Annotated in this window: 58 protein-coding genes and 1 tRNA gene (2 of these 59 only partly in view); 30 read left to right on the top strand and 29 right to left on the bottom strand. The window is 70.2% G+C overall.

Features of this window, described 5'->3' with window-relative positions:
- From AB0H84_RS35690 to AB0H84_RS35675, 4 genes are all read left to right on the top strand, one after another.
- Positions 1-1,522, top strand: the 3' portion of a protein-coding gene (locus AB0H84_RS35690) for a hypothetical protein (protein WP_357614395.1). It extends 104 nt beyond the left edge of the window; the window shows 1,522 of its 1,626 coding nt (coding positions 105-1,626); the start codon falls outside the window, past its left edge; the stop codon is at positions 1,520-1,522.
- 20 nt (positions 1,523-1,542) lie between these two features.
- Positions 1,543-2,025, top strand: a complete 483-nt coding sequence (locus AB0H84_RS35685) for a GNAT family N-acetyltransferase (protein ID WP_357614392.1) — start codon at positions 1,543-1,545, stop codon at positions 2,023-2,025.
- A gap of 41 nt (positions 2,026-2,066) precedes the next feature.
- The gene (locus tag AB0H84_RS35680; protein ID WP_357614389.1) at positions 2,067-3,431 is read left to right on the top strand and encodes an SUKH-4 family immunity protein; all 1,365 of its coding nucleotides are present in this window, start codon (positions 2,067-2,069) and stop codon (positions 3,429-3,431) included.
- A gap of 62 nt (positions 3,432-3,493) precedes the next feature.
- Entirely contained in the window at positions 3,494-4,219 is a 726-nt protein-coding gene (locus AB0H84_RS35675; RefSeq protein ID WP_357614386.1) for a hypothetical protein, read from the top strand.
- 269 nt (positions 4,220-4,488) lie between these two features.
- On the opposite strand, the gene AB0H84_RS35670 is transcribed toward AB0H84_RS35675, so the two are convergent.
- The 4 genes from AB0H84_RS35670 to AB0H84_RS35655 all read right to left on the bottom strand — a co-directional run bounded on the left by AB0H84_RS35670 (position 4,489) and on the right by AB0H84_RS35655 (position 8,194).
- Positions 4,489-6,063 carry a polyketide antibiotic transporter gene (locus AB0H84_RS35670; RefSeq protein WP_357614383.1) on the bottom strand — a complete coding sequence of 525 codons (1,575 nt, stop codon included), beginning with the start codon at positions 6,061-6,063 and terminating at the stop codon, positions 4,489-4,491.
- Complete coding sequence (locus tag AB0H84_RS35665) at positions 6,060-6,950, bottom strand: ABC transporter ATP-binding protein (RefSeq protein WP_357614381.1); 891 nt, start codon at positions 6,948-6,950, stop codon at positions 6,060-6,062. The genes AB0H84_RS35670 and AB0H84_RS35665 overlap by 4 nt, the downstream gene beginning before the upstream one ends.
- Positions 6,951-7,021: 71 nt before the next feature.
- The gene (locus AB0H84_RS35660; protein WP_357614378.1) at positions 7,022-7,477 is read right to left on the bottom strand and encodes a transcriptional regulator; all 456 of its coding nucleotides are present in this window, start codon (positions 7,475-7,477) and stop codon (positions 7,022-7,024) included.
- A gap of 96 nt (positions 7,478-7,573) precedes the next feature.
- A complete protein-coding gene (locus tag AB0H84_RS35655) occupies positions 7,574-8,194 on the bottom strand; it encodes an FMN-binding negative transcriptional regulator (protein ID WP_357614376.1) in 621 nt (206 codons plus the stop codon).
- A gap of 34 nt (positions 8,195-8,228) precedes the next feature.
- On the opposite strand from AB0H84_RS35655, the gene AB0H84_RS35650 reads away from it, so the two are divergent.
- Complete coding sequence (locus AB0H84_RS35650; RefSeq protein ID WP_357614373.1) at positions 8,229-9,560, top strand: aminotransferase class I/II-fold pyridoxal phosphate-dependent enzyme; 1,332 nt, start codon at positions 8,229-8,231, stop codon at positions 9,558-9,560.
- A 62-nt stretch (positions 9,561-9,622) separates the two neighbouring features.
- On the opposite strand, the gene AB0H84_RS35645 is transcribed toward AB0H84_RS35650, so the two are convergent.
- Positions 9,623-10,339, bottom strand: coding sequence for a TetR/AcrR family transcriptional regulator (locus AB0H84_RS35645; RefSeq protein WP_357614370.1), 717 nt, complete (start codon positions 10,337-10,339; stop codon positions 9,623-9,625).
- A gap of 87 nt (positions 10,340-10,426) precedes the next feature.
- Between AB0H84_RS35645 and AB0H84_RS35640 the strand changes: the two genes are divergently transcribed.
- A complete protein-coding gene (locus AB0H84_RS35640) occupies positions 10,427-11,050 on the top strand; it encodes an FAD-dependent monooxygenase (protein WP_357614367.1) in 624 nt (207 codons plus the stop codon).
- A 57-nt stretch (positions 11,051-11,107) separates the two neighbouring features.
- Complete coding sequence (locus AB0H84_RS35635; protein ID WP_357614364.1) at positions 11,108-11,398, top strand: hypothetical protein; 291 nt, start codon at positions 11,108-11,110, stop codon at positions 11,396-11,398.
- A gap of 15 nt (positions 11,399-11,413) precedes the next feature.
- Here AB0H84_RS35635 and AB0H84_RS35630 read toward each other — a convergent pair whose 3' ends face one another.
- A complete protein-coding gene (locus tag AB0H84_RS35630; protein ID WP_357614361.1) occupies positions 11,414-11,887 on the bottom strand; it encodes an SRPBCC domain-containing protein in 474 nt (157 codons plus the stop codon).
- Between the two features lie 94 nt (positions 11,888-11,981).
- On the opposite strand from AB0H84_RS35630, the gene AB0H84_RS35625 reads away from it, so the two are divergent.
- Positions 11,982-12,701, top strand: a complete 720-nt coding sequence (locus tag AB0H84_RS35625; protein WP_357614358.1) for a hypothetical protein — start codon at positions 11,982-11,984, stop codon at positions 12,699-12,701.
- Here AB0H84_RS35625 and AB0H84_RS35620 read toward each other — a convergent pair.
- The 3 genes from AB0H84_RS35620 to AB0H84_RS35610 are packed head-to-tail and all read right to left on the bottom strand — an operon-like array spanning position 12,698 to position 18,720.
- A complete protein-coding gene (locus tag AB0H84_RS35620; RefSeq protein WP_357614355.1) occupies positions 12,698-15,280 on the bottom strand; it encodes a LuxR C-terminal-related transcriptional regulator in 2,583 nt (860 codons plus the stop codon). The two genes, AB0H84_RS35625 and AB0H84_RS35620, sit on opposite strands and share 4 nt — an antisense overlap.
- A gap of 48 nt (positions 15,281-15,328) precedes the next feature.
- Positions 15,329-15,490 carry a hypothetical protein gene (locus AB0H84_RS35615; protein WP_357614352.1) on the bottom strand — a complete coding sequence of 54 codons (162 nt, stop codon included), beginning with the start codon at positions 15,488-15,490 and terminating at the stop codon, positions 15,329-15,331.
- Between the two features lie 35 nt (positions 15,491-15,525).
- A complete protein-coding gene (locus tag AB0H84_RS35610; RefSeq protein WP_357614349.1) occupies positions 15,526-18,720 on the bottom strand; it encodes a BTAD domain-containing putative transcriptional regulator in 3,195 nt (1,064 codons plus the stop codon).
- A gap of 111 nt (positions 18,721-18,831) precedes the next feature.
- Here AB0H84_RS35610 and AB0H84_RS35605 point away from each other — a divergent pair, with 111 nt between their 5' ends.
- Positions 18,832-19,350, top strand: a complete 519-nt coding sequence (locus AB0H84_RS35605; RefSeq protein ID WP_357614346.1) for a universal stress protein — start codon at positions 18,832-18,834, stop codon at positions 19,348-19,350.
- Here the strand turns inward: AB0H84_RS35605 and AB0H84_RS35600 are convergent.
- Positions 19,306-20,712: a PLP-dependent aminotransferase family protein gene (locus tag AB0H84_RS35600; protein WP_357614344.1), complete on the bottom strand. Its 1,407-nt coding sequence runs from the start codon at positions 20,710-20,712 to the stop codon at positions 19,306-19,308. The genes AB0H84_RS35605 and AB0H84_RS35600 overlap by 45 nt on opposite strands.
- Positions 20,713-20,779: 67 nt before the next feature.
- On the opposite strand from AB0H84_RS35600, the gene AB0H84_RS35595 reads away from it, so the two are divergent.
- The 5 genes from AB0H84_RS35595 (at position 20,780) to AB0H84_RS35575 (ending at position 23,898) form a co-directional block, all read left to right on the top strand.
- Positions 20,780-21,229, top strand: coding sequence for a carboxymuconolactone decarboxylase family protein (locus tag AB0H84_RS35595; protein ID WP_357614341.1), 450 nt, complete (start codon positions 20,780-20,782; stop codon positions 21,227-21,229).
- A 10-nt stretch (positions 21,230-21,239) separates the two neighbouring features.
- Complete coding sequence (locus tag AB0H84_RS35590; protein ID WP_357614339.1) at positions 21,240-22,460, top strand: MFS transporter; 1,221 nt, start codon at positions 21,240-21,242, stop codon at positions 22,458-22,460.
- 486 nt (positions 22,461-22,946) lie between these two features.
- On the top strand, positions 22,947-23,066 hold the full coding sequence (locus AB0H84_RS35585) for a DLW-39 family protein (protein ID WP_218154143.1): 120 nt from the start codon (positions 22,947-22,949) through the stop codon (positions 23,064-23,066).
- Between the two features lie 15 nt (positions 23,067-23,081).
- Positions 23,082-23,810 (top strand): HAD-IA family hydrolase, encoded by a 729-nt coding sequence (locus AB0H84_RS35580; protein ID WP_357614336.1) that lies wholly within the window; start codon positions 23,082-23,084, stop codon positions 23,808-23,810.
- Positions 23,811-23,825: 15 nt separating this feature from the next.
- Positions 23,826-23,898: transfer RNA gene (locus AB0H84_RS35575), tRNA-Ala, on the top strand.
- Between the two features lie 367 nt (positions 23,899-24,265).
- On the opposite strand, the gene AB0H84_RS35570 is transcribed toward AB0H84_RS35575, so the two are convergent.
- From AB0H84_RS35570 to AB0H84_RS35550, 5 genes are all read right to left on the bottom strand, one after another.
- Positions 24,266-24,817, bottom strand: coding sequence for a hypothetical protein (locus AB0H84_RS35570; RefSeq protein WP_357614333.1), 552 nt, complete (start codon positions 24,815-24,817; stop codon positions 24,266-24,268).
- Between the two features lie 1,066 nt (positions 24,818-25,883).
- Positions 25,884-27,209 carry a site-specific integrase gene (locus tag AB0H84_RS35565; RefSeq protein ID WP_357614330.1) on the bottom strand — a complete coding sequence of 442 codons (1,326 nt, stop codon included), beginning with the start codon at positions 27,207-27,209 and terminating at the stop codon, positions 25,884-25,886.
- A complete protein-coding gene (locus AB0H84_RS35560; RefSeq protein ID WP_319719612.1) occupies positions 27,209-27,391 on the bottom strand; it encodes a helix-turn-helix domain-containing protein in 183 nt (60 codons plus the stop codon). The genes AB0H84_RS35565 and AB0H84_RS35560 overlap by 1 nt, the downstream gene beginning before the upstream one ends.
- Positions 27,381-28,124 (bottom strand): replication initiator, encoded by a 744-nt coding sequence (locus tag AB0H84_RS35555; RefSeq protein WP_357614475.1) that lies wholly within the window; start codon positions 28,122-28,124, stop codon positions 27,381-27,383. The genes AB0H84_RS35560 and AB0H84_RS35555 overlap by 11 nt, the downstream gene beginning before the upstream one ends.
- Before the next feature lie 337 nt (positions 28,125-28,461).
- Positions 28,462-29,121, bottom strand: coding sequence for a GntR family transcriptional regulator (locus AB0H84_RS35550; RefSeq protein WP_357614473.1), 660 nt, complete (start codon positions 29,119-29,121; stop codon positions 28,462-28,464).
- A gap of 173 nt (positions 29,122-29,294) precedes the next feature.
- Here AB0H84_RS35550 and AB0H84_RS35545 point away from each other — a divergent pair, with 173 nt between their 5' ends.
- Positions 29,295-29,819 (top strand): YbhB/YbcL family Raf kinase inhibitor-like protein, encoded by a 525-nt coding sequence (locus AB0H84_RS35545; protein WP_357614327.1) that lies wholly within the window; start codon positions 29,295-29,297, stop codon positions 29,817-29,819.
- Entirely contained in the window at positions 29,816-30,217 is a 402-nt protein-coding gene (locus tag AB0H84_RS35540) for a cupin (RefSeq protein WP_357614325.1), read from the top strand. Before AB0H84_RS35545 ends, AB0H84_RS35540 begins: the two co-directional genes overlap by 4 nt.
- 442 nt (positions 30,218-30,659) lie before the next feature.
- Here the strand turns inward: AB0H84_RS35540 and AB0H84_RS35535 are convergent, their stop codons facing one another.
- The 4 genes from AB0H84_RS35535 to AB0H84_RS35520 form a co-directional block, all read right to left on the bottom strand.
- Positions 30,660-31,604 (bottom strand): ADP-ribosylglycohydrolase family protein, encoded by a 945-nt coding sequence (locus AB0H84_RS35535; protein WP_357614322.1) that lies wholly within the window; start codon positions 31,602-31,604, stop codon positions 30,660-30,662.
- Positions 31,605-32,041: 437 nt separating this feature from the next.
- On the bottom strand, positions 32,042-32,521 hold the full coding sequence (locus AB0H84_RS35530; RefSeq protein WP_357614319.1) for a serine hydrolase: 480 nt from the start codon (positions 32,519-32,521) through the stop codon (positions 32,042-32,044).
- A 24-nt stretch (positions 32,522-32,545) separates the two neighbouring features.
- On the bottom strand, positions 32,546-33,145 hold the full coding sequence (locus tag AB0H84_RS35525) for a hypothetical protein (protein ID WP_357614316.1): 600 nt from the start codon (positions 33,143-33,145) through the stop codon (positions 32,546-32,548).
- A gap of 184 nt (positions 33,146-33,329) precedes the next feature.
- Entirely contained in the window at positions 33,330-34,103 is a 774-nt protein-coding gene (locus tag AB0H84_RS35520) for a hypothetical protein (RefSeq protein ID WP_357614313.1), read from the bottom strand.
- A gap of 217 nt (positions 34,104-34,320) precedes the next feature.
- Here AB0H84_RS35520 and AB0H84_RS35515 point away from each other — a divergent pair, with 217 nt between their 5' ends.
- On the top strand, positions 34,321-35,106 hold the full coding sequence (locus AB0H84_RS35515) for a L,D-transpeptidase (protein WP_357614311.1): 786 nt from the start codon (positions 34,321-34,323) through the stop codon (positions 35,104-35,106).
- Positions 35,107-35,193: 87 nt separating this feature from the next.
- Here the strand turns inward: AB0H84_RS35515 and AB0H84_RS35510 are convergent, their stop codons facing one another.
- From AB0H84_RS35510 to AB0H84_RS35500, 3 genes are read right to left on the bottom strand one after another with little or no spacing between them, the layout of a single operon-like run.
- Entirely contained in the window at positions 35,194-35,952 is a 759-nt protein-coding gene (locus tag AB0H84_RS35510) for a MerR family transcriptional regulator (protein ID WP_357614308.1), read from the bottom strand.
- Positions 35,953-35,984: 32 nt separating this feature from the next.
- A complete protein-coding gene (locus AB0H84_RS35505; protein WP_357614305.1) occupies positions 35,985-36,449 on the bottom strand; it encodes a VOC family protein in 465 nt (154 codons plus the stop codon).
- A gap of 33 nt (positions 36,450-36,482) precedes the next feature.
- Positions 36,483-37,133: a methyltransferase gene (locus tag AB0H84_RS35500; RefSeq protein ID WP_357614302.1), complete on the bottom strand. Its 651-nt coding sequence runs from the start codon at positions 37,131-37,133 to the stop codon at positions 36,483-36,485.
- Between the two features lie 100 nt (positions 37,134-37,233).
- Here AB0H84_RS35500 and AB0H84_RS35495 point away from each other — a divergent pair, with 100 nt between their 5' ends.
- Entirely contained in the window at positions 37,234-38,217 is a 984-nt protein-coding gene (locus AB0H84_RS35495; protein WP_357614299.1) for a BtrH N-terminal domain-containing protein, read from the top strand.
- A gap of 21 nt (positions 38,218-38,238) precedes the next feature.
- Here the strand turns inward: AB0H84_RS35495 and AB0H84_RS35490 are convergent, their stop codons facing one another.
- Positions 38,239-38,877: a class I SAM-dependent methyltransferase gene (locus AB0H84_RS35490; RefSeq protein ID WP_357614296.1), complete on the bottom strand. Its 639-nt coding sequence runs from the start codon at positions 38,875-38,877 to the stop codon at positions 38,239-38,241.
- A 333-nt stretch (positions 38,878-39,210) separates the two neighbouring features.
- Between AB0H84_RS35490 and AB0H84_RS35485 the strand changes: the two genes are divergently transcribed.
- Entirely contained in the window at positions 39,211-40,269 is a 1,059-nt protein-coding gene (locus AB0H84_RS35485) for a cellulose binding domain-containing protein (protein ID WP_357614293.1), read from the top strand.
- 61 nt (positions 40,270-40,330) lie between these two features.
- Positions 40,331-40,675, top strand: a complete 345-nt coding sequence (locus AB0H84_RS35480; RefSeq protein WP_357614291.1) for a VOC family protein — start codon at positions 40,331-40,333, stop codon at positions 40,673-40,675.
- Between the two features lie 148 nt (positions 40,676-40,823).
- On the opposite strand, the gene AB0H84_RS35475 is transcribed toward AB0H84_RS35480, so the two are convergent.
- Both AB0H84_RS35475 and AB0H84_RS35470 read right to left on the bottom strand, forming a co-directional pair.
- Positions 40,824-41,801 carry a M23 family metallopeptidase gene (locus tag AB0H84_RS35475; protein ID WP_357614288.1) on the bottom strand — a complete coding sequence of 326 codons (978 nt, stop codon included), beginning with the start codon at positions 41,799-41,801 and terminating at the stop codon, positions 40,824-40,826.
- Between the two features lie 292 nt (positions 41,802-42,093).
- Positions 42,094-42,456 (bottom strand): hypothetical protein, encoded by a 363-nt coding sequence (locus AB0H84_RS35470; RefSeq protein ID WP_357614285.1) that lies wholly within the window; start codon positions 42,454-42,456, stop codon positions 42,094-42,096.
- 276 nt (positions 42,457-42,732) lie between these two features.
- Between AB0H84_RS35470 and AB0H84_RS35465 the strand changes: the two genes are divergently transcribed.
- Positions 42,733-43,977 carry a lectin gene (locus AB0H84_RS35465; RefSeq protein WP_357614282.1) on the top strand — a complete coding sequence of 415 codons (1,245 nt, stop codon included), beginning with the start codon at positions 42,733-42,735 and terminating at the stop codon, positions 43,975-43,977.
- 96 nt (positions 43,978-44,073) lie between these two features.
- Here AB0H84_RS35465 and AB0H84_RS35460 read toward each other — a convergent pair whose 3' ends face one another.
- Positions 44,074-44,943 (bottom strand): hypothetical protein, encoded by an 870-nt coding sequence (locus tag AB0H84_RS35460; protein ID WP_357614279.1) that lies wholly within the window; start codon positions 44,941-44,943, stop codon positions 44,074-44,076.
- A gap of 192 nt (positions 44,944-45,135) precedes the next feature.
- Between AB0H84_RS35460 and AB0H84_RS35455 the strand changes: the two genes are divergently transcribed.
- Positions 45,136-45,567 carry a protein-tyrosine phosphatase family protein gene (locus tag AB0H84_RS35455; protein WP_357614276.1) on the top strand — a complete coding sequence of 144 codons (432 nt, stop codon included), beginning with the start codon at positions 45,136-45,138 and terminating at the stop codon, positions 45,565-45,567.
- A 68-nt stretch (positions 45,568-45,635) separates the two neighbouring features.
- On the opposite strand, the gene AB0H84_RS35450 is transcribed toward AB0H84_RS35455, so the two are convergent.
- On the bottom strand, positions 45,636-46,973 hold the full coding sequence (locus tag AB0H84_RS35450) for a hypothetical protein (RefSeq protein ID WP_357614273.1): 1,338 nt from the start codon (positions 46,971-46,973) through the stop codon (positions 45,636-45,638).
- A 482-nt stretch (positions 46,974-47,455) separates the two neighbouring features.
- Here AB0H84_RS35450 and AB0H84_RS35445 point away from each other — a divergent pair, with 482 nt between their 5' ends.
- The 3 genes from AB0H84_RS35445 (at position 47,456) to AB0H84_RS35435 (ending at position 50,092) form a co-directional block, all read left to right on the top strand.
- Complete coding sequence (locus AB0H84_RS35445) at positions 47,456-48,256, top strand: alpha/beta hydrolase (RefSeq protein WP_357614270.1); 801 nt, start codon at positions 47,456-47,458, stop codon at positions 48,254-48,256.
- Between the two features lie 64 nt (positions 48,257-48,320).
- Positions 48,321-49,466 carry a histidine kinase gene (locus AB0H84_RS35440; protein WP_357614267.1) on the top strand — a complete coding sequence of 382 codons (1,146 nt, stop codon included), beginning with the start codon at positions 48,321-48,323 and terminating at the stop codon, positions 49,464-49,466.
- Positions 49,454-50,092 carry a response regulator transcription factor gene (locus tag AB0H84_RS35435; RefSeq protein WP_357614264.1) on the top strand — a complete coding sequence of 213 codons (639 nt, stop codon included), beginning with the start codon at positions 49,454-49,456 and terminating at the stop codon, positions 50,090-50,092. The genes AB0H84_RS35440 and AB0H84_RS35435 overlap by 13 nt, the downstream gene beginning before the upstream one ends.
- Here the strand turns inward: AB0H84_RS35435 and AB0H84_RS35430 are convergent.
- On the bottom strand, positions 50,085-50,516 hold the full coding sequence (locus AB0H84_RS35430; protein ID WP_357614261.1) for a VOC family protein: 432 nt from the start codon (positions 50,514-50,516) through the stop codon (positions 50,085-50,087). The two genes, AB0H84_RS35435 and AB0H84_RS35430, sit on opposite strands and share 8 nt — an antisense overlap.
- A 30-nt stretch (positions 50,517-50,546) precedes the next feature.
- Between AB0H84_RS35430 and AB0H84_RS35425 the strand changes: the two genes are divergently transcribed.
- From AB0H84_RS35425 to AB0H84_RS35405, 5 genes are all read left to right on the top strand, one after another.
- Positions 50,547-51,341, top strand: a complete 795-nt coding sequence (locus AB0H84_RS35425; RefSeq protein WP_357614258.1) for an MBL fold metallo-hydrolase — start codon at positions 50,547-50,549, stop codon at positions 51,339-51,341.
- A gap of 35 nt (positions 51,342-51,376) precedes the next feature.
- Positions 51,377-51,949, top strand: a complete 573-nt coding sequence (locus AB0H84_RS35420) for a PadR family transcriptional regulator (protein WP_357614255.1) — start codon at positions 51,377-51,379, stop codon at positions 51,947-51,949.
- Positions 51,950-52,061: 112 nt separating this feature from the next.
- On the top strand, positions 52,062-52,307 hold the full coding sequence (locus AB0H84_RS35415) for an SgcJ/EcaC family oxidoreductase (protein ID WP_357614252.1): 246 nt from the start codon (positions 52,062-52,064) through the stop codon (positions 52,305-52,307).
- Positions 52,304-52,639, top strand: coding sequence for a hypothetical protein (locus tag AB0H84_RS35410; RefSeq protein WP_357614249.1), 336 nt, complete (start codon positions 52,304-52,306; stop codon positions 52,637-52,639). Before AB0H84_RS35415 ends, AB0H84_RS35410 begins: the two co-directional genes overlap by 4 nt.
- Positions 52,640-52,649: 10 nt before the next feature.
- Complete coding sequence (locus AB0H84_RS35405; RefSeq protein WP_357614246.1) at positions 52,650-53,597, top strand: GNAT family N-acetyltransferase; 948 nt, start codon at positions 52,650-52,652, stop codon at positions 53,595-53,597.
- Positions 53,598-53,622: 25 nt separating this feature from the next.
- Here the strand turns inward: AB0H84_RS35405 and AB0H84_RS35400 are convergent, their stop codons facing one another.
- Positions 53,623-54,568, bottom strand: partial view of an ATP-binding protein gene (locus AB0H84_RS35400; RefSeq protein WP_357614243.1) — the 3' portion only. Its footprint extends 374 nt past the window's final position; the window shows 946 of its 1,320 coding nt (coding positions 375-1,320); the start codon falls outside the window, past its right edge; the stop codon is at positions 53,623-53,625.

The raw sequence follows: 54,568 nt of genomic DNA, 5'->3' as shown, positions 1-54,568 counted from the left end.
CCGGATCAAGCTGCCCATCTGGCTGATCGCCATCACGGCCCTCGTCCCACGCTTCTACTACGCGGCCGTGTCGGCGGTCGTCCCGACGCCGGAGGCCTTGGCGAACGCCTCGCAGATGATCCGGGCCTCGTTCATGCGGGTGCTCGCCGGGCCGCTCTTCGGCGACGTCACCACGCGGAGCTACTTCCTCGCCGCCTACTGGGTCGAGTTCCTGCTGGCCGCCGCGATCATGAACATGTTGCTCGTCACCCGGCACACCCGTGCGGAGGAGCAGACAGGCCGGGCCGAACTCATCCGGGCGGCCGCCGTGGGCCGGCAGGCCCAGCTCGCGGCCGCGCTGATCGTCTCCCTGATCGGCAACGCCGTGCTCGCGCTCCTCACCGCCGCCGCGACGATCAGCATCGGGTTCCCCGTCGGCAGCGGGCTGCTCTTCGGTGCCTCGCTCGCCGCGGCCGGGCTGGTGTTCGCGGGGGTCACCGCGGTCACCGCCCAGGTCACCGAGCTCACCAGAGGGGCCGGCGGCCTCGCGGGCATCGTGCTCGTCGCGGCGTGGCTGCTCCGCGGCGCGGGAGCGATGCAGGGTCAGGAGGGCGGTCCGCTGTTCTGGCTCTCCCCGATCGGCTGGTCACAGCAGACCCGGGTGCTGGCCGGCGAGCGCTGGTGGCCGCTCGGCCTCTCCGCTGTGCTCGCCGGGCTGCTGATCGCGGGCGCGTACTCCCTGGCGAGCCGGAGGGATCTCGGCGCCTCCCTGGTGACCCCGCGCCCCGGCCCGGCCTCGGCGCCTTCCTGGCTGCGCTCGCCGTTCGCGCTCGCGCTGCGACTCCAGCAGGGGTCCATCGTCGGGTGGGGAGCCGCGTTCCTCGCCATCGGCCTCGTCCTGGGGGCCATGACCGGCGGGATGGAGCAGACCGATCTCCCCATCTTCTCCGCCGACGCGGACTTCGGGCGAGCCTGGATCAGCCTCATGGTGTTCACCGGCTCCCTCTACACCGGCGTCTTCGCGGTCCTCGCGGTCATCCGGCTCCGGACGGAGGAGGTACGCGGCCGTGTCGCTCCCGTCCTGGCCGGGCCGACCGGCAGATCGACGTGGTACTGGTCGTCCCTGCTGGTCACCGCGCTCGCCGTGGCCGCACTACTGGCGGTGTACGGCGCCGCGCTCGGCGCCGGCGCCGCCCTGTCGACCGGCGATCCCGGCTTCGTGGGCGAGGTCACCCGAGCGAGCCTGCTCCGCGTCCCGGAGGCGCTGGTGCTGCTCGCCCTCCCCGCCGCGCTGCTCGGGCTCGCCCCGCGGGCCATGAGCGTGGCCTGGGCCGTGCTCGTGTACAGCGGGTTCATCCAGATCCTGGCGCCCAACCTGGGCCTCCCGGGATGGCTGACGAACACGTCGGTGCTGTCCCACATCCCCTGGCACCCGCTGGGCTCCTTCGCCCCTGTCGCCACGGTGGTGCTGACCGTACTCGCCGCCGTGCTGGCGACCCTCGGTCTGTACGGCCTGCGCCGCCGCGATCTCGTCACGGGCTAGTTCGTGAATATCGTGGCCAGGTGGACCGTATTGAGACCCCTGTGCTCGTCCTCCTCCCGTTGCGCCCGGAGCACGCCGGCGAGATGGCCGTCGTGCTCTCCGACCCCGGCCTGCACACGTTCACCGGCGGGGCCCCGCTCACCGAGGAGGAGCTGCGCGCCCGCTACGAGCGGCTGGCCGCCGGCCCGCCCGGCTGGCGCAACTGGGTGCTCCGGTGGCGGGAGGAGGAGCGCCTGGTCGGGTACGTGCAGGCGACGATCGAGGGCGGCACCGCCGAGATCGCCTGGGTGATCGGGACGCCCTGGCAGGGCCGCGGGCTGGCCACCGCGGCCGCCAAGGCTCTGGTCATCCACCTCGCGGACGAGGGGATCGGCACGGTCGTCGCGCACATCCACCCTGACCACGCGGCCTCGGCCGCGGTGGCCACCGCCGCCGGCCTGCGCCCCACCGACCGGTGGCATGACGGGGAGGTCCGCTGGGAGCTCAAGATCCCCTACGCTTAGGGGCTCCTGAGTTGACGTCCTCGACGACAAGGTGCTGCATCGTGGTCACGCACGAAGAGATGGTCGAAGCGTTCGGTGCCGAGGGCCTGCTGCTGATGGACGCGGAGCGGTGCCGGGAGCAGGGCCTGTCGGAGGCGGACGCGCGGATCCTGTCCGAGGTCGGGCTGCCGGTACGGTCGGATCTGGCCTTCACCACCTTCATCGCCGCCGAACCCCGGGTGGGCTCCCTGGTCGTCTTCAGGACTAGCCACGGCGATGTCAACGTCCTCACGCTCGGCGGGACCTCCGGCGACTCGGGCATGCGCTACTTCCTCGACATCCGGAACGGCGTCGTCGGGCTGCTCTCGATGGACGAGGAGCCGCAGGCGGAGAAGGTCAACAGCTCCCTGGAGCAGTTCGTCGAGTTCCTCTACCGGCTCAGGCTGCGCCAGCAGGCTCTGAACGGCGACTCTCCGGAGGCCGGTCAGAGCTACACGGAGGACCTGTGGCTCTCGCTGAAGGAGCTGGATCCGGATGCGTTCAGCGAGGCCGAGGCCTGGTGGTCCATGGTGATGGACACCTTGATGAGCCGGAGCCACATCGCCGAGACGCGGGCGTTCCTCGAACAGCGCCGCGCGGAGGTCGCCGACACGCTGGCGGACGCGCTCCAAGCGGCCTCCCCGCAGCGGTCGCAGCGAGACCGTTTCGACCAGGCTCTCAGCCGACTGGAGCACGAGGGCTGGCAGATCGTCAACGCCAAACTCTTCGCCTCCGACACCGAGACCAGCGGCCTGCTGAGCCCGGCCGACGACCTGGACGGCTACTTCGCCCCCGACGGCGCGCTGGTCAGGGACGTGCCCATCGCGTGGCGGGGCGGGCTGTCCTCCAACATCCAGGCGTCGTTCGCCCGGGAGGGCCTGGTGGTCTCCGTCCCCGGGCAGGCGGACCGCGAGGACTACGACGCGCTGCTGGATCTGGACGCCGAGGAGCTGGGCAGGCAGGCCGACGCCGCGATGGACGCGCTCTTCGCCGCGGTCCACGGCCTGAACAAGCGGGAGGAGGGCGTCGTGACCTGCCTGGCCGGCGACCGCTCGTCCGACCTGTGCCGGATCGTACGGGCATTCGACCGGCTCGCGGTGCGCGGCTACGTCGCCGAGCCGGACCTCTGGCCGACCGCCTCGGGAGCCTGGGAGCAGGTCCACGAGGCGACCCCGGACGGCGAGGAGCCCAAGGCCGTCTTCTGGACCACCCAGTCGCACACGTCCTGCTTCGACGCCTACGGCGACCTGGTGGACGAGCTGGCGCTGCAATGGGCCGGCGACCGGGACCTGATCGCTGAAGCGCTGGCCGGCACCGGACTCGTGGTGGAGACCCCGCCGCACGACGGGGTCGCGTTCCTCCTCCGCCCCGCCCCGAAGCCGGAATAGGACATTTCGAAGATTGTGGATTTGAGCTCGACTCCCGTGTCGGGCTCGATACCGTGCTGCCGGTGAAGATCCAGAAGGTAGGGACCAGACATGTCCTCGTCGCCGGGACGGCGATGATCACGGCTCTCGCGGGGATGACCGGCCCGGCCCGCGCGGCGGAGAACTACGGCCAGTACTCCCTGTTCGCGGAGCGCAGTGCCGGGCAGTACTGGGCCGACGGGCAGGCGGGCGGGCAGTGGGCGTGGAAGCCGCTGTCGTCCACGACATCGGAGATCAGCTGGGGCGACCCGAAGGCATGGCCGCCGGATTACGCGGAGAAGTTCGTCCACGACAGTGGCTGGCTGATGCTGGACGGGTGGCGGGGCAACGGCACCTACTACACGGTCAGGGTCACCCAGGAGCAGATCGGCGACGCGAAGTGCGGCAACCTCCGTACGTTCGCCACCTCCGGACAGCAGCACTACGTGAAGTGGGACATCCCCGCGCAGGGCTACTGCCTGAAGGCGTGGGGGACGATCACCGAGCAGTCGTCGGGCAAGGTCGTCGACTTCGGCCACACCCAGATCTGGTCGCCGCCCGCGCCCTGCTCCAACCGGTATCTCGGTGGGCAGACCTGCGTCAAGCAGTGGGAATCCTGGTGGGACAACCAAGGCGAGCCGGGCAAGCCGATCACCAGGAAGCTGGAGCGTGACCAGTACATCGCCCGCGGACTCGGCATGGCGTTCAAGATCCAGCAGTATTTCCCCAAGGACTGGCTGGCGGAGGCCCGCTCGTACTGGCACTGGTGACGTCTTCGTCCACAGGCTGTGGGTGCCGGTTTGGGGATCAGTGCACGGAGCGTTCCCGGGTGATGCCGGGAGTCCGTCAGGCCCGGTTTTTACGGCATCTGCCGGGGTTGGAGCCTCGTTGGGCCATCGGCGACCGGGCGTCGGGCGACGCGGATGCGGGCCGCGTGCGGGTGAAGTTATCCACAGGGCGGCCCGGTTATCCACAGTTGTGGAGTCCGCGACCGCCGGCGGGCGGTGGCCTGCGCTGAACCCCGGCCGATGACGTCGGGTCAGCCCAGGTCCCGGTTGCGCAGGCGGATCAGTGCCGCGGTGGTGAGCAGCGCGGTCAGCGCCAGGATCACGGCGGGTGGCGTGCCGCTGAACGGCTCCCCCGACACCGTGTTCGGCGTGTAGTGGAACGGCTCGATCCGGCTCCATCCCCACAGCCCGATCAGCGGCCCCAGCAGGTCGCCGACCACGACCACCACACCCCAGACCGCCCACGAGAGCGCCACCGACACCCGCGGCAGCACCGCTACGGCGAAGGCGGCGCACGCCCCGACGAGCCAGGCCGCCGGGACGTGCTCGAGCGCCGCGAGCAGCATCCGGCCCACCGCGGGCTCGTCCATGGAGAGCGTGTGGACCAGCCCGGTGACGAACCCGCCGAGCGCCAGCAGCGCCGCCGTGCCGAGGGCGCCCAGGACCAGGTGCGCCGCCGCCCACCGGAGCCGGCCCACCGCGGTGGACAGCAGGGCCTCGGCGTGGCCGGAGTGCTCCTCCTGGTGCAGCCTGAGCGTGGCGAGCACGGGATAGAGCGCGACCGTGTACGCCAGCAGGAGCACGATGATCCACAGGTACGCGTCCACCGGATCGCCCGACGGCCCTCCGTACCGCTGGAGGAACGCCTCCAGCACCCGACCGGGCTGCTGCGCGAGGCGGGGCGCGACGCCGCTGAGGCCGGCGAAGAGCGCCGCGGCCGCCGTCACGCCCGCGGCCCACTTCGCCAGCAGGCCGCGCTGCAACCGCCAGGCCAGGCTGAACGGCCCCTTCAGGCACGGCCCCGTGGCAGGTCCCGGGCGTACGGGGAGCAGGCCGGAGTCGAGGTCGCGACGCGCGGACAGCCCGTACGCGAGCACCAGCAGGAGACCGGTCGCCACCAGCGACACGATCAGCACCCACCACCGGTCCGCCGCGTACGGCCGCACCAGGTGGCTCCAGCCGAGCGGCGACACCCACGTCAGCAAGCTCACGCCGGAGGCGTCACCGGCATAGCGCAGCACGTAGGACCCGCCCAGCACGAGCAGCCCGAGCGTGGTCGCGGACCGCGCCGTCCGCACGAGCTGCGCGACCACCGCGCCCACCGCGGCGAAGACCCAGCCCGCCGCCGTGATCGCGGCCCCGTACGCGAGCGACCCGGCGGCCTCCATGCCGACGGCGATGAGCACGGCCGAGGTGAGCGACCCGGCGAGCAGCGCGGTGACGGCGGCGATGACGAGGGCCGCGGTGAGCGGCGCGGCACGGTGGATCGCGCCGGACAGCATCAGCTCCTGCTGCCCTGACTCCTCCTCCGCCCTGGTGTGCCTGATGACGATGGTCAACGCCATCCAGGCGGTCAGCAGGAAGAGCAGCCCGCCGCTCCGCCAGGCCGCCATCGCGCCGACGGAGGGCTCGGTCACGGGTCCGCCGAGGCCGAGGAAGATCGGGTTGGTGGAGATCACCCGCGCGTACGCGCGCAGCGCCTCCGGGGTGGTGAAATAGCCCTGGATGTAGGAGACCAGGCCGGCGCCGAGCATGACGACGGTGAGGATCCAGGCGGCCGAGCGCACGCGTTCCCCGCGCATCGCCAGCTTGAGCAGCAGCGTCATCGCGCGGCCTCCTGGTAGTGCCGCAGGAACAGCTCTTCCAGGCTCGGCGGCCTGCAGGTCAGGCCGCGCACGCCGATGGCAGACAGCCGGGCGAGCAGCCCGTCGAGCGCGTCCGGGTCGGCCTGGCAGGTGAGGCGGCCGTTCTCGACCAGCACGTTGTGCACGCCCGGGAGGTCGCCGAGAGAGCCGGGACGGCCCGCCAGGTCGGCGGTGATCGAGGTCCGGGTGAGGTGGCGCAGGTCGGAGAGGGTGCCCGACTCCACGGCGCGCCCCGAGCGGACGATGGTGACCCGGTCGCACAGGGCCTCGACCTCGGAGAGCAGGTGGCTGGAGAGCAGCACCGTGCGGCCCGCCCGCTTCTCCTCCGCCACGCTCGTGGTGAAGGCCGCCTCCATCAGCGGGTCGAGGCCCGAGGTCGGCTCGTCGAGGATGAGCAGCTCGGCCCGTGAGGAGAGCGCGGCGACCAGCGCGACCTTCTGGCGGTTGCCCTTGGAGTACGTGCGGCTCCTCTTACGCGGGTCGAGCTCGAACCGGTCCATCAGCTCGGCGCGGCGCCGCTGGTCGAGCCCGCCTCTGGCGCGCCCGAGCAGGTCGATCACCTCGCCTCCGGTGAGCGTGGGCCACAGGGTCACGTCGCCCGGCACGTACGCCAGGCGCCGGTGCAGCTCGGTGGCCTGCCGCCACGGATCGCCGCCGAGCAGCCTGACCGTGCCGGAGGTGGCCCGGATCAGGCCCAGGAGGATGCGGATGGTCGTGGATTTTCCCGCGCCGTTCGGGCCGAGGAAGCCGTGCACCTCGCCGGCACGTACGGACAGGTCGAGCCCGTCGAGTGCGCGGGTCGCGCCGTACGACTTCGTGAGTGCGGCGACCGAGATCAAGTCGTCCATGGGGATTCCTTGTGAGAAGGCATGGCGGGGTCGCGGCGTGGCGCAGAGGCCCGCCGCGTCCGCTCAGGGTGTCAGCCGGAGGCCTGGTCGAGGACCTTGGCGAGAGAGGCGATGGCCTCCCGGGCCGACTCGATGCGCCTGGCCTGCGCCTCGTCGGTCCAGCCGAGCCGCAGGCCCTCCGCCGCCAGCTCGTCGAACGCGGTGAACGCGGCGAGCTTCTGCCGGATGACCTTGGACCAGGCGTCGTCCTCTATCTGGTAGTAGACGTTCCGCTCCCCGGGCTTGCGGAAGCGCCGGATCAGCTTGACGGACGTCAGGAGGTGCATGTTCGTCGTCAGCGACGCGCGGCTCGCGCCGATGGCCTCGGCGATGTCGCTCGCGGTCTGCTCCGGCGGGTCGCAGGCCATGAGCCAGCCCAGGACGCGGCCGGTGATCGGGGCGAGTCCCCACTCCTGGGAGACGAACGCCGCCACCCGCTCGACCCACGCGAGCACCTGCTCGCGGTCGGGGCCGTCCTGCGCCGTCATGCCGTCATCCTAACGTTCAGCCTTTTAGCCAGTAATTTCAGAATAGACTGAAATAACTGGCATCGCAAGAGCGGCGCTCCCGCCAGCGGTCTCGCCTCACCGGGTCATTCGCCTGACGAGCTGCGCCTCCGCTCCCTCGTCCCCGGGCAGGCCCCGGCCGGCGAGCCCGTCCCTGATCCGCTCGCGGAACTCGACCGGCCGATGGTCGTCGTACTTGAACTTGGCCCGCACGTCCACCACCTCCAGCCGTAGCCCCCGGATCGCCGAGAGCATCTTGCGGTACGGCCCCGCGTCCGCGGCCATCTCGCCGTACCCCCCGTCGGGCTGGTGGTGGGCCAGCTGGCGGCGGAGGATGTCGGCCTTGCCCTCCCCGTCGTCCACGATCCGCGCCCGGCAGGTGAGCTGCACCGAGGCGTAGTAGCTGGTCGGCACGCCGTCGTCGGGAGAGTCGGAGCGCCAGGTGGAGGGGATGTAGGCGTAGTCGTCGTGCACGCTCACCACCGTCACCGGGTTGGCCTCCAGCGCCGCCCAGATCGGGTTGGGCCTGGCCAGGTGGAGCACCACCTCCTGGTCGCCGTCGAACAGGAAATGCGTCGGCACCACGACCGGCGGTCCACCGTCCACGCCGTTGGCGGCGAGCTGGCCGAAGTCGCGTGTACGCAGCCAGGCCCGCCATTCGTCGGTGTCGCGCGCCGCGTCCCAAGGATGAATGAGCACCCGTACCTCTTTGTATTAGTACATAATGGATTTTGTGCCAGAAAAATACCTGATCAGCGGTGGGACGGCCAGCGAGATAGCGGCAGGGGTCGAGCTCGCCGTGTCCGAGGGGCGGCTGCCACCAGGCGCGATGCTTCCCCCGGTGCGTGAGGTGGCCGCCGGTGCCGGGGTCAGCCCCGGTACGGCGGCGGCCGCGTACCGGTTGCTGCGCGAGCGAGGCGTCATCGAGACCGCCGGGCGGCGGGGCACCCGGGTCAGGCCGCGCCCGGCCAGCACGTTCCGGGAGGAGATCCGCATCGAGGTGCCCCCGGGCGTGCGCGACCTGTCCAAGGGCAACCCCGACCCCGCCCTCCTGCCGCCGCTGGGCGACGCCCTCGCCGCCGCGGCCCGCGCGCACGAGGAGCGGCCCGCCATGTACGGCACGGGCGACGACGAGGAACTGCTCGCCCTGGCCGGGGAGCGCATGCGCGCGGACGGCATCCCGGCCGCGCCGGTGGCCGTCACCTCGGGCACCCTCGACGCGGTCGAACGCGTGCTGGCCACCTACCTGCGCCCCGGCGACCCGGTGGCCGTGGAGGATCCGGGCTGGACGGCCCTGCTCGACCTGGTCGCCATCATGGGGTTGCGTCCCGTGCCGATGCGCCTCGACGACGAGGGTCCCTTGCCCGCGGAGCTCGGCCGGGCCCTGCGCACGGGCGTCCGCGCCGTGGTGATCACGGCCCGCGCCCAGAACCCGACCGGCGCCGCCGTCTCAGGCGAACGCGCCCATGCCCTGCGCGAGCTGCTCTCGGCCCACCCGGACGTGCTGCTCGTCGAGGACGACCACGGCTCCGGCTTCGTGGACCTCCCGTTGCACCCGCTGGCGGGCGCCACGCAGCGCTGGGTGGTCACGCGCTCGACGGCCAAGGCGTTCGGCCCCGATCTCCGCGTCGCCCTGATCACCGGCGACCCGGTCACGCTCAACCGCCTGCGCGGCCGCCAGCGGCTCGCCGCGGGCTGGGTCAGCCATCTGCTGCAGCGTGCCGTCGCGTACCTCTGGAAGACGGGTGCGGTGGACACGGCGGCGGTGGCGGCCTCGTACGCGCGGCGCCGGGACGGCCTGGTGACGGCGCTCGCCGGCCGCGGCATCCGCGCGCACGGGCGCAGCGGGCTCAACGTGTGGATCCCCGTCGCGGACGAGGCCACCGCGATCACCCGCCTGCTGGCCCGCGGCTGGGCGGCCGCGCCCGGCGCGCGCAACCGCATCGGCACCCCACCCGCGCTCCGCGTCACCGTCGCGCTCCTGCGGGCCGACGAGGTGGACCAGCTCGCCGACGCCCTCGCCGAGGCCGTCCGCCCAGGCCCGCGCGGCGGCCCGTACGGCTGACGACGTGGCCTCAGGCGTCGCCCGGGTTCAGGCGGCGGCCCGTACGGCTGACCGGCATGGCCTCAGGCGTCGCCTGACGGGGCAGGGATCGGGATGCCGGCCTCGGTGCGGTCGGCGTCCACCACATCACCCAGCAGGGCGGTGACGGCGGCGGCGAGGTCGCGCAGCGCGGCGTCTGAGGGGGTCGCCTCGCTCTCGAACGCCCGCGACACCGTGCCGGCGAGCAGGTCGGCCCGCTGCTCGCGCCCGTCCTCAGGGGCGCCGCCCTCCGCCCGCAGGAAACCCTCGAAGGTCGCCTGGTAGGCGTAGCCGAGCTGGTCCAGGTCCAGGTCGTCGCGGAGCAGCCCGTGCTCGGCGAGCAGCTCCAGGTAGCCGCGCGCCATCTTGGCGTGCCGCTCCTCGCGCTCGGGGGAGCCGGTGAGCTTGCCCAGCAGCTCGGCGTCGGCGAGGAGGAAGCCCAGCAGCAGCGGCCTGGAGGTGATGGCCAGGAAGTAGGCGCGGGCGAAGCGGTGCAGCCGGCACGCCTGCGGGTCGTCCGCCAGCACCTGCCGTGCCTGATCGATCGCCGAGCCGACCTCGCGCGTGAGAACGGCCCCGAACAACTGCTCGCGCGTCTTCCAGTGCAGGTAGACGGTCCCCTTGCCGATGCCGGCCCGGGCGGCCACGTCGTCGATCGTCACCCGCCGGTAGCCGTGGAGCAGGAGCAGGTCGGCGGCCACGTCGAGGATCCGCTTCGCGCGTTCGGCCCGCTGGCGCGGGTCCCGGAGTCGTTCGCTCACGCCGTCATTATGGCACATAATAAGTAGTTGACGAATTTTCATATTCAGTCATAAGTTGATGGCCGTCACCAGACGAGAGCAGCACGAGTGTCGCGCTCCAGCGGCAGCCCGGTCGACGTGCGCGGCCTGGCCGTCGAGGTGGCCGAGCGCATGGGGGTGCTGGGCAGGCTGCGCGCCGCCGCCACCACCGCGACCGGCATGGCCTTCGTCGACGACGCGGGCCGGCGGGTGGGCGGCGTCAACACCCGGGCCATGCAGCGGGCCGGCGGCAGCCGCGAGGTCGAGGTGACGCGCACCGACCTGGCGGCCATCCTGTACGAGGCCGGCCGCGACTCGGTCGAGTACCTGTTCGGCGACACCATGACCGCCCTCCGCCAGGACGGGACCGGCGTCGAGGTCACCTTCGACAAGGCCGCGCCCCGCCGGTTCGACCTGGTGATCGGCGCCGACGGGCTGCACTCGATGACGCGCCGCCTGGCCTTCGGCCCCGAGAGCGCCTTCGTCCGCCACATGGGCCTCTACGTCGCCACCATGCCGCTGGACGGCCCGGCCGAGCGGCAGAGCGAGCTGGTCATCCACAACTCTCCCGGCCGCATGGTCGCCATCCACCCGGTCCGTGGCCGCGCCCTGGCCGCCTTCATCTTCCGCGCCCCGGCCGTCGACGGCCTCCACCATCGTCGCCGCCGCCTGATCCCGGCTCGCGGATCTTAGATCGGTGTTATGCCCTTCCTTTTATGGTGACGCCCGAGGAGATTCCGGGAGGTGCCCATGTCACAGCGGAAGGTGAAGCGTAGGCGCGCCGCCCTGCGGCGCGAAGAAGCGGTGCGGCAGGAGCGCCGCAGGCGTCTGAGACGAAGGCTCGGGTACGGCTCCGCCGCCGTCGTGACGGTGGTGGCCGCCGTGACCGGTGGGCTGGTGCTCACCTCCGTCGACACGCCGAACAAGGCCTCGCCGGCCGCGACCGTCTCGATCACTCCCACCTCGCCCGCCCCTACCTCGTCCGCCACGGCCTCGCCTACCGCCACCTCGTCGCCCAAGGCGACGACGTCCAAGCGGTGAGTCATCCGGCGGCGTTCACCTTGCGGTTCCGGTGGGGGCCTCGACGAGTGCGGCCAGGTTCGCCAGTGCCATCCGGGTGCCCGTCTCGTTGTCGGCGGCGGGCACCACGTCGGGGATCCCGTCGTGCACGATGACGACCTCGGTGCCCTCGCCGGCGTCGGTGAGCGTCGTCGTCATCGTCATGGTCCCGCCCAGCGCGGGATCCGCCGTCTCGAACTCGAACACCTCGACGACCCGCTCGTCCGGAACGAGCTCCGCGAAGTGGCCGTGGTACGTGTCGGTGTGCGATCCCGACTTGCCGGCCGGTCCCGGCGCGTCGTAGGTGAGCGAGACCCGGAACGAGCCGCCTTCGCGAGCGTCGAACTCGTGGACCTGGCTGCTCATACCCGCCGGCACCCGCCATTTCGCGATCGCGTCCGCGTCCACGAGCGCCTGGTAGACGTCTGAACGCGGCGCGTTCACGTACTGAGAGACCCGTGTCGAGTACATGTGGCCGACATTACCGGCGAATCGCTGGCACGCCCCGCCCCAAGCCCGCCGCTTCAGCCGTTCGGCGGAAGGGGGATCTGTACGATGACAGCCGATGCCGAAAATTCGGGAATTGTCGGAATATGCGGCGGCGATCGCGCCCGTCATCGACGCGGCCCACGTCAACGTGCATGCCTCGGCTCGCAGGGCGGTCACCGAGCTGTCCGAGACCTCCGGCGTAAGCCCGGGATTGCTGAACGACCTGCGGTTCACTCTGCCGCTCCGCTCTCTGACCCGGACCGACCTCGGCACGATCTACCGGTACGGGGACGCCGACGGGCGCGAGTCCGGCATCCAGGAGCACCTCCGCGAGGGCACCCTGGCCGATGACGGCGACGGGACGCTGCGGGCGACGACGGCGGGACTGGAGTTCATCCGGCGCCTGTACGAGGTGCACGGCGCCGTGGCCGAGCGGATCTGGGCCGGGCGCGACCTTCCCGCGCTGGCCGGGCTCGCGGGCCGCGTCCTTGATCATGCCGAACGCGTGCCAGGAGGCGCCCTGGCGCTGATGGCGCCGCCCTACGAGCCCGCCGGAGCCGCCCCCGGTGTGCTGCTGTTCAACCGGCTCGCCGTGCTCCGGTACCACCGCGCCGACACGCATGCCGCGGCCTGGCAGGCGGAGGGCCTGTCCGCGGCCGAGATCGTCGGCCTGCGGGACGGGCCCGTCCGTGCCCGGATCGAGGCGGCGACCAACCTGCGGGCCGCCGCGCCGTACGAGATCCTCTCCGAGGACGAGCGGCAGACCCTGTACGACGGCCTGCTCAAGCTCATCTAAAGCGAGGCCAGGAGCCGGCCCACCTGCGTGCGGTCGTTCACGCCCAGCTTGTCGTACGCCGCCTGCAGGTGATTGGCCGCCGTGCGCGTGGACAGCGTCAGCCGGTCGGCGATCTGCCGGTTCGTCAGGCCGGCCGCCGCGAGCTGCAGGATCTCCCGCTGGCGTGGCGTGAGCTCGGGCGTGGCCAGCTCCACCAGCGCCGGGGTCGTCACGCCCGGACAGCGCTTGGCCAGCGCCCACGCCCTGGTCCGCGCGCCCCTGGCCAGGGTGGCGCGGCCCTCGTCGAGGCAGGCCGCCGCCTCCTGCGCCGTGGCCTCGGCCGCGTACAGCAGCATCCCCGACCGCTCGAACTCCGCGGCCACCGCCCGCAGCGAGGCCGGGTCGCCGACGGCCCGCGCGTGCCTGGCCAGGAGAGCGGCCAAGGGCCCGTCAACCCGCTCCGCCGACGAGGCCAGCCGGTCCGCCGCCGGAGCTCCCAGCCGCACCAGGTCGTGCAGCGCGAACATCAGGCTCCCGTACAGCTCGTGCCGTTCCGCGTGATCCGCGGCGTCCAGGCAGAGCCGTACCGCCCCGTCCAGGTCGCCGTCCGCCGCGGCCACCCACACCGCGGCCTGCATCGCGTGCTGCCGGGTGAACGCCCACCTGGACGCCGCCGCCGACGCCTCCGCCAGCACCTCCCGAGCCTGGGCCGTCCGGCCCAGCAGCGCCAGCGCGTGCGCCTGCTCGGCCAGCACCCGCCCCAGGTACGGCTCCCGAGCGGGCATCCTGGCCAGGTCGTCCCCGCACCAGCGCAGCGCGCCCGCGACATCGCCGCGCAACCGGGCGACCATCGCCCGGTAGGCCGCGAACCCCGACACCGACAGCTCCGCCGCAGGCAGCGCCATCCCCTTCGCCGCGCTCCTGGCCGCCGCCTCCAGCCGCCCGGAGAACGCCTGCGCGGCACAGAGCGCGTCCAGGAAGCTCGGCAGCGCGTGCGGCGCCTCGTCCCGCCAGCTCTCCAGCCCGCCCAGCGTCCGATCGGCGATGGCCAGGGCCTGCTCGGCACGCCCCGAGTACGCCGCGACCCACGCCTCCATGGACGCCGCGTGCGCCTCGGCGCGCACCGTCATCGGCCCGAACGTACGGGATCGCGCCAGCGACCGCGCCGCCCCGGTCAGCCGGCCGGCGAAACAGTCGGCCACGGCCCGGTACACGTGGGCCTCCTGGAGCCAGGCAGGCTCGGCCAGCGTGCGCGCGGCCGCGTCGAGCACCTCGCACGCCTCGGCGTCCGCGCCCGCCCACGCCAGATTGATCCCCAGGCTGAAGGCGTGCTGGGCACGATCGGGCTCGGTGACCGCGTCGCGTGCCGCCTGCCGCAGCGTCGCCAGCGCCGAGTCCGCGTCGCCCAGCACCATGAGCACCTCGCCGAGCAGCGCGACCGCGGCCACGCCCGCCCCCGCATCGATCGCGGCCCGCGCCAGGCGTTCGGCCAGCCGGGGGTCCTGCCTGCCCCAGGCCAGCCGGGCGGCCGAGGCCAGCGTCTCCGGGGCGGTGGCCGAACCGCTGTCCAGCCGCCACACGGCCGCCCGCAGCTCGTCCTCGCGCCGCCGCAGCCCGCTGGCCTCCAGCGCGTCGGCCAGCATGCGCAGCCGCCGCCGCGTCCGCAACGTGCCGCAGCCGCCGCGTACCACCTCGCCGTAGAGAGGGTGGCCGAGCCGCAGCTGCTCGCGCCTGCCGTCGTCCACCGCGACGATCAGGCCGCGGTCCTCGACCCGCTCGACCGCCCGGAACGAGGTCAGCGACGCCAGCAGCTCCGTGCCCAGCGGCTCCCCGAACGCCACCAGCTCCAGCACCTCGCGCTCTTCCTCGTCGAGATGGCCGATCCGCTCGCCCACCAGCTCGCGCAGCCGGGTCGTCATCGACAGCTCGCCCCGCCAGCGCCACTGGCCGTCCCGTTCGGCCAGGCAGCCACTGCCCAGCCCCGCCTGCACGACCTCGCGCAGGTAGAGCACGTTGCCCTCGCTGACCCGCGCGAGATGGCGTACGGTCTCCGCGGCCACCTCGCCGCCGAGCGCGCCCGCGAGCACCTGCCCGACCTCGTCCCCGGTCAGCGGCGGCAGCTCGATCCTGTCGAGCAGCTCGTCCTTCCACAGCGCGGCCACGGGGGCCGGCTGCGGCTCGCCGGAACGGACGGTCACCACGACGCGTGCCGTGCCGCTCTCCACCAGGTAGTGCACCAGCGCCGCCGAGGCCGGGTCCAGCCGGTGCGCGTCGTCCACGCTCACCAGCAGCTCGCTCCGCCCCGCGCGCTCGCGCAGGTGGCGGGCCGCCCAGTGCAGCAGGTTCTCGTCACCCTGCGGCGGCCCCGTCAGCACGTGCGCGAACGCGCCGAACGGGATCATCGACGCGGTCTCCGTGCCCAGCGCCCGCACCACCGCGTACCCCGGCATATCGGCCAGCGCCTCCACCGCCAGCCTGCTCTTACCGACCCCGGCCGCGCCGGCGATCATCACGCCGGCTCCTGACCGCACCGCCTTACGCACGGCCGCCAGCGGCCCCCCTCGCCCGACGAACGGCCAACCGCTCCCCTGCTCGCTCATCGCGCCTCCTCTCGACACCCATGGTGGTGACGGAGGTTTGGGGAAGGTTCAGGCCAGATCCCGCTTCAACCCGGCGGCGGCATTCAGCAGCTCCATGAGCGCGTCCGCGCCGACGAACGGCACCGCCTCGCCCCCCACCTCTTCGAGCAGCCCGCGGAGCTGGCCGCCGGATTGCTCGGGCTCGACCAGCCGGACGATGACCGTTCTCATCTGAAAACCATCTCGCCGCCCGGTTCAGGTCTGGTTCAGGCGGGGTACGGGGCGGGCTCGACCTCCAGCTCACGCATGCGTTCCGCATAGAGGTGGTAGCGCCGGCGCGCGTCGCCGCGGCGGCCCGCCCGGTCGAGCACGCGCACCAGGCCGAGGTGGGCGCGCTCGTCGTAACGGTCCCGCTCCAGGAGGCGCAGCCAGTAGCGCGCGGCCTCGTCGTAGCGCCGCTCCTCCGCGCGCGCCGTGGCGAGCCTGGCCGCCGCCTGCGTGTACGCCAGCCGGGCCTGCTCGCGCAGTCCCACGGCCCAGTCCGCGTACGGGTCCTCCTCGCAAAACTCCCCACCGTACGCGCTCTCGGCCGCCGCCCACCGCTCCAGCGCCTCGGCCGTACGCCCGGCCTGGTCGAGCCGTACGGCCTCAGCCACCAGATCCAGAAATATCTCGACATCGACGTCGACGTTCGACAGGTCCAGCCGTAACGTGCCCTCATCCGAGACCACGATCTCGTCCGCCGGCCTCTCGCGCGCCGGGTCCAGCACCGCGCGCAGCGTGGAGACCATGACGTTCAGCCGCCGCAGCCCGACCGCCTCGCCCTCCTGGTCCGGCCAGAGGATCTCGACCAGCCGCTCCCTGGCGGTCCCGCTCCCCCTGCGGCTGACGAGGATCTTCAGCAGGTCACGGGCCTTGCGTGACTGCCAGGCCGTACGGGGGACCGGCACGCCGCCGCGCAGCACCCGGAACGTTCCCATGGTCTCCACGACCACCCGCGCGCCCGGCGCGGGAGCGGCCCGCGCGATCAGCGCGTCGATCCGGTGGTCGAGCACCCGGCAGCCGATCGCGTGCATGCGCTCGCGCACCCTCGCGGCCACCCCGCCGCCGGTCGCCGGGTCGGTCAGAGCGGCCCTGACCAGCTCGGCCCTGGCCTGCCCGATCGGGTCGCCCAGCATGCTCCACCTGCGCACCGCCTCGTCGGCCAGCCGGTCGTCGCCGTCCAGCTCGGCCCGCAGCTCGGCGACGGCGGCCTCCGCGGCGTGATCCCTGCGGCTGACCGCGACGGGTTCGGCCTCGTCGAGCAGCGCCCTGGCGGCGTCGGGCCGCCCGCCCGCCAGCGCCGCGCGGGCGGCCGCGACCCTGGCGGTCACCCCGGCGATGCCCTCGGTGTGCCGGAGGGCCTGCTCGGCCACGCGGGCGGCCTCTTCGGGATCGTCGTCGGCGAGGAGCTCGGCCAGCGCGTTGAGCGCGTTGGACACCACCTGAACGTCGCCGGGCGGCGCCTCGGCGACGATCCGGCGGTAGATCGCGATCGCCGCCCCGCGCTCGCCGCGCAGCGCCTGGACCTCGGCCAGCCGGAGCAGTCCGTACGTGACCAGCCTGGAGCCGATCGTCTCCCACCCGGCCACCGCCGCGGCGGCCTCGGTGGCGGCCTCCTCCAGGCGGCCGAGCCCGATCAGCGCCTTGGCCCGGTTTGCGGCGCTGAGCGCGGCGAAGGGCGTGAACGACACCAGGCCCGCCAGCCTGCCCGCCTGCTCCGTCTCGGCCAGGGCCTCGGCGTACGAACCCTCGTCAAGATAGCGGGAGGCACGGTTGGCGTGGATGCGGATGAGCTGGACGATGTCGCCCGCGCGTTCGGCGTACTCCAGGGCGCGCAGGTAGTGGGCGTCGTTGGCGCGGCGGTCGCCGTCGAGGGAGGCGAGCATGGCCAGCACCGTGTTCGCCTCCGCCAGGGCGCCGGGGTCACCTAAGGCGGCGGCCTGCTCCATCGCCTTGTCGGCGAGCTCGGCGCAGCCTGCCCGATCGCCTTTCAGCCAGAGCACGGAGGCGGCGGAGGCCGCGCACGTGGCGGCGTCGGCCGGCGGGAAGCCGTACTCGTGGCCCCTGTGGTACATGGCGAGCGCCGCGTCGTACTCGCCGCGCCGGTGGTCGATGAAGCCGAGCCGCCTGGCCACGGACGCGTCGAACGCCGGCCCCTCGGCGGCCTGGGCGAGCAGCTCGCGGGCGCGGGTCCAGTGGCCGCGGTTCTGTTCGGCGACGCCGGCCAGCTTGACCATGGGAGGCGCGTGCCTGGCGGCCTCGGGCAGCAGCTCGAGCGCCGCGAGCACGTCCCCGCGTTCGGCCAGGCGCAGGCCGTACGAGTCGAGGAGCGCGGCCGCCAGGCCCGGATGCTCGGTGGCGACGGCCGCGCGCAGGGCCAGCTCGGGCCGGTCGCGCTCGACGTACCAGCGGGCCGCGACCGCCGCCACGTCGTGGGCCTCGTTCCGGTCCAGCGGGGCGTGCTTGGTCAGCACGTGCCTGCTGGTCGAGGTCAGGCGGTGGCCGTCCTGGCCGGCTTCGAGGAAGAGGCCGCGGCTGGTCAACGAGTCGAGCGTGTCGGGCGGCGCGCCGAGCGCGGCGGCCAGCTCGGCGGTCAGCACGGGCAGGACGGTGGCGGCACGCAGCAGCTCGCGCATGGCCGGCGGCAGGTCCCTGAACGCGGCGAGCGTGAGGCGTTCGAGCGTGGCGGAGTTCGCGGCCAGACCGGCGGCCGTACGGGGCCAGCCTGCGGGGTCCTCGCGGGCCAGCGTGTCGAGCGCGGCCCGCACGGCGGCCGGCCAGCCGCCGCAGGCGTCGTGCAGCGTGGCGGCGACGGCCGCGCCCTGCTCGCCCAGCCGGTCGCGGGCCCAGGTGGCGGTCTCGTCCGGGGTGAGCGCGAGGTCCGTCGCGTCCAGGTCGAGCACCTCGTGGTCCTGGCGCAGCCGGGCAGTCGGGAACGGCAGCGGCGTCCGCGACGCGGTGACCAGGTGCAGGTGTCTGGGGGCGGCGCGGACCAGCGTCTCCACGTAACGGACGGAGCCCGGCGCGCCGGCGATGGCGTCGACGTCGTCAAGGACCAGGGCGAGCCCGCGCCGCAGCCGCCTGGCCAGCGCCTCGGCCAGAGCGCCCGCCAGCGCGGACGCCCTGGCGAGTTCGTCGGCGTCGGGACCGAGCGGGGCCCCCGCGGCGGTCACCAGGTCGGCGGGCAGGCCGGGCACCTTCTCCGACAGGGCCGATGCGACCGCCCCGGCCAGCGTGGGCAGGTCGCGGTCGGCGGGCCCGAGCCGGTGGAGCACGGCGCCGACGGCCTGACTCCAGCCCGCCAGAGCGGTCGACTTCCCGTAGCCTGTAGTTGCGACGAGCGAGGTGAGCCTGTACGTAAGCGCCCCGTCGAGCCGCCGGTCGAGGGCGGGACGGGGTCGCACCCACCCTCGGTCCACCTCCGCATGCTACGCCGGGGGGTCGCCAGTGACTCCATAGTTCGAAAAGTGCCACCTCCCGGTAACAAGCCGGCGGGCGCACTATGGTCGTACTTCTTGACAGGAGGCACCGTGGAACAGGATCTGCCCGGCGGTGCGAGGCTGATCGTGGGGGTGGACGAGTCCCCGGCCTCGCGTTGGGCGCTGGCCTGGGCCATCGGGGCGGCCAGGCTGCACCGGATGGCCCTGGTCGCCGTGCATGTCAGCCGCGCGCCCGTCCATCCCTTCCCTGAGGCGCTGCCCGTCCAGCACACGCTCAGGTCCGGCGAGGAGGCCCGCTGCACCGAGGTGGTCGCCGGCGTGTTCGACGACGTCGCGGGTGGCGTGCCCGACGACATCAGGACGGCCGTGGTCGGCCGGGTCGGCGATCCCGGCTACCATCTCGTCGACCTGGCCCGCGAAGGCGACCTGCTGGTGCTCGGGCGGGGGCGGCGCGGGCTGCTCAGCCGCATCTTCCTGCCGTCGACCAGCATGTACTGCGCCCGCCACGCGAGGACCACGGTCGTCATCGTGCAGCAGCCGTCGCCGCCCGACGATCCGGAGCTGTCAGGGGAGCGGGCCCGCCGCTTCTGGACCCGCCGCCATCCGTAGCCGCCGCAGCCCTTCGGGGATGTCGTCCCTGGTGATCCCGCCGTAGCCCAGGACCACGCCGGGCAGGGCGGGGCTCTCGCCGCAGTACGCCTCCAACGACTCCACCGCCAGGCCCGGCACAGGACGTACGGACACTCCCGGGGCGAGGCGGGCACACAGGTGCAGGCCCGCGGTGGACGGGACCAGGAGCAGGCGCTCGTCGCCGGCCAGCATCTCGGCGATCATGGCGTGCCTGGCGGCGTACTCGCGGGTCGCCTTCCTGATGTGCCTGGCCAGCAGCCCCTCGTCGATGAAGCGGGCCAGCGCCGCCTGCGAGGGGACGTCGCTGTGCCAGTCGGAGAGCTGCTTGGCCGCGTGCAGCGCGGGCGCGAGCGAGGCGGGGGCGACGAGGAAGCCGAGCCTGAGCATGGGGAGCAGGGTCTTGGAGAACGAGCCCACGTAGATCACGCGGCCCGCGCGGTCGAGGCTCTGGAGGGGCTCCAGCGGGCGCTCGCCGTACCGGAACTCGCTGTCGTAGTCGTCTTCGATCACGACCGCGCCGCTGCGCTCCGCCCAGGCCAGGAGGGCGGCGCGGCGGGCTAGCGACATGGGCGTGCCCAGGGGGAACTGGTGCGACGGCGTGACGTACACGATGCGGGCGGCGCGGGGGATGGCGCTGACATCGATGCCCTCCGCGTCCACCGGCACCCCGGTCACGCGGGCGCCGAGCGAGCGGAACAGCAGGCGGGCAGGCGGGTAGCCGGGCTCCTCGACGGCCACGCAGGTGCCGGGCTCGATCAGGACGCGGCCGATGAGGTCGAGCGCCTGCTGGGCGCCGTTCGTGATCAGCACGTCGTCGGGGCCGGCGTGGACTGACCGGCTGATGCCGATATGTCGGGAGATGGCCTCTCGCAGCGGCTCGTATCCGGCGGGGTTGTGGTACATGGCGGCGCTCACCCGCAGCTCGCGGGCCACCAGCCGCCGCCACGCCTCCATCGGGAAGAGGTGCGGGTCCGGCACGCCGACGCGGAAGTCGTACCGGGCGCTCGGCATGGCCTTGGGAGTTTCGCTCTCTCGCCAGAACGCGCGCGGGCGCACGACGCCCTCCGGGGCCGCCCTGCCGCGTACCGGCTTCTGATGGAGCGGCGCGGCCGACACGAACGTGCCCGCGCCCGCCCGCCCCACCAGGAACCCGTCGGCGACCAGCCGGTCGTAGGCCACGGCGACCGTGTTCCTGGAGATCTCCAGCCTCCGCGCCAGCTCCCTGGTCGGAGGGAGCCGCTCGCCCGGCCTGAGACGGCCGTCGAGTATGGCGTCGAGGAGCTGCCGGTAGACCTGTGCGGCCAGGTCACCGCGGCCTTTCAGGCTGATGTGGAGGTCCATCTTGGCCCAATCAATTTGCCGGAAATTGGAGCTTATCTAGGGACAAGGGGAGATCCAAGATGGGGACATGACAGAACGCATGAAGCTCGGACCGCTGGTCGGGGACGTCTACCGGCACGCGGGCGCCCTTGACACATTCGTCGAGGAGAGCGCACTCCCCAAGTCCCTCCTGAACCTGGTGCTGCTGCGTGCCAGCCAGATCAACGGCTGCGTCTACTGCGTGGACCTGCACAGCGCCGACGCCGGCCGGGCGGGGGAGAGCGACGTCCGGCTGCACTCGGTCGCCGTCTGGCGGGAGTCCCCCTTCTTCACCGAGCAGGAACGCGCCGCCCTGGCCTACACCGAGGCCGCCACCCGGCTCTCCACCGATGACGTCACGGACGAGATCTGGGAGCAGGCGGCCGCCCATTTCGCCGAGAAGGAGCTGGCGGCGCTGATCGTGGCCGTGGCGACCATCAACTTCTGGAACCGCCTGGCCGTTTCCACCCGGATGACCCCTCCCTCGTACAAGCCTTGATGGGACAGTCATGAACAATCGCCGCATCCTGGCCGTTGCCCAGCTCGCGAACTCCATCGGCGACGGTGTCTACCTCGTCACCTCCGCGTTCTACTTCGCCAGGATCGTCGGCCTGTCGGCCACCGAGATCGGCTTCGGCCTCACGCTGGGCTGGGCCGTCGGCGCGGTGGCCGGCGTGCCGCTCGGGCACCTGGCCGACCGGCGCGGGCCGCGCGGAGTCGCCGTGCTGCTCGCGCTCACGACCGCCGCGGCGGTCGCCTCGTTCATGCTCGTCCGCTCGTTCGCGCTGTTCGCCCTGGTGGCCTGCCTGTACGGCACGGCGCAGACCGGCCTGTCGGCCGCCCGCCAGGCCCTGCTCGCCGGGCTCATCGCACCCGCCGAGCGCACGGTCGTACGGGCCGTCCTGCAGTCCACGCTCAACGGCGGCCTGGCCGTCGGCGCCGCCCTGGGCGGGCTCGCACTCCACCTCGGCACGCGCCCCGCCTACCTCGCGGTGTTCGCACTCGACGCCCTGAGCTTCCTGGTCGCCGCCTTCCTGCTGCTCAGGCTGCCTGCCGTACGGGCCGTCGCCCAGGTGACCTCCCCCGGCCCCCGGCTGGCGGTGCTCAGAGACCGCCCCTACGCGCTCGTCACGCTCATCAACGCCGTGATGCTCTTCTACATGCCGCTGCTCAGCCTGATCGTGCCGCTCTGGATCGCCTCGCGTACGAACGCGCCCACCTGGATGGTCTCGGTGCTGATGGTGATCAACACCGGCACGGTGCTGCTCTTCCAGGTACGGGTGGCCGGGCGGGTGAAGGGCCTGCGCTCCGCCTCCCTGTCGGTGCGGAACGCCGGACTGGTGATGTTCGGGGCGTGCGCGGTGTTCGCGCTCAGCCCGTACGGGTGGCCGTTCCTGCTGGTGGCGGCCGGCCTGCAGGTCCTTGCCGAGATGCTGCTGGCCTCCGGGTCCTGGGAGATCGGCTTCGGGCTCGCCCCTGACGACAAGCAGGGGCAGTACCAGGGGTTCTTCGGGACGGGGGTGGCGGTGGCGCGGATGCTCGGGCCTGTCGTGCTCACCACGCTGGTGCTGGGGGGCGGCACGGTCGGGTGGCTGCTGCTGGGCGGGGTGTTCGTGGCGGCCGGCGCGGCGATGGCCCCGGCCGTTCGATGGGGGGAGCATTCGCGCTCGCGCTCGCGTGAAGCGGCGGCGCAGTCGCCGATTGCCGCCGCTCACCGCGAATACGCCTGAGACCGCTCTGGCGCACTGGCCCTCTGGGGCACCAATAGGCCCGAGACCACCATGGCCGCCTCCCACGATCACCGGTTCGACGGACCCCTACATGGGACCAGCTACACGGCGCCCCCTACCTGTGACCAGCTGCACGACGCCGCCAAGGCACCGATACGACACATGACATGCGCAAAGTACAGCCGTACAACCGCGCCCTGCCACACACACAGGCGCGATATTTGGCATGATCGAGCTGTTGTCCGAGATGGCGGACACCAGAGGCGGGCGGCAGACGGGCGCCCACGACGGACGGAAAGGGGATCCAGCAGGCCGTCGGCGGCGCGCGTACCGGTCCTTACCTGGGGCTGAACACTCGCTCCCCGCACATTCCGCACATCTGGCCCGTGCGCAACACCGGGAGCGCAGCCATCCCTTGCTAGGCTGCATGTCAACCGTTGGGTCTCACCCCGGCAGGTGAGGCCGTCGAAGAAGTGGGGTCACACCGTGAAGAAGCTGCTTGTTCTGGCGCTGATCGCCCTTGGGGGGCTGCTGATCTGGCGTAAGGTGCAGGCCGACCGCGCAGAGCTCGATCTCTGGACCGAGGCGACCGGCACCGAGAACTAACCGACCGGCGAGGCGATGAGTGACGTCGTCCCCATCAAGCTGGTGTGCCTGGACCTGGCAGGCACCACAGTCGGTGACATCGCCATGGTCGAACGCGCCTTCGCAGAGGCGATCGCGACCCAGGGCATAGTGCCCGGGACCGGAGCGTACGCGCGTGCCATGGTTCACGTGCACCGGTCCCGGGGCTGTCCCAAGATCGATGTCTTTCGTGGGATCTTCCCCGGAAACGAGGCCCAGGCACAGGCGGCGAACCTGACGTTCGAGCGCTCCTATGAGGGCACCCTCGAGCGGGCAGGTCTCGAACCCATGCCCGGAGCCCTGGAGGTCCTCGACAAACTCCGCGGCACCGGCATCAAGCTCGCCCTGATCACCGGCTTCAGCCGCACCACCCTGAGCCGCGTCCTCAGCGTGCTCGGCTGGCACGACAAGATCGACCTCGCCATCTCCCCCGAAGACGCCGGCGGCCGCGGCCGCCCCTGGCCGGACATGATCCTGCACGCGGTGCTGCGCCTGGAGGTGGAGGACGTACGCCATGTAGCGGTCATCGGCGACTCGGAAAGCGACATGCTGTGCGGCAAGCGCGCCGGCGCCTCGATCGTGGCGGGCGTGATGACCGGCGTCCACAGCCGCGAACGCCTCCTCAAGGGCGGCGCCACCCACATCCTCGACTCGATCGTGGACTTCCCGAGTTTGGTGTTGAGCGATGACCTTGGAACGACGCAGGTAGCTTCGTCCGCCCGGTAAGCTATCTTCGTCGAAGGGGCCTTAGCTCAGTTGGCAGAGCGCCTGCTTTGCAAGCAGGATGTCAGGAGTTCGAATCTCCTAGGCTCCACTGCACGTAGAAGGCCACTTCCCAGGGTCGGGAAGTGGCCTCTTCGATCTTGTACAGCTGCAAAATACAGCTACATCGACGCTCTAAGGCTTACGTGGGCTACACCGATCCCAATGGGGTGAGCCACGAAGGCCGTGCTTTGAACTGGCTCCGCATCGCTGGCGCCGCGCCCAGGAGACGCTCTTCACTCGATGGCTGGCGCAAAGGCATGAAGGGGCCTTATCGCCTTGCAGGGCTTCCATCGTCGAGTACCCGCTCGACCTGGTGCTGGTCGGAGAGAGGGAACGACGCCGTCTGGACCTCGGCGTTGAGGTCGGTGCCGCTCAGCGGTTCAGGTATGCCGGGTTGGTGTAGCCATCGTTGTATGTTACGTCCTCCGATGAGACTGAAGCTCCTTCAATGCTTCTATAATCTCCCGCTCCGCAGGCAATTCCAGGCCATTGTATAGAATGACAAACTCGTGCAGTGGTGTATCTCCAGATATGCCGCTGAAGTTTTCTACTGTGCCATTAGGGCGACGTCCTATACCGGCCAGTGTATCGATAAGGCCGAACATGCGCAGGGTCTCGTGAGCGCTATATGCTTCTCGCCCTATTCCAAATTTGATCAGTCGCTCTCTTTCCTCGACTTTTACCCATGGAGAGCTATCGCCCCCCTGGAGTGCCATAAGCATCAAGAGTAGCAATATTTCTGAATCTTCGAGTGTGTAGACCCAGCCATTGGTGAAGAAGGCCGTTGGGATTGCTATGTGCGGTTCAGTCTTTCGAGGTACGGCATATTGGACAACTTCGCCACCTGGGCGTACTCCGCCTTCGTCGAGTAGTTGAAACCGCTCATACTTCGAATAACTATTAGCGCTATCCAGCTCTACGAGCCGCTCGGCTTCGCTACCTAGACGTGCTAGGGCCGACGTAATCATCCGACGCCTTCTTGCTATATTTCCCTGTGTAGCCCGTCCATTCGGCGTCGAAGGAGGGATGGCTATTAAGTCGGTCCAGCCAGTGTCGGATCCCCCTGCTACAAGCGGACGACTGTTGATAGGTCGTCCGCCCCCTCGGCGATGCATCTGAGCCTCGTAGAGGGCGATTAGGTAAAAGCGAAGCGCGATCCCTCGAGGGGACACTATTCTGGCTGCTGGAGGACGCTGCCCTTTTGGGGGCAACCTCCTTGAGGAATAGAGGCCGGTCGGACGCTCGGAGTAGATAAATCTCCGCCGAAGGCGAATTTCGTTTGCTCGCCGATCAGCGAGTCCGAGATTGTTCAGGTGATCAAGTGCGCGATGTACCGTCCCTGCGGCCTGCATCTCCTGTAGACGCCCGAGGCGCTTCCGGATGGCCTGCTGCTGATTTGTCCTCATGTATCACCTCGGAGCCTGGCGGTTCAGACAGCAAGCAACTTCAACGCCTTGACCCGCCCCTCCCCGTTTAGGGTCGGCAGGGTGGATCCTATGATCAACGCCCACTCGTTGGCGGGTCAAGACGTAGATACTCTCCCAGAAATTAGGCGTGAGGGTTGCCCATGATGCTGGTGACGGCCGATTGCGGGGCTCCGGGTACAGCCGGAGCCCCGCGCGACGACTACTCATGGAAAGCACAGGAGAGTGCCGCATGGCAAAGCGTAAATCTCAGCAACCCCCGCAGGAACCCCCGCCGCTGCCTCTACGTTGGGTGGTCATCCTAGCTCTGACCGGACTGGCAGCCGTTCCGGCTCACACGGCCGGAGGCCCGGCTCTAGCGATCACGGCAGCTGCCGCAGTCCTGGTAGCCCTGCAAGCGGTCGTTAGATAAGCATGGCGCTGATCATGTAGGGACAAGGCCAGATCGTGCATGGCCTTGAGGAGCGGTAGTCAGCCTGCTCGCCACACGCAGCGGGCAGGCTGACTAACAGTGTGAATCTGGCGATCGTCTCGGCTCTGTCAGGGTACTTCTCCCCAGTTACGCGGGTGAGTGGCGGATGCTCTCAAGGACCTGCAGATGCACCGGATGCTACGAGTCCAGTTGATCACCAAGCTTCATGAGCGCTCGGCGCGTCTCTTCGGACGAGACTTCGCTGTACACGTTCATGGTCACGGATATCTGTGAGTGGCGGCGGATCTGCATGGCGACGCGCGGGTGGACATCGAGGGCGACGAGCAAGGACGCGCAGGTCTTACGGGTCGCGTGTACATGGACCTTGCGGACTCCTGCCTTGGCGCAGGCGTTCCCGAAGCTGCGCCGGAAGTTGGACGGTTCGATCGGCCGGCCACTGGCGGTGGTGAAGACGAGCCCGGTGTCCCGCCAGTCGTCTCCCGCTGCCTCCCTGGCGGTGTCCCGCCAGTCGTCTCCCGCTGCCTCCCTGGCGGTGTCGCGTGCTCGTTGACGGCCACGGAGGGCCGTCGTGACGATCTCCGGGAACGGCAGCGTGGCATCGGACGCGTTCGTCATCGTCTGGCGGTGCAGCAGTTTTCCTCCCACGCGCTGAAGCTGCCAGCCGATCGTCATCTCGGCCTGATCGAGATCGACGTCTTCCCAGCGCAGTCCGAGCGTTTCGCCCAGCCGCAGCCCGAGGACGAGCACCAGGACGTAGGCCGGGTACATCGGGTCCTCGTTCTTGCGTGCCGACTCTAGAAAGGCTCGCGCCTCTTCGACGGACCAGGGCTTGACCCTGCGCTTCCGAGGGACCGACATCTTGACGTTGGCGGCGACGTTGCGCGTCAACGTCTCTTCACGCACTGCGTTGCTCAGCGCGGCCCGCAGCGTCATGTAGGCGTCATGAACCGTCCACTCCGAGGGCAGCAACCGACAGCACTTGCCGACGGCGCAGCAGCGCCGACGCCGCTTCGGGTTGCTGTGACTCTCGGGCCGAGCGGCATCCTTGCCCTGGTCGCAGCAGAGGCAGGATCGGCGCAGCTTGTTCAGCCAGGCTTGGACGTCCCGAACGGTCAGCTTGTCGAGCCGCTTGGAGCCGAGTGCTGGCGTGATGTAGAGCCGGGAGAACATCTCGTAGTTCGCCACCGTCTTGGGCGCGAGGTTGGGCTCCACGACGTTCGTGAGCCAGTACGTCAGGTAGTCCGAGAGCTTCGGCGACTTGGTGACAACGGGGCCCTTTCGGGCCAGCTCGTTAAGCTTCAGCCACTTCTCGTGGGTCTCCTCACGGGTCTTGCCGTACGCCCACTTGCGGGTCTTCTTGCCTTCCGGCGTGGTGACCCAGACGTAGCCTGCCCAACCGTTCTTGTACGGGAAGATCGAACCTTCGTTGTTGGCGCGACTGCGGCGGCTCTTACGAGGGCGCTTGGGCTCTTCGGGTGTGGCGAGTTCGGTCTTGACGGGCATCAGGCGACCTCCTCGCAGAGCCGGGTTACGTAGTCGTTGAGGGCGGTCACGGGGATGCGACGGCAGCGGGTGCCGACGACGATCGAGCCGAGTTCACCGGAGCGGATGAGGTTGTAGACGGTCCAGCGGCTGACCTTCAGCGCGGCCATTGTCTGCGGGATTGTGAGCAGTTCAGAGGTCATGTACGCCTCCGCACTGGGTTCCTGTGATGGCGGCGGCGAGGAGTCGATCTCCGAGGGTGTGGCCTTTGCCTGCGTACTCCCATTCGCTGATGACAAGGACGGTGTCTTCGTCGAAGAGGGGGAGGCGGCCTGTGGTGATGTCGTTGAGGCGGGCGTGGTGTTCGCGGTCAGCGCGGATGTCACCGAGGGTGGCGGAGTAGTGGCGGGACCGAGTGGAGAAGTGGCCGCGGAAGTCGAGCATGTGGGCCCAGTCGGCAAGGCGGAGTTGGGCCAGGTCCGGTTCGGTGCCGAGCTGCATGCAGGTGGTGATGAGGCGGCGGGCGTGGTCGCGCAGGTTGTAGGCGTTGAGGTTGTCGAGTGGGTTGATGCGGCGGTCGAGGGTGCCGACGCATTCGGCGGCTTTGGTGGCGTACTTGGCGATGTAGCCGGCGACGGCTTGTTCGGTGAGGTCGCCGTTCAGGGTGATGGGGCGGATGTCGAGCTGGCTGCCCCACCGCAGGACCCGCTCAGGCTGGTCGGCGTAGGCGGAAGCGGTGGCGGAGACGGCCTTGGTCGCGTGCTGGATGGCTTGGGTCAGGGTGTCGGTAGTGGCCCAGGCCGGTGGCGGTGCGTCAGGGCCGCCGGGGCCGTCGAGGCGGATGACGGCGTGGAAGTGGACAACGCCACGCCGCTGGTATTCGGCGACTTTGGCGAAGGAGAGGGTGAGGTGGTGGCGGAGCTCTTTGAGGAGCAGGCCAAGGTTAGGGGTTCGAGTCCTCTCGGCCGCGCACAGCAGAAAGGCCCGCTATCAGGGATTCCCTGGAGCGGGCCTTCGTGTTTGCCAGGACAAGCTTGGGATCTTGCCGACACGGGCCCCCCTTACTCGCCGATCGCTTCGGCGGGGCCGAGCTTCGTCCACCGCAGCAGTTATCTGGGGTAGTCAAGCGACCTGGCTGGTCAGCCGCGTGAAGGTCTGTCAGGCACGTCAGGCAAGTGGAGCTCAGCATGCCGAGCATGGTGAGCTCCGGCGTGAAGGCATTCGAACGTGTGGAGAGCGATCGATCAGCGTTGATCTCGCTGCCTATGGAAGGTTACGACTGCAGCTTGACCTGATCAGGTGCGGATGTGAGGGCGGCGACGGTAAGCGTCAGGTGCTGGGTCAGTACCTCGGTGGCGGTGTCGGCGTCACGGGCCAGCGCCGCTTCCTCCAGGCGGCGGTGCTCCGCAGCGCCGTCGCGGTCGGGTGTGCGCTGCGCCGACCAGCGGCGGGCCAGCTCGCCGGCCGTCCATAGCCTGTCGAAGGTGTCCAGCAGCACGGGGTTGCCGCACCCGTCCAGCAGGGTCCGGTGGAAGACGCGGTGTGCCTCCGACCACGCGCTGGTGTAGTACTCGCCTTCCTCCGGCTCGTACGGCGGTGTGCGGGTCAGGCGGTGGTGGGCCGCGCGCACCCGTGCCTCCCAGTCGAGGTCGCCGCGCTCGATCGCCAGGCGCAGCATGACCGGCTCGATCGTACGGCGGGCCTCGGCGATCTGTTGCCACCGCCGGTCGGAGAAGTCGGGGACGGCGAAGCCGCGGTTGGGCAGCCGCACCGCGATGCCCTCGCCCACTAGCCGCACCAGGGCCTCGCGGACGACGGCCAGGCTGACCTGGTGCTGCTGGGCCAGTTGCTGCGGCTTGAGCGCCTCACCGGGGGCGTACTCGCCCCTCATGATCGCTTCTTGAAGCCGGGTGTGAACACGCTCGGAGAGCATCTGTTTCGTCGAGGGGTCGGCCGTCCGCATCATGCCCTCAGGATAGACCATCTGCCAAATAATCGATTATTCGTGTTACAGTCGATGATGTGTGAACGGCGCCCCCCGATGGCGCTGCCCACGTCTGCCGACCCATCGGCCGACACCCTCACCACCTGTTCGAAGGACCAGACATGAACAACCCCTTTGCCCGCCTGCCCCAGGTGCCCTCCTTCACCCTCACCAGCACCACGCTGGCCGACGGTGCCCCCTGGCCCGCCGAACAGATGTCCGCAAGCCTCCCGGGAGGCAAGGACATCTCGCCACAGCTGTCGTGGAACGGCGCCCCCGAGGGGACGAAGAGCTACGCCGTCACGGTGTACGACCCGGATGCGCCGACCGGCTCCGGATTCTGGCACTGGGCCGTGGCCGACATCCCCGCCACCGTCACTGAGCTGCCCGAAGGCGCGGGCGACGACACCGGCTCCGGCCTCCCCGACGGCGCCTACCAACTGCCCAACGACGCCCGAGTGGCGCGTTACCTCGGCGCGGCCCCGCCGACGGGGCACGGCCCGCACCGCTACTTCGTCGTGGTGCACGCCCTCGACACGGAGGCCATCGGCGTCCCGGCCAGTGCCACCCCCGCCTACCTCGGCTTCACCATCACCGGCCACCTCCTCGGCCGCGCGGTCCTGACCGCCACCGCCGAAACCCCATGACCGTGACCCCGATCGAGCTCTCCGCGTCCGGCATCCACCTGTCCCGGGGCGGCAGGATCCACGCCGGTGCCCGGCCGGCGGACGCCGGGCGCGATGGCTGGCACCTGAAGGCGTTCCACGCCAGGACCGGCTCCGACGTCCACGCCGACCACTGGCACGTGAACACCGAGGCCGACGAGATCGTGTCCTGCGTCATCGGCAAGATCCGCCTCTACCTGCGTCCAGAACGACCGGGACGGCAGGGGGAAGTAGAGGAGGAGATCAGACTGACGGCCGGCACCGCCGCCATCGTCCCGCGCGGACGGTGGCACCGGATCCAGCTCGACATCCCCAGCACCATCATGACCATCACTGCGTCATGTGGCGGCCGTTTGGAGAGCCGCGCCGACCCCCTCTGACGGCGCCTGCTCTCCGATGGCGCACCTTCTGGTGACCGACGCCCTCCAACGGCACCCGCTCCTAGCTTCGCTTACGCGGTCGAGCAGGGAGCCCTCGACGGAAACGGCCACCGCGCGATGCTCCGAGTACGACCAGTGCCCGGAGGTGTGCGGTGGCCGTCCCTACTTGCCTTACAACCCCAGATAATTTGTCAGGCATCTTGGTCAAGGCTCCCCATGCCACACATGCCTGACGCTTCGAACCCACCCCAGATAACCGACGAGGCTGGGGCGATCGACACCGAGGCATCGGAGAACGATGGCTGAGGTGACAGCAGCGCTGACAGCAACATCCCCACATGCCGACGCATTTGTGCCACCGCACACACGCGCCTGATCACGTTCTACATCAGCTGAGCAGGATGGAAAGGATCGTCATGCTCTGCTAGGCCAGGCTCCGGCGTTAGCCTGTACTTGAACGCTCGGCAAGGTCACGAGCAAGGTCGAGCAGATGGGGCAGGCGCAAGGTTCGGCCGCCGCTTCCAGGCAGCGGCACGTGCAAGGGCTCGGTCCAGTTGGCTGGGATTGCGGCCGGCCCGTATACGGCTCCCGCAAGGCCGCCTGTGACCGCGGCAACGGTATCGGTGTCGCCGCCCAGGTCGATTGCGGCACGAACGGCATCCGCATAGTTGTGGGTGGTACGCAGAGCCCACACGGCTGAGCCGAGACAGGGCCAGACGGCGCCGTTGAACTCGGTGGCCTGATCGGGATACCAGTCGGTGGCGAGGACGGTGGCGTAGCGCTGACGATGGTCGGGCTGGACGGCAGCGAGGATCTGCGGGAGCTCGTCCAAGGGGCCCGCACCGTTCAAGGCGACACGTATCAGGTCGTGAAAGATCGCACTGCCTTCCCATGCAGCTGGGTCCCCGTGGGTGAGGGCGGCGATGTGCCGAGCGGCGTCCATGGTGGCCTGCCGTCCGTCGCGGGCGAAGTACACCGCCGACAACGTGGACCGCATCAGCGCGCCATTACCCGCGGCTCGGTGGCTGCTGCGGTAGTGGGCGGCGGCGGCCTGGTCCCAGGGCAGCCCGCGGGTCAGAACGTCTTCGGTCTGGAGTCCGATGTCCTTGGGCTCATCGGCTGCCCACCGCTGGAAGCGGGCGAAGATATCCGGCAGGTCCAGGCCGCCCTGCTCCAGCAGCGACTCGGCCACGTGCACGGCCATCTGCGTATCGTCGGTGGCCTCGCCGGCGTCCCAGCCGCCACCTCCGCTCATCTCGCCCCCGGCACCCGGTACCGGGAAGCGGGCGGAGAACGCTCCCGCCGGGCCGAACTCGAATGGAGCACCCAGCGCGTCGCCCACCGCCGAGCCGACGACCGCGCCAATGGCACGCTGCACAAGGTTCACTTCAGCAGGCTACCGAGCTGATCGAAGGAGAGAGCGAACCTCGCAAGCAGGACGGGTCAGGCCGCCGGGCAGAGCGTTGCGTACAGCAGAGGAATACAGCAACGTCTGCTTACACGATCACCCGTTGCCGACCCGCACCTACCGCTTGACCAGGGACGCGTGCCCTCTGCGAGGTGACTGGCTCCCGTTTGCAAGCAGGATGTCAGGAGTTCGAATCTCCTAGGCTCCACCCCAGGTCAAAGGCCACTCCCCGTGATCGGGAAGTGGCCTTTTCGATCTTGTACAGCTGCAGTCACATAAGACCAACTCAGCGTGTTAGTTCTCTGCAAGTCCTTAGTCCGGCCGCCACCGATCGTGCGCGTTGATCGTCCCCAATGCGTCCCAATATCGAGCGCCAGGCCTCGGCCGGGCTGCTGGAGGTACGCGCGTTCGGATAGTCAGGCGATCGCCTGGTAGGCGGTGGTCCAGAAGTCGCGGTGCAGGCGCGGCGTGTGGACGGAGTCCATCGCGCTCTGCGTCAGCAGGATGCCGACGAGGTCCTTGGCCGGGTCGGCGTACGCGGTGGTGCCCAGGCCGCCGTCCCAGCCGAACTGGCCCGGCGAGGCCAGGTCGCGGCGGTGGGTACGGACCGCCATGCCGAAGCCGAACCCGCCGTGCCGGCCGAAGTGGTCGCCGAACGCGTCCTTCTCGACCTTCTGCCCCGGCGTCAGGTGGTCCATCGTCATGAGCTCGACCGAGGCCCGGGAGAGCACCCGCTCGCCGCCCAGCGTCCCCTTGTTGAGCAGCATCCGGTAGGCGCGAAGTGTCCATGGGCAACGGTGGCGGGTGACGGACAGCACCTGCTGGGGAGGACGCCAGGCTGTGCGCCCGCCCGGCAGGTATGCGGCGAGCCACCGCGAGACTCCCACGACTTTCACCCGGACGGGATGGTCGCGGCGAGATCAGGCAGGTGAGGCGCTGGTGAGGCGCTCTTGAATCATCCGCCGGCGCTCCGCCGGAAGGTCGCGAGCATTCATTGCCGTCCGCAGAAGATCAGAATCGAATCCGTGGGCGCCCATGTGGTCGAGGAGAGGCTCGTAGCGATCAGGTCGATCCCGCAGGAGCTCCGTGGCCAACCGGAGCTCCAGACGGACCACAGGGACGCGATGAGAGCCGCACGTGACCACGACATAGTGCCGCCATGGGCCGGGGCCGACGCATTCCATCCCGTCCGCGTCGACTGGCCACTCGACGGTGCTGATCTCCAGCTGCACTCCGTTGATCTCGTACCTGGTGAAGTACTGCGAACTTGCTGGGAGCCAGGATGCCGGATAAAGGCACGGAAACGAGGAGAGGGCCGCGGCAAACGTGTCCACATGCTCTCGCCGGGCCACCAGGAGGTCGATGTCCCCGGCCGGGAGACGGACGCCCTGCAGGAGGGCGGCGCTGGTGCCACCCACCCGATAATCGAAGGCGGCGTCCGCGGCTCTCAGGGCCGTGAGTGCCGTGTCCAACGCCGTTGTGACGTCCGCCGGCCGCAGGGATGGTTCGCCGTCGCCCATGGGGGCCAGAGTATCGATCACATCGGGAGAACGGTCACCGGTTGACGATGATGAATTTCTGAATGGCCGGTACGAGGTGACGAACGGCTGATCGTTGATCCGCTGCGCATGCTCGTCCGGGCTGAGAGACGGCAGAGGGCCCGGATCGCGTTGATCCGGGCCCTCTGCCGTTCGGTGTCGCGTGTCAGCCAGTGACCGGGATCTCGGTCTTCACCGGCGTCGGCGTGGGCGCGGGCTTGGGCTTGTCCCGCGTCTCAGGCACGTTCTCGTCCCAGGTGAGCCACTCGTGGGTCACCGTCCCGATTTCCGGCGTACCGGGCTGGGCGGGGGTCGGCGTGCTGCTCGGCGTCGGCGTCGGCGTCGAGGTGGGGGTCCGCGGGGGAGTGGGCGTCGCCGTCGGCGTCTGGGAGGGCGTCGTCGGCGGCGTGGGCGTCGGCGTCACCGGGGGCGTGGGCGTCGTCGGGGGCGTGGGGGTCGTCGGCGGCGTCGGCGTCTCGGTCGGCGGCGTCGGCGTGGGCGTCGGGGTCACCGGCGGCGTGGGCGTCGGGGTGGGGGTGGGCTTGGGCTTGTCACACTTGACCCAGAACACCTTGTCCTTGGACTGGCCGTGCTTCCCCGAGGAGCGCCAGAACAGCTTGTAGTGCCCGCCCGGCAGGGCGATGTCGGCGGTACGGCCATGCCCGCTTCCGTCGAGTACGAGGGCACCGCTCTTCACCACGGTCCCGTTACCCGTGGGCGGCCACGACTTGATCTCCCACGTCACCTGCTGGCCCTTGTCGAAGCCGGACCCGACCAGATAGAACGTGCAGCAGACCTGCGCTTCGTCCTTCGGGTCGTACTCCCGCGTCGTCCAGTTGTGGACCTTGACGGTGCCGTTGTTGCCAGGCGGCGTCTGGACCGCTGCCGCCGGAGCCGCACCAGAGATGGCCAGCGCCGCCAGCGCCGCCACCGCGAGCATGAGTGTCGCTGAGACCCAGCGACGTACTGAAGAGAACCTGGGGGGTAACACGACTGCACCTCGGCTGTTATGAGAGAACCGGAGCCTCACGAGGCTCATCTGTGTAAAAATGACACATCTGCTGGCCAAAGATCTTCAAACGTTCCAAAACGTTATAAAAATGGCCAGACAGTTACGCGTTTGTCTCGTATGTGTCATAGAACCTCAGGAGCCGATCGTGCCCCTCGATGCCCCCCGCCGATTCATCGGTTCCGCGCTTGTCGCCGTGAGCCTCGTCGCCTCGACCCAGGCCGAGGCGGCCGCGTCCTCCGTCACCCTCGCCGCCGACGCCTCGGCCACGGCGACGACCGCACTCCCCAGTTCCACCACGTTCACGCAGCTGAGCGGCCTGCCGCAGGACACCGACACGTACGGCGAGCTGAGCGGCGTCGTGGTCCACCCTGGAAGCACGGCGGCCGTGTACGCCCAGCCCGGCGGCAAGCCTGTGGCCACCCTTCCGGCGCAGCAGCTCGGCAGCCAGACCTGGGTCCCGGTGGTGGAGGCGCGCAAGGGCTGGTACCGCGTGCTCCTGCCCAGCAAGCCCAACCACGTGACCGGCTGGCTCAAGGCCACGGGTCTGAAGAAGGCGCGCAGCCGCGCCCGCGCCATCGTGAATCTGGGCACCAAGAAGCTGACCGTGATGAACGCGAGCAAGAAGGTCGGCACCTGGACGGTGGCCATCGGCGGCCCCGAGACGCCGACCCCGGTGGGCAGGACCTTCCTGCTGGCCCTGATGTCGCCGAAGGACAAGGCTGCCTACAGCCCGCTGATCATGCCCCTCGGCACGCACTCGACGACGCTCGACACCTTCGGCGGCGGTCCCGGCACGGTCGCCTTCCACGGCTGGCCGGACCCGAAGGTGTTCGGCAAGGCGATCACGCACGGCTGCATCAGGGTGCCTGCTCCTGCCCTCAAGGTGCTGGCGAAGCTGCCTCTGGGAACGCCGGTTCTGATCACCCCCTGAGGACGAGGGCGGCGGCCGATCGCTCCCGGCACATGCACCGACGCGAGCTCGTGCATGTGCCGGGAAGAGGCTAAGGCGGGTGGCTCGTCACATGGAGAGCCGGGCGTACTCGTGAAGGGAGTCGCGGACGAATCTCGCGCCGTCCGTGCCTCCGTAGGTGGCGGCGAAGGACGGGTCCTTGACGTACATGTGGCCCAGGCCCCGTACGAGCTGGACCGAACGCTCGCGATCTCCATCGGCCACCGGCGTGCCGGGGATCTGGCCGAGCCATTCCACGTGCTGGGCGGCCAGCGCTTGGGCGCGCTCCGAAGCCGGGGACACGCCGTCCTTCCAGGCCGCGATCCACGCGGCGACCAACTCGTCGGTCTCCCGTTTCCAGGCGATCTGTTCCTTCAGCGTCTTCCCGTGCCACCAGGCGTTGCCCTCCAGGAAAGCGCGCTCACCCCAGCGGGATATGACGTCGTCCCGATAACGATCGTTGAAGCCGTCCAGCATCATCTCCATGGACGGGTCCGTTCCGGAGCGCCGGGCGTCAAGGGTGTGCCGGACTGCCCTGATCCGCTGGTCCAGGCGGTCGCGCTCGACTTCGAGGAGTTCGATGTGGTCGCGGAGGGCTGACTCCTCGTCCTTCTGCCGGTTCAGGACGTCTGCGATGACGGGCAGGCTCAGGCCGAGGTCCCGCAGCAGCAGGATGCGTTGAAGACGGGCCACCGCGGCCACGTCGTAATACCGATAGCCGTTGTCGCCGACCCTGGAGGGAGGCAGCAGTCCGATGTCGTCGTAGTGACGCAGCGTCCGGCTGGTGACACCGGCGCTCTCCGCGACCTGCCGGATGGTCCACTCCATGGAGCCCTCCTGCTCGAGCATCGGCACATCGCTTAGTTCTCGACGACGAAGTCGCCCTCGATGTTCTCCCGAGCCCATTCCTTGGCGTACGCCAGCTCCGCTTCTCGGGGCGACGTGAGGATCACCCGGTTCCCGTCAGGGTCGTGGATGGTGAGATCGGAGGTGAACCACGGGGTGTCCGTGGGACCTTCGATGCGGGCTCCCTGCGCGCGCAGGGCGGCCGCGAGCGGCACGAGGTCCTGGCCGCCGGCGGCGAAGCTCACGGTGGTGCTCCCGCGCTCCGGCTCGCCGGGGACGAGGAGAAGGTCCTGGTACGTCATCCGCCGCAGATGCACCAGTACGGGGGTTCCGTCCGCTCCCGGAATGGTGGCCAGGGTGATGAAGCCGACGGCCCGGTAGAACGCCTCGGCGGCTGCGATGTCCGTGACCTGGAAGGTGACGAACATCGGCATGGGGTAGACGGTCCGGTCGATGGTGAATGCGGGGCGCTCGCTCATGTTCCGACCGTAGAAGTTGACGTTGCGGGAAGGTCAAGCCGCGGGCTTGTCGTAGACCAGCGAGTACCGCCAGAAAAGCCGACGCCGTATTCTCGCCCCCGGCAGGGTGGCCGCCGCCTGGACGCGGATCTCGTCGAGGGTTTCACGCGCCGCGGCGGTCGGCGCGGTCATCTGGACCGGCAGGGATCGCGCGAGGGCCGGATGCTTGATGAGGCCCATGACCGGATTGGCGGCGAGCGCGGCCGCCGAGATCAGAAAGTCACTGGGGGTCGCCTCCCGGTAGCATCCGATGACGACGAGACGGCCGCCGGGAGAGAGGCACTCGCGCAGCTCGCGCAGCGTCTCCGACAGGGGGAGATGGTGCAGAACCGCCACCAGGGTGATCGCGTCCCACTGGCGGTCGCGGTCGCGCTGCCCGAAGCCCGCCTCCTCGATCACGACCGCGTCGGTGCCCGCGAAACGGGCCGCCGCGATGCGCGCCGTGGGCGGGTCCGGCTCGAGGCCGGTGACGGACACGGCTCGGAGCCGGAGGCGGTCGATCAGGTTGCCCGTGCCGCAACCGACGTCGAGGACGTGGCGCGCGCCGCCGGCAGCGACCTGTCCGGCGACCCAGCGCCCGTAGAAGTCGTTGTGACTCCACGGGTGCCGGGCGTTGAAGCGATCGAGACGCGAGAGGAGACCCACCCCGACACGGTAGAGGAGGCTGAGATCCATCCTGCTGTTGGACTCTCCCACTGTGGGAGGCCTCATGCTCCTTCCAGCCGTCACCAGAGGAGAGCGACGCATGACCATCGTGAAGGACATCGAGGCCCGCGGCATGCACCACTGCGAGACGACGGCACTGGGAGTGCTGCTGCGGCATGAGGGGCTTGATCTGTCCGAGCCCATGCTGTTCGGGCTGGGCTCGGGCCTGTCCTTCATCTATTGGGACAGCAAGAGCATGGCGTTCCCGTTTCTGGGAGGCCGCGTCAAGCCTTTCCACCTCACCAGGAACCTGGCCTCCAGGCTGGGACTGAAGCTGACCGTCGAGGAGACCACCTCACCGCGCAAGGCGTGGGAGCACGTGGCCGGCCCCATCGACGCCGGTCGGCCGGTCGGCCTCCAGCTCGACTGCTACCACCTGGACTATTTCCGGTCCAAGGTGCACTTCGGCGGTCATGTCGTCGCCATGTACGGCTACGACGAGCACGACGTCTACCTGGTGGACACCGACCAGCAGGGAGGAGCGGTGCGCACCAGCCGGGCCGGCCTCGCCATGGCGCGGGCCGAACGCGGCCCGATGACCGCCAGGCACCGATCGTTCACCATCACCCTGCCGGCTCACCCGCTCTCCTGGCAGGACCAGATCATCCCCGCCATCAAGGACTGCGCCGACGCCTTCCTCGCCGCTCCCATCGCGAACCTGGGCCACCGCGGCATCGAGAAAGCCGGCAAGCGGGTGCCCGGATGGCTGCTACGCGCCGGCCGGCCGGAGCAGGACCTGCCCCAGGCCGCCCTCCTCATGGAGAAGGGCGGCACCGGCGGTGCCCTGTTCCGCGCCCTCTACCGGGACTTCCTCGACGAGTGCACCCGGCTGATCGACGACGGCAACCTCCGTGCCGGTCACAAGCTGTACGCCGAAGCCGCCGTCCTGTGGACGGACGTGTCCACCCTGATCGCGAAGGCCGGCGAGAGCGGCGACGCGGGGTACCTCGAGCAGGCCGGCGTGATCCTCCACGATCTTTCGCGCATCGAGAAGGACGCCATGCAGGTGCTGCGTCAGCTGTAGGACAACGGGAGCACGCCGGATCTACAGCCTGCGCATCAGCAGATGGCCTCGGCGGAACCGCTCATCCTCATGAGGCTCGCGCAGCATTCGTCCCACTTCGACGAACCCCTCCTTGCGCGCCAGTTCGGCGAGCTCGTCGATCGGCCATCGGTAGGCCGGCGTCACCTTGTGATCAAACTGGAGCACCGGCCCGCCCTCGGACTCGAAGAAGCCGACCAGGAGGTGACCGCCCGGAGCCAGCACCCGGGCGAACTCGGCGAAATACGGCGGCAGTTCGTGCGGCGGGGTGTGGATGACGGAGTACCAGGACACGAGGCCGCCCAGCTCGCCGTCCGCCAGGTCGAGGGCGTCCATCGAACCGACCTCGAAGCGCAGGTCGGGATAGGCCTCACGGGCCAGGCCGATCATCACAGCGGACAGGTCGATGCCGAAGGCGTCCAGGCCGAGGTCCCGCAGGTGCGCCGTCAGATATCCGGGGCCGCATCCGGCCTCCGCCACAGGCCGGGGACCGGCGGTCCGTACGAGCTCGGCGAACGCGGCGAGCACCGCCCGATCCAGGGGGAGGCGGTCGAGACTGTCCCGGACGAACTCGGCATAAATGGTGGCGACGGCATCGTAGGCGTCCGCCGTCGCTGTCAGGTAGGGGGAGGATTCAGCCATGGCGGATGACTGTAGTTCATCGGCCGGCGGGGGATCAGCGGGTGCGCGGAGGGCGCGGGCTCCGATACGGCCGGTATGAAACTTTCGGGGTCTCCGGAGCGTTTCCCCACGCCCGCAGCGGCTTCCATCCCCGCTCGTTGACATGGCCGCGGCGGTTGGGGACCCTTCCCCCTTGTCAGCGCTCAGGTTATTCGGGTCCTCGTCATCGAGGGCGGTCATGGTGATCTCCGCTCTCTCCTCGCGCCATCTCTCGCCGTTCCTTCCGATGGCGCGGGACTGACTGCGGCGCCGGCGGCCGCGAGGGCGGGGTTCGAGCCGCAATGGAGGAATCAGATGCACCAACGCGGAGTACGCCGGGGCCTCGTCGCCTGGGTCTTAGCCCTCTGCCTGGTCGGCGTCGCGGTGGCGAGCACGGTCACGGCGCAGGCTGCCTCGGCCGGGTGCCAGGTCACGTACACCGTCGGCTCGCAGTGGGGCGGCGGCTTCAGCGCCAACGTGGCGATCAAGAACCTCGGTGATCCACTGGCGAGTTGGGTCCTGCGCTGGTCCTTCGGAGCCGGGCAGACGGTCAGCCAGGCATGGAACGCCGGCGTGACGCAGAACGGCAGCGCGGTGACCGCCTCCAACGTGAGCTGGAACGGCACCCTGGCAACGGGCGCCAGCACCTCGTTCGGATTCAACGGCACCTGGAACAACTCCAGCAACCCCGTGCCGGCCAGCTTCACGGTCAACGGCGTCACCTGTACGGGCACCGTGACCCCGACCGTGACCCCCACCTCGCCCATGTCACCGACGCCGGGCAACCCGCCGGCGCGTACGGTGCGGGTCTACTGGCTCAAGCCGTCGGACGTGGCGTACGACCAGCGCTACCCGGACGGCATCACCAAGGTCATGCAGGAGGCCCAGCGCTTCTTCAAGCAGGAGCTGGGCAAGACGTTCACGTTGAACAGCCCGGTGGTCGAGGTCGTCAACGGCGACCACCCGCGAAGCTGGTACGAGAACACGCCGAACTGCGGTGAGAAGTACTGGTGGGCGGTCTGCAACATGCAGGAAGAACTGCGCCGCAAGTTCGGCCTGGGCGCGCCGGACAGCCGCTGGCTCAACGTCGGCGAGGTCAGCGCCGAGGGCGACGGTGCCGGCGGTGGCGGCGGCAACGGATGGGTGATCCTCAGCGGCCACGACGCTGACGGCGCCGCGGGCGTCAACGGCCCGATGAACCGCTGGTACGGCGGCATGGCGCACGAGCTGGGACACGCGTTCGGCCTGCCCGACGCCACGTCCACCGATGGCACGTGCATGTCGGCGTCCCTCTACGACTACCCGAACTGCCACTTCAGCCAGGCGCAGAAGGACAGCATCCTCCGCGGCCCCTACAGCAGCTTCCTCTCCTGATCGGTGACGGGCGGCGTGACCGTCCGTCACGCCGCCCCGCGATCGGTCGTACGGTAGCGGAGTGATCGCACGCCAGAGCCAGCTCGTCATCGACTGCGCAGCCCCCGCCCGCCTGGCCGCCTTCTGGGCCGCCCTCCTGGGCGGGACAGCAGTGGATCGCGATCCCGGGTGGTCTTCGGCCGATGTCCCGACAGGGCTACGGCTGGCGTTCCAGAAGGTCCCGGAGCCCAAGTCGGGCAAGAACCGCTTGCACCTGGACGTCGCCGTGGATGACATCGAGGCGGCGGTACGGCTCGCCGGTGAGCTCGGCGCCGACACCGTGGGCGAGCTGCAGCGCGACGCGGTCGGCGCGTTCCAGGTGATGGCCGATCCGGAAGGCAACGAGTTCTGCTTCGTCTCCCCCTGAATCAAGCGGCGTCCCGGCCGTCGCCCCGGGGGGCCGCCCGGCGCGCGCCCACATGAAGGGCCGCGACCCGGGCCGGTGCCGGCGGACGTGCTCGGCCGTCGAGGAGCGCACTCGCGTCTCCGTCAACGGCCGAGCATCGACTGATTCGCTAACTGCAGTGCTCGAAGCCGCTGGTGTACGAGCTGCTGCCGACCGAGCCGCCCCACTTCACGCACTGCCCGGCCGCGTTGCGCCTGACCGGCCCCGCGTAGTAGTCGTAGCTGCCCGAGTCGGTCGTCCTGCTCGCCCCTTCCGGCTCGAGGAAGGCCGACACCGACGACGCCGTGCCCAGGCTCGTGCTCTTCAGCGTCACCACGCAGTTGTAGCCGTTGCCCGAGTTGTACAGGAGGTAGGTGCGACCACCGGTGAGGGCGGCCGAGTCGATGACCGCGTAGCCGCTGCCGCAGACGCCCTCAGGGGTGTAGGGGTTGCCGCCGCTGCAGGCGTTGGTGCTCCTGATGGCCGTCTTCTGGCCCAAGGAGACGGTCACGCCCTCCACGGTCGGGCTGGTGTCCACCGTACCGGCGGAGTTCCGCTGTTCGTAGTGCAGGTGCGGGGCGTTGGAGCCGCCCGTCGAGCCGACGGTCCCGATCGCGGTGCCCTGGCTGACGGTCATCGAGCCGCCGGCCGCCTTCACCATGGTCGCGAGGTGGGCGTAGCGGGTCCTGGTGCCGTCGCTGTGACGGATCTCGATCCACTTGCCGTAGCTCGTGCTGCCCGCGTCGTAGAAGTACGCGGTGCCCGCGGCGGTGGCACGTACGGTCTCGCCGTCGATGTCGTCGCCCCCGTAGTCCTGCCAGTCGATGGCACCCGAGGGGCTGTGGTCGGGGAGCCAGTTGTTGGCGTAGAACGTCTTGCCGCAGTTGAAGGGACTCTTGTGAGACACAGCCAGGACGCTGGCATCCTGCGCTGAGGCCGCCTGGGGGATCAGTGCCGCCGCGAAGGTGACCAGCAGGGCAGTGATCGTGGAACGGAGGGTCTTAGGCCAGGTCGGCCTGCCGAGTGTGGGCATGCTCACCTCTCTGAACGGGTGCGTATGGGGGGATACGCGCTCCTCGATGTCGATGAGCTCCTGGCGAGGCGGCATCGTGATCAATATCGGTGGGAGGGGAAGGCCGTCGTCAGGAACGTTTCGACATCTCGCCGCCCATGCGATTGGACGGGTCGATCATGAACATAGCCTTGAAGGTTCTCTTCATCAATCTCTATGAATGTGAAATTTTGTGGCTGCCATGCTCGGCGCCCACCCCCGGCGGCACGGTCGCGAGCGCCTGACGGCCGTCGCGAGCAGACGGCTCGGTGGCGGCGCCGGTGAAGGAGAGGTGGCCCGACACCGGCGCCGGGCCAGATCCCCTAGGCGCGGCCAGGACAGCGTCATCTCAGAACGTCTTCCACAGCGCCTCGGCAGCCAGGGCGACCAGCAGCACGCCCACCGATACGACGCCGACCGCCAAGAATGGCGCCTTCTTGACGTCCCTGCGCTGGAACATCGCATATTCCTGCACGAATCTGGAGCAGACCGTGAGGCAGCCGACAGCGGCCGTCACGGCGACACCCGTACTGCTCGTCCCCCCGAGCATGTCGGCGACCACGAAGAAATAGATGAGCTCGAAGACGACCAGCGTGGCCGCCGTCACCGTGCCCCATTCCCGCCAGACCGTCCCGCGCAGCGCGCGCTCGGCCCTGGCCAGATGTGCCATATGCCGCCGCCGCCGTCCGGACAGGCGCCGTCGTATTTCCATGGCCACGGAATCGAACCTGTCCGCCTGCCGCCGAGCGCGTTTTCTCGGACGCCACTCGCTGATTCTGCTCGTGCCCATAAGCACCTTTCCCCCGGGGCTCGTGCTGACCAGGAAACGAATTCGCTGATCACCGAGTTCCGCAGTGGAGGCGGCGCGTGACCGGAGCGGCCGGCGGACACCCCGACCATCGTGAGAGAGCGCTCTCTTGACACCGATGCTGATGCTGCCGCAAGGTACCCGTAAAACTGCATCCGTGGATCCGATGAGGTGACACGCATGGTCCGCACCCCCCATTCCAGACCCTTGCCCGTCATCGGTGCCGCTCTCGTCGCGTTGATCGCGCTGCTCGTCCCCCTGACAGGCACCGCGAACGCCGCTCCCGCCCCCGGTCCGCTCGTCTGGTCCGACGAGTTCAACGGCGCCGCCGGCGCCGCCGTCGACCAGTCGAAATGGCGCTTCGACATCGGCGGCAGCGGCTGGGGCAACAACGAGCAGCAGTACTACACCAGCAGCACCCGCAACGCGGCGATGGACGGCGCCGGCAACCTGGTGATCACCGCGCGCCGGGAGAACCCGTCCAATTACCAGTGCCACTACGGCACCTGCCAGTACACCTCCGCCCGCCTGCTCACCGCGGCCACCTTCACCCGGGCGTACGGGCGGTTCGAGGCGCGCATGAAGCTGCCGCGCGGCCAGGGCATCTGGCCGGCCTTCTGGATGCTCGGCAACGACATCGGCTCGGTCCAATGGCCCAACAGCGGCGAGATCGACATCATGGAGAACATCGGCCGCGAACCCAGCACCGTTCACGGCACCATCCACGGCCCCGGTTACTCCGGCTCCGGAGGCATCGGCGCCCCGTACTCGATCAACGGCGCGTTCGCCGACGCGTTCCACACCTTCGCCGTCGACTGGTCCCCGAACCTCATCATCTGGTACGTCGACGGCGTCGAGTACCAGCGCCGGACACCGGCCGACCTCGGCGGCAACCGCTGGGTGTTCGACCACCCGTTCTTCCTGATCATGAACGTGGCGGTCGGCGGCTACTGGCCCGGCTACCCCGACGCCTCCACTGCCTTCCCGCAGACCATGACCGTCGACTACGTCCGCGTCTACGCCCCGCCGACCGGGGGCTCGGGTGGCGGCCAGATCACCGGCATCGGCGGCAAGTGCGTGGACGTCGCCGGCGCGGGCACCGCCAACGGCACAGCCATCCAGCTCTGGGACTGCAACGGCACCGCCGCCCAGAGCTGGACGTGGAACAGTGACGGCTCGGTGCGCGCGCTCGGCAAGTGCATGGACGTCACCAGCGGCTCCACGGCCAACGGCGCGCAGGTGCAGCTGTACGACTGCAACGGCACGGGCGCCCAGAAATGGACCTACGACTCGGGCACCGGCCAGATAGTCAACCCCCAGGCCGGCAAGTGCCTCGACGCGACGGGCGTCAGCTCGGCCAACGGCACGCGACTGCAGATCTGGGACTGCGCGGGCAGCGCCAACCAGCGGTGGACGCGCGCCTGACCTTCCACCAGCTGAAGGGCTCCTTCCGGCTGGAAGGAGCCCTTCAAGCCGCAGTGGCGGCCCACGGCGGGACGCGGTGGAGGCGGCGCCCGGCTGTCAGCCCTTGCTCCAGATCGCCGCGATGGTGTCGCCGTTGGTGTCCAGCACCTCGGGCTTGTATCCCAGCGCCTTCAGCTCGGTGGCCTTGAGCGTGTACGTCACGCGCGACAGCTTCAGGTACTCCTTCAGGCCGGTCGCGCTGCCCTTGCTCCACACGGTGGTGTAGAGGTTGCCGGGCTCGATGGACATGAGAACGGGCTGCAGGCCCTGCTTCGCCTTGGCCAGCAGCTCCTGGCCGCGCTGCTCCACGGTCTGCCCGGTGGTCACCTGGACGGTGCCCGCGACGCCCCCGACGACCCAGACGGCCGCGTAGAGGGGCTTCTCGACCGTGCCGTACACGTCCAGCGAGGCCAGGGTGTAACCGGCGGCGGCGAGCTTGGTGTTGAGGGTGACGAAGGCGTCCTTGGTGAGGTCGAGCTTCGACTGGACCTTCTCGGTGGTCTTCTCGAACACTGCCGCGAAGACGGCGCCCGCACCCGAACCGGTGCCGGAGATCAAGGTCGGCTGGTAGCCGAGCTTCAGCTGGTCAGCGATGCGCTGCTGCAGGCTGGTCGCCGACAGGCCCTGCAGGACGTTCACCTTGCGGGCGGTGTCCTTGACCCAGACGGACGTGTACTGCGGGTTGGCCGCGTTGGTCACGCTCAGCGCCTCGGGCACATAGCCCGTGTTCAGCAACTGCTTGACACGCTGCAACTGCTCGGTGGCGCCGAGAGCCGGATAAGAGAGCCAGTCCAGCGGGCTGCTCTGGACGGTCTGAGCGGTGGTCGTGGTGCGCTGTTCGGCGATCGCTGGGGACGCGAGAGCCAGCATGGGAGCGGCGGCCGCCGCCACTGCGGTGGTCAGGGCGACGATCCTCGGGGTCCGCATGATCCTCCTAGGTAATGGTTGTCCCAATCCCGGACGAGGAGCGACCATAACAAAGGATGAGGGAGAGTTCACCATCAGTCACCATAATTCTCACAAATCTCGTCAGAAAGCTGGAGGCCCAGGAGTCAACTCCAGCCTCAAGAGGGGCAGGGGCGGCATGCCGCGCAAGGCCGCCGCCGCTACGCTTTCTTCATGATCACGACCTGGGAGTCCACGGCGTCAGGCGTGCTGCGGCTGCCCTCGGGCAGGCTCGTCCGCGGCCGGGGACTGAGACATCCGCTCCCGGAGGGCCCGCGCCCGGAGTTCGCTCTCTATCTGCTGGGCCGCCGCCCCCCGTCCGTCGACTGGGAGCACCGGTGGGTGCGCTGGCCCGACTTCTGGCTGCCGTCCGACCGGGAGGCGGCAGCCGACGCGCTGCGCGAGGCGTGGGCACGCGCCGGGTCCGAGCGCGTCGAGGTGGCCTGCGGTGGCGGTCGCGGACGCACCGGCACGGCGCTGGCCTGCCTGGCCGTGCTCGACGGGGTGCCCGCCGACCGGGCCGTCGCCTACGTACGCGAGCACTACTCGGCACACGCCGTCGAGACCCCCTGGCAGCGCCGCTTCGTCGCGCGCTTCCAGGGATAGCGGCCGGCAAAGGGACGCCGGCTCGTCGCTCGCTTCCAGGGATGGCGGGCGGTAAAGCCGACGCCGGCTCAGCCCACGTTGAGCGGCTCTCGCGCGGCCTCGACCGGCTCCCGGCCGGACGACGAGCGGGTGCCGAGGGCCAGCCCCACGGTCAGGCAGACCAGCGGGATCGCCGGGATCACGTACCGCACGTCAAAGGCGGCCAGGAAGGGCGGGGAGACGACCAGCGCGAGCGCCGCCACGCCGGGCAGGAGCGCGTCCCACCGGCGGCGCAGCAGCGCGGCCGCCAGGCCGCCGACCAGGGCCAGCATGAGCAGCGGGAACGGCACGTAACCGAACCGCTGGTACGCGCGCAGCCACCCCGCGTACGGCTCGACCACCCGGGTGGCGGCCGGCCCGGCCTCGTACGACTCCGCCACCCCCCGCACCGACTCGCTCAGCGGCCGCTCCGCGGTGGGCAGCTTGTACGGCGTCTTCTCGTCCACGGCCGTACGCTCCCAGCGCAGCAGCTGCGTGAGATCGGTCGCGACCGCCGCCAGATACTCGCCCGGCTGCGCGAGGATGGCCTGCCTGGCGAACTCTCCGGCGAGCTGGTTGCGGTTGCTCGTCCCCGGCACCTTGAGCAGCGGCGAGAAGCTCTCCCACAACCAGTGCGGCGGGTACGGGCGCTGCGCCACCGGCATGTCAGGGCAGAGCACGGCCAGCCGCTCCGGTGGCTTGATCACCGCGCAGTCGGCGAAGCTCATGGTCCTGGACCACAGGAAGTTCCCGTCCGCCTCGGTCAGCGCGAACTTCCCCTTCTCCACCTTCATCCAGGTGGCGTACGCGCCCAGCGGGATCGCGCCGGCCACCAGCAGCGCCACGAGCGGGCGCCAGCCGTACCTCCCGATCAGCAGGTACGCGGCCGTCAGGATCAGCAGCGGCAGGCCGACGGTCCTGGTGATCCCGGCCAGGCCGAGCAGCACGCCGCCGACGGCGGCCGTGGCGGGGGTGACGCGCCGGACGACGAGCAGGATCGCGGCCGTGACCAGCACGATGAAGACCGCGTCCGCCATGATCATGTGTTCGAGCAGGATGAGGAACTCGTCGTAGAGCAGCGGGGTGACCAGCAGGGCGGCGCCCCAGCCGGGCAGGCCGCGCCGCCTCAGCAGGGCGTACACCGCGACCGCGAGCCCGAGCATGAGCAGGTGCTGCAGCACGGTCACCAGCGTGAGGCTGTGCGCGGGGCGGAGCAGCGCGAGGAACAGCGAGTATCCGGAGGGTCTGGAGGTGCCGGGAGTCAGGTCCTCGCGCAGGAAGGCGAACGAGTCGCCGTAGAAGAGGATCGACGGCGGGAACCCGAGCACGGCGAGCAGCCGCAGCGCGACCGCGGGCAGCATGGCGATGACCAGGGCGCGATGAGCCAAGGTGGATCTGCTTCCTCGTGTGTCCGGGCCCCCACAATAGTGGGTGTTCCGGACACCGACCGGCCGCACCGGGTGGCCCGCGCGCACAAAGTCACGTGGCCCGGCGGTGATGTCGGGCGAACCGTCGATGATCTCCGCGATGTCGGTGGCCGGAATGCACAGCCCGCGCCGAGCCCGAGCATCACTTCATCGGAAATCCGGTCCACCTGCGGCGCGAATAACGTCGGAAATCATCCGGCCATCGGAGCGCGCTTTCTGATGAACCGCATCAAGTGTCGCCTTGTCTAAATTTACGATGATTGATCCCCCGGGAAAGCCGAGACGTTGACATCGGCCACGACGGTGGAGCAGGGGTGTCGGGGGCTCTGTCGTTGTCCGCGGAATTCCGCCGTGATGGAATGGGCATCGCCATACGCACGACGGTATTCCTGTAACGTCGCCGCCGATAATCACCCAGCGAGATCGGATGGTCATAGAGTCATATGCACCGTGTCACGGCGAAAGACGGCACGTCCATCGCATACGAACGCCTCGGCGACGGCCCGGCGATCATCCTCGTCGGCGGCGCCACGGTCGACCGCTCCGGCAACGCGCAGCTCGCGCAGGAGCTGTCGGGCAGGTTCACCGTCTACAACTACGACCGGCGCGGCCGGGGCGACAGCGGCGACACGCTCCCGTACGCGGTCGAACGCGAGATCGAGGACATCGCCGCGCTCATCGCCGAGGCGGGCGGGGCCGCGCACCTGTTCGGGGCCTCGTCGGGTGGCGCGCTGGCGCTCGAGGCCGCGGCCGCCGGGCTCCCGATCGCCAAGCTGGCCGTGTACGAGGTGCCGTACAACCTGGCCCCCGACGGGCGGGAGCGCTGGCGCGAATACGTCGCGCGGCTCCACACGCTGCTGGCCGAGGGCCGCAGGGGTGACGCGTTCGCCCTGTTCATGGTGACGGCGGGCGCCACGGAGGAGATGGTGGAGCAGGCCCGCAACTCGCCGGCGTGGCCGGGGCTCGAGGCCATCGCGCACACCCTCGCGTACGACGCCGCCTGCCTGGGCGACGGCCGCCCGCCCGCCGATCGCCTGGTGGGGGTCGCCTGCCCGACGCTGGTGGCCACCGGCGGGGCCGGCGCGGATTCGTTCGTGGGCGGGGGAGGCGACTTCTTCGACCGGGCCGCGGACGCGATCGCCGCGTTCGTCCCGGGCGCCGTACGCGAGATCATCGAGGGCCAGACGCACATGGTGGACCCGAAGGCGCTGGCCCCGGTGCTCGCCCGCTTCCTCAGGCGATGATCGCCCGTACGAGGTAGACCCAGCACTACTGCCCGGCCCTCACGCGGGTGGATACGGTCGGAAGGTGCTCAACCGGACCGCGCTGGAGGCGCTCACGCGGCGGCCGCTGCCCTTCCTGGGCTCGGCCTGGCCCTGGCGCTCCGCGGCGTACCTGCTGGCCAGCGCCGTTCCGGGCATGGCCGTCGGGGTCGCGGCGTTCGCCACGATCGCGCTGGGCTGGGTGGCGGCGCCGGTCGTGCTGGTGCTGAGCCTCCCCCTCGTCGCCCGGTTCGAGCGGCGGAGGCTGCGGCTCGTGGACGGCGTTCCGCTGCCCGAGGTGCCGGACAGGCGCCGGCGGGAGGCCGGGCTGGCTCTCTTCACGGTGCTCGCGCTGTGGTGGATGGACCTGATCATGCTGGCGTTCACGATCGGCGGGCCGGTGATCCTGATCCTCTCGCCGGTCGTGCAGCCGCTCGCCGACTCGGTCGCCTTCGTGGCCTCCGTGGGCGGGGTGCTGCTGCTGCCCGTCGCCGCGTACACGATCACCGCCTGGGGCGGCGCGAGAGGCGTGATGGTACGGGCGATGCTCGCGCCGCAGGGCTCCGAGCTGAGCGAGGTGCTGCGGTCACGGGCGAGGCTGGTGGACGCGTTCGAGATGGAGCGCCGCAGGATCGAGCGGGACCTGCACGACGGCGCGCAGCAGCGGCTGGTCGCCCTGTCGATGACGCTCGGTCTGGCCAGGCTGGACCTGCCGGACGACTCGCCCGTGGGCCGGCTGATCGAGCGCGCCCACGGCGAGGCCAAGCAGGCGCTGGCCGAGCTGCGCGAGCTGATCAGGGGGGTGCATTCGCAGGTGCTCACCGACCGCGGGCTGGGCGCGGCGGTCCGCGACGTGGCGGGGCGCTCGCCCGTACCCGTGGAGGTGGACGTCGAGTTCGACGGCCGGCTGCCCGCGCCCGTGGAGGTCACCGCGTACTACGTGGTCAGCGAGGCGCTGGCCAACCTCGCCAAGCACAGCCGGGCCACCAGCGGCGCCGTCACGGCGCGGGTGGAGCGCGGCACGCTGGTCGTCGAGGTGCGCGACGACGGGGCGGGCGGCGCCGACCCGGCCAAGGGGACGGGGCTGACCGGGCTGGCCGACCGGCTCGCCGTGGTCGGTGGGAGGCTTTCCCTGTCCAGCCCGGTCGGAGGGCCGACGTTGATACGAGTGGAGATCCCGTGCGGGTTGTGATCGCGGAGGACGCCGTACTGCTGCGGGAGGGCCTGGTCGGCCTGCTCGAACGGTTCGGCCACACCGTTGCCGCCGCGGTCGGCGACGCGCCCGCCCTGCTCGCCGCCGTGGCCGAGCACCGCCCCGACGCCGTGGTGACCGACGTGCGGATGCCGCCCGGCTTCTCCGACGAGGGGCTGCGGGCCGCGCTGGAGCTGCGCGAACGCCACCCGGAGCTGGCCGTGCTCGTGCTCAGCCAGTACGTCGAGCAGACGTACGCGGCTGAGCTGCTGGAGCCGGGCGCCGGCGCCGGCATCGGCTACCTGCTCAAAGACCGCATCGGCGATGTGCGCGAGTTCGTGGAGGCGCTCGACCGGGTGGTCTCCGGCGGCACGGTCGTGGACCCGGAGGTGGTCCGCCAGCTCCTGAGGCGGCGGCGCGACCCGCTGGCCAGGCTCACCCCGCGCGAGCAGCAGGTGCTCGGCCTGATCGCCGAGGGGCGGACGAACGCGTCGATCGCCAGGGAGCTGTTCGTCACCGAGGCGGCCGTGGCCAAGCACATCGCGAACATCTTCGCCAAGCTCGACCTGCCGCCCGAGTCCGACGGGCACAGGAGGGTGCTGGCGGTGCTGGCCTACCTCAGGTGATGCAGAGCTCGTTGCCCTCCGGGTCGGCGATGGTCACCCACCAGTTGGGCCCCTGGCGGCCGCGGTGCAGCACGGTCGCGCCCTTGGCGGTGAGCCGCTCGACCACGGGGTCGATGTTGTCGGCGCCCACCCGGATGTCGAGGTGCACGCGGTTCTTGACCGTCTTGGGCTCGGGCACGAGCTGGAACAGCACGCGCGGCGCGCGCTCGAGGCCGTCGGGATGCCTGATGGCCGCGCCGGACCTCCAGACCAGCGCGCCGTTGTGGCGGGTCGTGTCGTCGTCGGTGGCATAGCCCTTCTCGATCATCTGGCGGATGAACGCCTCGTCCTGGGGCTCCACCTTCCACCCGAGCGCGTCGGCCCACCAGTCGGCCAGCCGGTGAGGGTCGCTCGTGTCGATCACGACCTGGAAGTCATATGCCATGGTCCAATCCTAAAAGTAGGGTTCCTTGGCATGAACGAGCAGTGGCTTGAGGTCGGCGACCGGGTCTATGTCCGGCGCCACCAGTCGTTCGACATGAACGTGGGTCTGGTTGTGGGCGACGGGCACTGCCTGGTGCTCGACACGCGTAGTTCGCACAGGGAGGCGGCGGACCTGATCGAGGCCGTCAGGAGGATCACCGGCAGCCCGTGGACGGTCGTCAACAGCCACTCCCATTTCGACCACTTCTTCGGCAACGCCCTCTTCGGCCCGGCCGAGATCTGGGGCCACGTCAGGTGCGCCGAGGAGATCGAGCAGTACGGCGAGGAGCAGCGCGCCGTGATGGTCAAGGGGCGGCCCGAGCGGCGCGAGGAGTTCGAGGAGGTCGCGATCGTCCCGCCGGACCACACGTTCACCTCCGCGGCCAGCCTCGACATCGGCGGTCGCATCGTGCACCTACGGCATTTCGGGCTCGGGCACAGCAGCAACGACGTCGTCGTGCACGTGCCGGACGCGGGTGTGGTGTTCGCCGGTGACCTGGTGGAGGAGGGGGCGCCGCCGGCGTTCAGCGACTCGTTCCCGATCGACTGGCCGGCCACCACGGCGGCGATGCTGGAGGAGCTGCCCGAGCAGGTGATCGTGCCGGGGCACGGCGCGGTGGTGGACCGGGCGTTCGTGCAGGCGCAGCACGACGAACTGGCTCTCGTGGCCGAGCTCGCCAGGCGGGCCCACGTGGAGGGCCTGCGCGACCTGATCAAGCTCTTTCCCTATCCGGAGGACGTGACCAGGCAGGCGATCGACAGGGCCTTCCTACAGCTGGACGCCTAAGTTATATTGCAAAGTGCAATATGGAGGGAGGCATCATGGCGCAACGCCAGAGCTTGGTCGGGCTGACCGTGCTGGCCCTGCTCGCCGTGCGCCCGAGCCACCCGTACGAGCTGCACCGGCTCATCATCGACACGCACAAGGACTACATCACCGGCCTGCCGCGCAGCCTCTATCACGCGGTCGAGCGGCTGGCCAAGGACGAGCTGATCGTGCCCGCCAAGACCGACCGCGAGGGCCGCAGGCCGGAGCGCACGGTCTACGAGATCACCGACGAGGGCCGTGCAGAGCTGGCCACCCGGCTCTTCCAGCTCCTGGAGCAGCCCGACCCCGACCGGCGCGGCTTCGTCGCGGCCATCTCGCTCATCGGCTGCCTGCCGCTGACGGAGGCGAAGCGGGCGCTGCGCGGCCGGGGGGCCTCGATCGAGGGCATCCTCGCCGGGATGGAGGCTCACCGGAGGGCCATCGCCGACAGCGGGCTGCCCGAGATCCTGATGCTGGAGGTGGAGTGCGAGCAGGCGCTCTACACAGCCGAGCTCGACTGGGTCAGGAGGCTGATCGACCGGCTCGACGCAGGCGAGCTCGACTGGGAGAGCACGGTCGCGCTGTGAAAGAGGCCGCCGGAGTGCGCCAACACCCCGACGGCCGGACATCCGAACAAGGCGCCTGCCCTGCCCGAACTCGCATTCACAGGATAGGCGCCGCGACACAGGGAGCTGTGCCATGTCCACAGAGAAAGAGATCCTTCACCAGCTCGCGCGCATCGGGGAGACCTGGAACGCCGGGGACTCCGAGGGTTACGCCGGGCTCTTCACCGAGGACGCCGACTACATCACCTTCTTCGGCCTGCATCTCAAGGGCAGGCAGGCCATCGAGGAGGCGCACCGCGAGCTGTTCAAGCTCGACATCAAGCCGGCCGAGGGCGGGCGCTTCGCCTCCTTCCAGAACACGCGGGTGCGCAAGCCATGAGCAGGCGGCTCATCACCGAGGTCGCCGGAGTGATCGCGGCCCCGGTCGAGCAGGTGTGGCCGGTGATCCTCCAGCGCGTTCCGAGCACGGAGCAGGGCGAGCACAGCCTGGCCTACCAGGGTGGCTGGTGGTACCGCGGCGAATGGTCGGTCACCGCCGACCCCGAGGGCACGCGCCTGGTCCACCGCGTCTACGACGTGGCGGGCAACCGCTGGGCCGTCGCCCTGGCCAACCGGCTCTTCATCGGGTTCCGGGAGCGTACGCGCCGGGGGTTCGCCGAGGGTCTGGCCCACATCGGAGCGCAGTTGGGGTGCGCCACCAGGCTCGCCTAGGCTGCCGACCATGGAATGGGGACCCCTGACCCGGGAGGACGCCCGGCCCTTGGCCGAGCTCTGGGCCGCCATGGAGGCCGAAGACAGGAAGGGCGTGCTGCACGGCGTCGACGACGTCGTGGAGCACCTCTCCAGCGAGCTGATCGACCTGGCCGAGGGCACGCTCGCGGCCAGGGACGGCGATCGGATCGTGGCCTTCGGCTGTCTCCCGGTCAGGCAGTCCGCCGACGGCGTCCACATGATGCAGATCACGGGCGGCGTGCACCCGGCCCACCGCAGGCGCGGGCTCGGCAGGCGCGTCATCGACTGGTGCGTCCAGGTGGCGCCGGAGGTGAGCGAGAAGGCTTACCCCGGCGTCCCTCTGGAGCTCCAGCTCGACGTCCACGACGGTCAGCCGGGTCTCGCCGCACTGGTGGAGCAGGCCGGGTTCGCCCCGGTGCGCACGTTCGCCCGCATGGAACGGAGCCTGTCGGGCGACCTGCCCGCGCCCGGGTCGCCGGACGGCTTGTCCATCGCCACCTGGTCGCCCGAGCTCGACGACGGCGCCCGCCAGGTGCGCAACGAGGCGTTCCGCGACCATTGGGGGAGCGTCCAGCACACCCCCGAGAGCTGGCGCGCGCTCATCAGCGGCTCCAGGAACTTCCGCCCCGAGTCGTCGTTCGTGGCGCTGGCCGGGGGCCGCGCGGTGGGCGTGCTGATCACGCACTTCTTCGAGGCCCGCGGGAAGCGCCAGGCGTGGATCCAGATCATCGCCACGGTGAAGGAGTGGCGCGGCAAGGGCGTGGCGAGCGCGCTGATCGGGCACGCCCTTGCCGCGTTCAGGGATCAGGGGTACGAGAGCGCGGGGCTCGGCGTCGACGCCCACAACCCCACGGGAGCCGTCCGCGTGTACTCCCGCGCGGGTTTCGAGATCGCCAAGCGCAGCACCACCTACGCCCTGCGGATCGAGCGGGCCTGATCGGCGCCCCGGACCATCGACCGGTTCAGGGGGTTTTTAGCGGAAATTTCGCGACGAATCCGGAATCTGCGTACTCCAGGGTGCCCTCGTGCAGCAGGGCGATGTCCCGCGCGATCGGCAGCCCGAGCCCGGCGCCGCCCGCGTCCCTGGCCCGCGCCTCGTCGAGCCTGGTGAAGCGGGCGAACACCGCCTCCCGCTGCTCGGGCGGGATCCCGGGCCCGTCGTCCTGCACCTCCAGCACGGCCTGTCCGTCCTCGGCGCGTACGCGTACCCGCACGGTGGAGGCGGCGTGCCGTACCGCGTTGTCGGCCAGGTTCGTCACCAGGCGGTCGAGGTGGGCGCGCGAGCCGTTCATCACCACGTCCGGCTCGATGTCCAGCTCCACCCGCACGTCGGGGCGGCGCCCGGCCCGCAGGGACTCCTCGGCGGCCACCTGGCCCAGGTCCAGCTCGGCGGTGCGCAGCGGCTCGCCGGCGTCCAGCTTGGCCAGGATGAGCAGGTCGGCGGCCAGGGACTGCAGGCGTTCGACGTCGGCCAGCGCCTCGCGGGTGAGCTCGCTGGGCTCGGCCAGCTCCAGGCGGGCGCGCAGGGTGGCGATGGGGCTGCGCAGCTCGTGCGCCGCGTCCGCGACGAAGCGCTTGTGCGTCTCCACCGCCGTCTCCAGGCGGTCGAGGGTGCCGTTCACGGTCGTGGCCAGCGCGGCGATCTCGTCCTTCGAGCCGGGCACGGGCACGCGCTGGTGCAGGTCGCGGGCAGTGATGTCGGCCACCTTGGCCCTGATCGCGGCCACGGGGCCGAGCGCGCGGCCCACCGAGATCCACGTCATCCCGGCCACCACGAGCAGCACGGCGGGAACGCCCGGCAGCAGCGCGCCGTACAGCGTCCGCAGCGCCTCCTCGGCGCCGTCCAGGGAGACCCGCGACCAGACCGTGGCGGGACCGGCCGCGGTGCTCACCTTGAGTCCGGCGACG

It is taken from the genome of Nonomuraea sp. NPDC050786 (genome assembly GCF_040654115.1).
In the GTDB taxonomy this organism is placed as follows: domain Bacteria; phylum Actinomycetota; class Actinomycetes; order Streptosporangiales; family Streptosporangiaceae; genus Nonomuraea.
This window is presented reverse-complemented; position numbering and strand designations above follow the sequence as displayed.

Coding starts and splice junctions, on each gene's coding strand:
- AB0H84_RS35670 (WP_357614383.1), bottom strand. CDS start 6,063: ATGACGCTGCTGCTCAAGCTGGCGATGCGCGGGGAACGCGTGCGCTCG.
- AB0H84_RS35665 (WP_357614381.1), bottom strand. CDS start 6,950: ATGGACGACTTGATCTCGGTCGCCGCACTCACGAAGTCGTACGGCGCG.
- AB0H84_RS35660 (WP_357614378.1), bottom strand. CDS start 7,477: ATGACGGCGCAGGACGGCCCCGACCGCGAGCAGGTGCTCGCGTGGGTC.
- AB0H84_RS35635 (WP_357614364.1), top strand. CDS start 11,108: ATGTCACAGCGGAAGGTGAAGCGTAGGCGCGCCGCCCTGCGGCGCGAA.
- AB0H84_RS35630 (WP_357614361.1), bottom strand. CDS start 11,887: ATGTACTCGACACGGGTCTCTCAGTACGTGAACGCGCCGCGTTCAGAC.
- AB0H84_RS35625 (WP_357614358.1), top strand. CDS start 11,982: ATGCCGAAAATTCGGGAATTGTCGGAATATGCGGCGGCGATCGCGCCC.
- AB0H84_RS35620 (WP_357614355.1), bottom strand. CDS start 15,280: ATGAGCGAGCAGGGGAGCGGTTGGCCGTTCGTCGGGCGAGGGGGGCCG.
- AB0H84_RS35615 (WP_357614352.1), bottom strand. CDS start 15,490: ATGAGAACGGTCATCGTCCGGCTGGTCGAGCCCGAGCAATCCGGCGGC.
- AB0H84_RS35600 (WP_357614344.1), bottom strand. CDS start 20,712: ATGGACCTCCACATCAGCCTGAAAGGCCGCGGTGACCTGGCCGCACAG.
- AB0H84_RS35595 (WP_357614341.1), top strand. CDS start 20,780: ATGACAGAACGCATGAAGCTCGGACCGCTGGTCGGGGACGTCTACCGG.
- AB0H84_RS35590 (WP_357614339.1), top strand. CDS start 21,240: ATGAACAATCGCCGCATCCTGGCCGTTGCCCAGCTCGCGAACTCCATC.
- AB0H84_RS35580 (WP_357614336.1), top strand. CDS start 23,082: ATGAGTGACGTCGTCCCCATCAAGCTGGTGTGCCTGGACCTGGCAGGC.
- AB0H84_RS35570 (WP_357614333.1), bottom strand. CDS start 24,817: ATGATTACGTCGGCCCTAGCACGTCTAGGTAGCGAAGCCGAGCGGCTC.
- AB0H84_RS35565 (WP_357614330.1), bottom strand. CDS start 27,209: ATGCCCGTCAAGACCGAACTCGCCACACCCGAAGAGCCCAAGCGCCCT.
- AB0H84_RS35560 (WP_319719612.1), bottom strand. CDS start 27,391: ATGACCTCTGAACTGCTCACAATCCCGCAGACAATGGCCGCGCTGAAG.
- AB0H84_RS35550 (WP_357614473.1), bottom strand. CDS start 29,121: ATGCTCTCCGAGCGTGTTCACACCCGGCTTCAAGAAGCGATCATGAGG.
- AB0H84_RS35545 (WP_357614327.1), top strand. CDS start 29,295: ATGAACAACCCCTTTGCCCGCCTGCCCCAGGTGCCCTCCTTCACCCTC.
- AB0H84_RS35540 (WP_357614325.1), top strand. CDS start 29,816: ATGACCGTGACCCCGATCGAGCTCTCCGCGTCCGGCATCCACCTGTCC.
- AB0H84_RS35525 (WP_357614316.1), bottom strand. CDS start 33,145: ATGGGCGACGGCGAACCATCCCTGCGGCCGGCGGACGTCACAACGGCG.
- AB0H84_RS35520 (WP_357614313.1), bottom strand. CDS start 34,103: ATGCTCGCGGTGGCGGCGCTGGCGGCGCTGGCCATCTCTGGTGCGGCT.
- AB0H84_RS35510 (WP_357614308.1), bottom strand. CDS start 35,952: ATGGAGTGGACCATCCGGCAGGTCGCGGAGAGCGCCGGTGTCACCAGC.
- AB0H84_RS35505 (WP_357614305.1), bottom strand. CDS start 36,449: ATGAGCGAGCGCCCCGCATTCACCATCGACCGGACCGTCTACCCCATG.
- AB0H84_RS35495 (WP_357614299.1), top strand. CDS start 37,234: ATGACCATCGTGAAGGACATCGAGGCCCGCGGCATGCACCACTGCGAG.
- AB0H84_RS35490 (WP_357614296.1), bottom strand. CDS start 38,877: ATGGCTGAATCCTCCCCCTACCTGACAGCGACGGCGGACGCCTACGAT.
- AB0H84_RS35485 (WP_357614293.1), top strand. CDS start 39,211: ATGCACCAACGCGGAGTACGCCGGGGCCTCGTCGCCTGGGTCTTAGCC.
- AB0H84_RS35475 (WP_357614288.1), bottom strand. CDS start 41,801: ATGCCGCCTCGCCAGGAGCTCATCGACATCGAGGAGCGCGTATCCCCC.
- AB0H84_RS35470 (WP_357614285.1), bottom strand. CDS start 42,456: ATGGAAATACGACGGCGCCTGTCCGGACGGCGGCGGCGGCATATGGCA.
- AB0H84_RS35465 (WP_357614282.1), top strand. CDS start 42,733: ATGGTCCGCACCCCCCATTCCAGACCCTTGCCCGTCATCGGTGCCGCT.
- AB0H84_RS35460 (WP_357614279.1), bottom strand. CDS start 44,943: ATGCGGACCCCGAGGATCGTCGCCCTGACCACCGCAGTGGCGGCGGCC.
- AB0H84_RS35455 (WP_357614276.1), top strand. CDS start 45,136: ATGATCACGACCTGGGAGTCCACGGCGTCAGGCGTGCTGCGGCTGCCC.
- AB0H84_RS35445 (WP_357614270.1), top strand. CDS start 47,456: ATGCACCGTGTCACGGCGAAAGACGGCACGTCCATCGCATACGAACGC.
- AB0H84_RS35430 (WP_357614261.1), bottom strand. CDS start 50,516: ATGGCATATGACTTCCAGGTCGTGATCGACACGAGCGACCCTCACCGG.
- AB0H84_RS35425 (WP_357614258.1), top strand. CDS start 50,547: ATGAACGAGCAGTGGCTTGAGGTCGGCGACCGGGTCTATGTCCGGCGC.
- AB0H84_RS35420 (WP_357614255.1), top strand. CDS start 51,377: ATGGCGCAACGCCAGAGCTTGGTCGGGCTGACCGTGCTGGCCCTGCTC.
- AB0H84_RS35415 (WP_357614252.1), top strand. CDS start 52,062: ATGTCCACAGAGAAAGAGATCCTTCACCAGCTCGCGCGCATCGGGGAG.
- AB0H84_RS35410 (WP_357614249.1), top strand. CDS start 52,304: ATGAGCAGGCGGCTCATCACCGAGGTCGCCGGAGTGATCGCGGCCCCG.
- AB0H84_RS35405 (WP_357614246.1), top strand. CDS start 52,650: ATGGAATGGGGACCCCTGACCCGGGAGGACGCCCGGCCCTTGGCCGAG.